This window comes from Achromobacter sp. GbtcB20 (genome assembly GCF_019091095.1).
GTDB classification, from domain to species: domain Bacteria; phylum Pseudomonadota; class Gammaproteobacteria; order Burkholderiales; family Burkholderiaceae_B; genus Achromobacter; species Achromobacter mucicolens.
Genome location: NZ_JAGXJZ010000026.1, coordinates 1 through 56162, shown reverse-complemented (window position 1 = coordinate 56162; position 56162 = coordinate 1). Strand labels below are relative to the sequence as shown.

Annotated in this window: 53 protein-coding genes; 40 read left to right on the top strand and 13 right to left on the bottom strand. The window is 66.6% G+C overall.

Annotation, left to right across the window (positions count from 1 at the left end; all coding sequences use genetic code 11):
* Positions 1–77 precede the first annotated feature (77 nt).
* A complete protein-coding gene (locus tag KVT32_RS24745) occupies positions 78–1082 on the bottom strand; it encodes an acyl-CoA dehydrogenase family protein (protein WP_152384940.1) in 1005 nt (334 codons plus the stop codon).
* An 11-nt stretch (positions 1083–1093) separates the two neighbouring features.
* Complete coding sequence (locus tag KVT32_RS24740) at positions 1094–2242, bottom strand: acyl-CoA dehydrogenase family protein (RefSeq protein WP_152384939.1); 1149 nt, start codon at positions 2240–2242, stop codon at positions 1094–1096.
* Between the two features lie 212 nt (positions 2243–2454).
* On the opposite strand from KVT32_RS24740, the gene bktB reads away from it, so the two are divergent.
* The gene (bktB, locus tag KVT32_RS24735; protein WP_175155879.1) at positions 2455–3636 is read left to right on the top strand and encodes a beta-ketothiolase BktB; all 1182 of its coding nucleotides are present in this window, start codon (positions 2455–2457) and stop codon (positions 3634–3636) included.
* Between the two features lie 57 nt (positions 3637–3693).
* Here bktB and KVT32_RS24730 read toward each other — a convergent pair whose 3' ends face one another.
* The gene (locus tag KVT32_RS24730) at positions 3694–4473 is read right to left on the bottom strand and encodes an IclR family transcriptional regulator (RefSeq protein WP_142054449.1); all 780 of its coding nucleotides are present in this window, start codon (positions 4471–4473) and stop codon (positions 3694–3696) included.
* 112 nt (positions 4474–4585) lie between these two features.
* On the opposite strand from KVT32_RS24730, the gene KVT32_RS24725 reads away from it, so the two are divergent.
* From KVT32_RS24725 to KVT32_RS24700, 6 genes are read left to right on the top strand one after another with little or no spacing between them, the layout of a single operon-like run.
* The gene (locus KVT32_RS24725; RefSeq protein WP_152384937.1) at positions 4586–5449 is read left to right on the top strand and encodes an enoyl-CoA hydratase; all 864 of its coding nucleotides are present in this window, start codon (positions 4586–4588) and stop codon (positions 5447–5449) included.
* A complete protein-coding gene (locus tag KVT32_RS24720) occupies positions 5446–7530 on the top strand; it encodes an acetate--CoA ligase family protein (RefSeq protein WP_217618967.1) in 2085 nt (694 codons plus the stop codon). Before KVT32_RS24725 ends, KVT32_RS24720 begins: the two co-directional genes overlap by 4 nt.
* A gap of 32 nt (positions 7531–7562) precedes the next feature.
* Positions 7563–8531 (top strand): tripartite tricarboxylate transporter substrate binding protein, encoded by a 969-nt coding sequence (locus tag KVT32_RS24715; protein WP_152384935.1) that lies wholly within the window; start codon positions 7563–7565, stop codon positions 8529–8531.
* 4 nt (positions 8532–8535) lie between these two features.
* Positions 8536–9738: an acyl-CoA dehydrogenase family protein gene (locus KVT32_RS24710; protein ID WP_175155878.1), complete on the top strand. Its 1203-nt coding sequence runs from the start codon at positions 8536–8538 to the stop codon at positions 9736–9738.
* Positions 9739–9744: 6 nt separating this feature from the next.
* A complete protein-coding gene (locus KVT32_RS24705; RefSeq protein WP_152384933.1) occupies positions 9745–10764 on the top strand; it encodes an acyl-CoA dehydrogenase family protein in 1020 nt (339 codons plus the stop codon).
* A gap of 35 nt (positions 10765–10799) precedes the next feature.
* Complete coding sequence (locus KVT32_RS24700) at positions 10800–11570, top strand: spermidine synthase (RefSeq protein WP_152384932.1); 771 nt, start codon at positions 10800–10802, stop codon at positions 11568–11570.
* 2 nt (positions 11571–11572) lie between these two features.
* Here KVT32_RS24700 and KVT32_RS24695 read toward each other — a convergent pair whose 3' ends face one another.
* On the bottom strand, positions 11573–11899 hold the full coding sequence (locus KVT32_RS24695; RefSeq protein WP_152384931.1) for a type II toxin-antitoxin system RelE/ParE family toxin: 327 nt from the start codon (positions 11897–11899) through the stop codon (positions 11573–11575).
* A complete protein-coding gene (locus tag KVT32_RS24690; RefSeq protein ID WP_063956328.1) occupies positions 11896–12177 on the bottom strand; it encodes a type II toxin-antitoxin system Phd/YefM family antitoxin in 282 nt (93 codons plus the stop codon). Before KVT32_RS24690 ends, KVT32_RS24695 begins: the two co-directional genes overlap by 4 nt.
* 228 nt (positions 12178–12405) lie before the next feature.
* Between KVT32_RS24690 and KVT32_RS24685 the strand changes: the two genes are divergently transcribed.
* The 5 genes from KVT32_RS24685 to KVT32_RS24665 all read left to right on the top strand — a co-directional run bounded on the left by KVT32_RS24685 (position 12406) and on the right by KVT32_RS24665 (position 17988).
* Positions 12406–13158: a GntR family transcriptional regulator gene (locus tag KVT32_RS24685; RefSeq protein ID WP_062839112.1), complete on the top strand. Its 753-nt coding sequence runs from the start codon at positions 12406–12408 to the stop codon at positions 13156–13158.
* Positions 13109–14425, top strand: coding sequence for a malonyl-CoA decarboxylase domain-containing protein (locus tag KVT32_RS24680; protein WP_175155877.1), 1317 nt, complete (start codon positions 13109–13111; stop codon positions 14423–14425). The genes KVT32_RS24685 and KVT32_RS24680 overlap by 50 nt, the downstream gene beginning before the upstream one ends.
* A gap of 54 nt (positions 14426–14479) precedes the next feature.
* On the top strand, positions 14480–15295 hold the full coding sequence (locus tag KVT32_RS24675) for an enoyl-CoA hydratase/isomerase family protein (protein ID WP_217618966.1): 816 nt from the start codon (positions 14480–14482) through the stop codon (positions 15293–15295).
* A 4-nt stretch (positions 15296–15299) separates the two neighbouring features.
* Positions 15300–16841 carry a malonyl-CoA synthase gene (locus KVT32_RS24670; protein ID WP_175155875.1) on the top strand — a complete coding sequence of 514 codons (1542 nt, stop codon included), beginning with the start codon at positions 15300–15302 and terminating at the stop codon, positions 16839–16841.
* Between the two features lie 175 nt (positions 16842–17016).
* Entirely contained in the window at positions 17017–17988 is a 972-nt protein-coding gene (locus KVT32_RS24665; protein WP_217618965.1) for a tripartite tricarboxylate transporter substrate binding protein, read from the top strand.
* A gap of 4 nt (positions 17989–17992) precedes the next feature.
* On the opposite strand, the gene KVT32_RS24660 is transcribed toward KVT32_RS24665, so the two are convergent.
* The gene (locus KVT32_RS24660) at positions 17993–18949 is read right to left on the bottom strand and encodes an aldo/keto reductase (protein ID WP_152384928.1); all 957 of its coding nucleotides are present in this window, start codon (positions 18947–18949) and stop codon (positions 17993–17995) included.
* A 280-nt stretch (positions 18950–19229) separates the two neighbouring features.
* On the opposite strand from KVT32_RS24660, the gene KVT32_RS24655 reads away from it, so the two are divergent.
* From KVT32_RS24655 to KVT32_RS24640, 4 genes are all read left to right on the top strand, one after another.
* Entirely contained in the window at positions 19230–20201 is a 972-nt protein-coding gene (locus KVT32_RS24655) for an ABC transporter substrate-binding protein (protein WP_056323846.1), read from the top strand.
* 323 nt (positions 20202–20524) lie between these two features.
* Positions 20525–21415, top strand: a complete 891-nt coding sequence (locus tag KVT32_RS24650; protein ID WP_056323849.1) for an ABC transporter permease — start codon at positions 20525–20527, stop codon at positions 21413–21415.
* Between the two features lies 1 nt (position 21416).
* Positions 21417–22211: an ABC transporter ATP-binding protein gene (locus tag KVT32_RS24645; RefSeq protein WP_056323852.1), complete on the top strand. Its 795-nt coding sequence runs from the start codon at positions 21417–21419 to the stop codon at positions 22209–22211.
* A 146-nt stretch (positions 22212–22357) separates the two neighbouring features.
* A complete protein-coding gene (locus KVT32_RS24640; RefSeq protein WP_217618964.1) occupies positions 22358–22687 on the top strand; it encodes a ribonuclease E inhibitor RraB in 330 nt (109 codons plus the stop codon).
* 3 nt (positions 22688–22690) lie between these two features.
* Here KVT32_RS24640 and KVT32_RS24635 read toward each other — a convergent pair whose 3' ends face one another.
* Genes KVT32_RS24635 through KVT32_RS24625 form a run of 3 tightly spaced genes read right to left on the bottom strand, consistent with a single transcriptional unit; the run spans position 22691 to position 27101 of the window.
* On the bottom strand, positions 22691–23938 hold the full coding sequence (locus tag KVT32_RS24635; protein ID WP_217618971.1) for an FAD-binding oxidoreductase: 1248 nt from the start codon (positions 23936–23938) through the stop codon (positions 22691–22693).
* A gap of 8 nt (positions 23939–23946) precedes the next feature.
* Positions 23947–25590 carry an NAD(P)/FAD-dependent oxidoreductase gene (locus tag KVT32_RS24630; RefSeq protein ID WP_217618963.1) on the bottom strand — a complete coding sequence of 548 codons (1644 nt, stop codon included), beginning with the start codon at positions 25588–25590 and terminating at the stop codon, positions 23947–23949.
* Positions 25590–27101, bottom strand: a complete 1512-nt coding sequence (locus KVT32_RS24625; protein ID WP_056323860.1) for a polyamine aminopropyltransferase — start codon at positions 27099–27101, stop codon at positions 25590–25592. Before KVT32_RS24625 ends, KVT32_RS24630 begins: the two co-directional genes overlap by 1 nt.
* Before the next feature lie 89 nt (positions 27102–27190).
* Here KVT32_RS24625 and KVT32_RS24620 point away from each other — a divergent pair, with 89 nt between their 5' ends.
* From KVT32_RS24620 to KVT32_RS24585, 8 genes are all read left to right on the top strand, one after another.
* Positions 27191–27577, top strand: coding sequence for a DUF350 domain-containing protein (locus KVT32_RS24620; RefSeq protein ID WP_152385545.1), 387 nt, complete (start codon positions 27191–27193; stop codon positions 27575–27577).
* Positions 27578–27616: 39 nt separating this feature from the next.
* Positions 27617–28660, top strand: coding sequence for an SPFH domain-containing protein (locus KVT32_RS24615; protein WP_056323867.1), 1044 nt, complete (start codon positions 27617–27619; stop codon positions 28658–28660).
* 6 nt (positions 28661–28666) lie between these two features.
* Positions 28667–30142, top strand: coding sequence for a DUF4178 domain-containing protein (locus KVT32_RS24610; RefSeq protein WP_152384924.1), 1476 nt, complete (start codon positions 28667–28669; stop codon positions 30140–30142).
* Complete coding sequence (locus KVT32_RS24605) at positions 30143–30307, top strand: hypothetical protein (RefSeq protein WP_172802197.1); 165 nt, start codon at positions 30143–30145, stop codon at positions 30305–30307. It begins immediately after the preceding gene.
* Positions 30304–30654 carry an adenosylmethionine decarboxylase gene (gene speD / locus KVT32_RS24600; protein WP_152384923.1) on the top strand — a complete coding sequence of 117 codons (351 nt, stop codon included), beginning with the start codon at positions 30304–30306 and terminating at the stop codon, positions 30652–30654. The genes KVT32_RS24605 and speD overlap by 4 nt, the downstream gene beginning before the upstream one ends.
* A 130-nt stretch (positions 30655–30784) precedes the next feature.
* Entirely contained in the window at positions 30785–31543 is a 759-nt protein-coding gene (gene modA / locus KVT32_RS24595) for a molybdate ABC transporter substrate-binding protein (RefSeq protein ID WP_152384922.1), read from the top strand.
* 27 nt (positions 31544–31570) lie between these two features.
* Positions 31571–32257, top strand: a complete 687-nt coding sequence (gene modB, locus KVT32_RS24590; protein ID WP_056323878.1) for a molybdate ABC transporter permease subunit — start codon at positions 31571–31573, stop codon at positions 32255–32257.
* On the top strand, positions 32254–32940 hold the full coding sequence (locus KVT32_RS24585; RefSeq protein WP_063956366.1) for a sulfate/molybdate ABC transporter ATP-binding protein: 687 nt from the start codon (positions 32254–32256) through the stop codon (positions 32938–32940). The genes modB and KVT32_RS24585 overlap by 4 nt, the downstream gene beginning before the upstream one ends.
* Positions 32941–32979: 39 nt before the next feature.
* On the opposite strand, the gene KVT32_RS24580 is transcribed toward KVT32_RS24585, so the two are convergent.
* Positions 32980–33774, bottom strand: a complete 795-nt coding sequence (locus tag KVT32_RS24580; RefSeq protein WP_152384921.1) for a TOBE domain-containing protein — start codon at positions 33772–33774, stop codon at positions 32980–32982.
* Positions 33775–33949: 175 nt separating this feature from the next.
* Here KVT32_RS24580 and KVT32_RS24575 point away from each other — a divergent pair, with 175 nt between their 5' ends.
* The 13 genes from KVT32_RS24575 to KVT32_RS24515 all read left to right on the top strand — a co-directional run bounded on the left by KVT32_RS24575 (position 33950) and on the right by KVT32_RS24515 (position 50236).
* On the top strand, positions 33950–34546 hold the full coding sequence (locus tag KVT32_RS24575; protein WP_152384920.1) for a DUF4136 domain-containing protein: 597 nt from the start codon (positions 33950–33952) through the stop codon (positions 34544–34546).
* Between the two features lie 10 nt (positions 34547–34556).
* Positions 34557–35753 carry a patatin-like phospholipase family protein gene (locus tag KVT32_RS24570; RefSeq protein WP_175155871.1) on the top strand — a complete coding sequence of 399 codons (1197 nt, stop codon included), beginning with the start codon at positions 34557–34559 and terminating at the stop codon, positions 35751–35753.
* Between the two features lie 173 nt (positions 35754–35926).
* Positions 35927–36385: a winged helix-turn-helix domain-containing protein gene (locus KVT32_RS24565; protein WP_371825613.1), complete on the top strand. Its 459-nt coding sequence runs from the start codon at positions 35927–35929 to the stop codon at positions 36383–36385.
* A 204-nt stretch (positions 36386–36589) separates the two neighbouring features.
* The gene (locus KVT32_RS24560; RefSeq protein ID WP_152384918.1) at positions 36590–37888 is read left to right on the top strand and encodes an efflux RND transporter periplasmic adaptor subunit; all 1299 of its coding nucleotides are present in this window, start codon (positions 36590–36592) and stop codon (positions 37886–37888) included.
* A gap of 65 nt (positions 37889–37953) precedes the next feature.
* Positions 37954–41184, top strand: coding sequence for a multidrug efflux RND transporter permease subunit (locus tag KVT32_RS24555; RefSeq protein ID WP_152384917.1), 3231 nt, complete (start codon positions 37954–37956; stop codon positions 41182–41184).
* On the top strand, positions 41181–42674 hold the full coding sequence (locus tag KVT32_RS24550; protein ID WP_152384916.1) for an efflux transporter outer membrane subunit: 1494 nt from the start codon (positions 41181–41183) through the stop codon (positions 42672–42674). The genes KVT32_RS24555 and KVT32_RS24550 overlap by 4 nt, the downstream gene beginning before the upstream one ends.
* Positions 42671–43411 carry a pyridoxine 5'-phosphate synthase gene (gene pdxJ, locus KVT32_RS24545; protein WP_062839094.1) on the top strand — a complete coding sequence of 247 codons (741 nt, stop codon included), beginning with the start codon at positions 42671–42673 and terminating at the stop codon, positions 43409–43411. The genes KVT32_RS24550 and pdxJ overlap by 4 nt, the downstream gene beginning before the upstream one ends.
* A gap of 38 nt (positions 43412–43449) precedes the next feature.
* Entirely contained in the window at positions 43450–43884 is a 435-nt protein-coding gene (gene acpS / locus KVT32_RS24540) for a holo-ACP synthase (RefSeq protein ID WP_152385544.1), read from the top strand.
* A 49-nt stretch (positions 43885–43933) separates the two neighbouring features.
* Positions 43934–44992 (top strand): beta-N-acetylhexosaminidase, encoded by a 1059-nt coding sequence (gene nagZ, locus KVT32_RS24535; protein ID WP_152384914.1) that lies wholly within the window; start codon positions 43934–43936, stop codon positions 44990–44992.
* Complete coding sequence (gene uvrC / locus KVT32_RS24530; protein ID WP_152384913.1) at positions 44955–46781, top strand: excinuclease ABC subunit UvrC; 1827 nt, start codon at positions 44955–44957, stop codon at positions 46779–46781. The genes nagZ and uvrC overlap by 38 nt, the downstream gene beginning before the upstream one ends.
* 206 nt (positions 46782–46987) lie before the next feature.
* Positions 46988–47560 carry a CDP-diacylglycerol--glycerol-3-phosphate 3-phosphatidyltransferase gene (gene pgsA / locus KVT32_RS24525; RefSeq protein WP_056323904.1) on the top strand — a complete coding sequence of 191 codons (573 nt, stop codon included), beginning with the start codon at positions 46988–46990 and terminating at the stop codon, positions 47558–47560.
* Positions 47561–47720: 160 nt separating this feature from the next.
* Positions 47721–49028: an MFS transporter gene (locus tag KVT32_RS24520; protein WP_152384912.1), complete on the top strand. Its 1308-nt coding sequence runs from the start codon at positions 47721–47723 to the stop codon at positions 49026–49028.
* 206 nt (positions 49029–49234) lie between these two features.
* Positions 49235–50236 carry a cytochrome-c peroxidase gene (locus KVT32_RS24515; RefSeq protein WP_152384911.1) on the top strand — a complete coding sequence of 334 codons (1002 nt, stop codon included), beginning with the start codon at positions 49235–49237 and terminating at the stop codon, positions 50234–50236.
* 73 nt (positions 50237–50309) lie between these two features.
* Here the strand turns inward: KVT32_RS24515 and queF are convergent, their stop codons facing one another.
* The gene (queF, locus tag KVT32_RS24510) at positions 50310–51134 is read right to left on the bottom strand and encodes an NADPH-dependent 7-cyano-7-deazaguanine reductase QueF (protein WP_217618962.1); all 825 of its coding nucleotides are present in this window, start codon (positions 51132–51134) and stop codon (positions 50310–50312) included.
* Between the two features lie 317 nt (positions 51135–51451).
* Here queF and aceA point away from each other — a divergent pair, with 317 nt between their 5' ends.
* Together aceA and KVT32_RS24500 are read left to right on the top strand one after the other, a co-directional pair.
* A complete protein-coding gene (gene aceA / locus KVT32_RS24505; protein ID WP_056323915.1) occupies positions 51452–52771 on the top strand; it encodes an isocitrate lyase in 1320 nt (439 codons plus the stop codon).
* Positions 52772–52976: 205 nt separating this feature from the next.
* The gene (locus tag KVT32_RS24500) at positions 52977–53123 is read left to right on the top strand and encodes a DUF1398 family protein (RefSeq protein ID WP_152384909.1); all 147 of its coding nucleotides are present in this window, start codon (positions 52977–52979) and stop codon (positions 53121–53123) included.
* A gap of 21 nt (positions 53124–53144) precedes the next feature.
* Here KVT32_RS24500 and KVT32_RS24495 read toward each other — a convergent pair whose 3' ends face one another.
* Positions 53145–54209: an NAD(P)-dependent alcohol dehydrogenase gene (locus KVT32_RS24495; RefSeq protein ID WP_217618961.1), complete on the bottom strand. Its 1065-nt coding sequence runs from the start codon at positions 54207–54209 to the stop codon at positions 53145–53147.
* 106 nt (positions 54210–54315) lie between these two features.
* On the opposite strand from KVT32_RS24495, the gene KVT32_RS24490 reads away from it, so the two are divergent.
* Positions 54316–55200 (top strand): LysR family transcriptional regulator, encoded by an 885-nt coding sequence (locus KVT32_RS24490; RefSeq protein WP_217618960.1) that lies wholly within the window; start codon positions 54316–54318, stop codon positions 55198–55200.
* Positions 55201–55228: 28 nt separating this feature from the next.
* Here KVT32_RS24490 and bioD read toward each other — a convergent pair.
* Positions 55229–56162: dethiobiotin synthase (bioD, locus tag KVT32_RS24485; protein ID WP_254637009.1), on the bottom strand; the 934-nt coding region annotated here is incomplete at its 5' end.

Genomic DNA, 56162 nt, shown 5'->3' with positions numbered 1-56162 from the left:
CATCCTAAGCCTGCCTGCGGGATTGCCGCAAGCGCGACGCGTGGTTTCGCGTTGTTGTCGCGAAACGCATGGCGGGGCTAGGCGGCTGGCCGGGCGTACAACGCCGTGCGCAGGTAGGTCAGCGCATCGGCCCCGCTGGCGATCGCGTCCGCCCCGATGCGCTCGTGCCAGTGGGCTTCCGATCCCGCCGCCAGCCGCCAATCGCGCAGCCGGCGGGTGTAAAGCTGCAAGTCGTATTCCTCGGTGACGCCGATGGCGCCGTGCACCGCGTGCGCGATGTCGGCCACCTGCGGCACGGCCTGGCTTGCGCGGGCCTTGCCCAACGCGGCAAGCAAGGGGCGGGGCAGGCCGTCGTCGCCTTGAAAGGCCAGCTCTGCCGCCATGCGGGCGGCCCACACCTGTTCGGCCATCACGCTGATCTGCTGTTGCACCGCCTGAAAGCGGCCGATGGGCTTGCCGAACTGCGCGCGCTGGTTGGCGTACGCCAGCGTCATCGCCAGCACCCGGTCCATCGCGCCGGCGATCAGGCCGGCATAGGCGGCGGCTGCCAGCGTGTCCAGCGGCGCGGGCCCCTCGATACGTTCGGCGTCGCCAAGCGCCCACGACGCGCCGCCGTCCAGGCTGCCGTGCACGCCGTTTGGTTCGACGCGCGCCGCCTGCATGGGCAGCAGCCAGGTCTGGCCGCCGATGCCCGCCAGCACGTAGTCGGCGCTGCGCGCCCAGGCCACGCTGACGCCGGCGATGCGTCCGCCATCGATGGCAAGGCCGTGCGGCGCAAGCGCGATCGACCCGGCCGCTTGCGGGCGCTGCGCGCGGCTTAGCCAGGCGCGCGCGAGCAGGGTGTGGGCAATGGGGTAGGGGCACAGGTGCCGGCCCGCCGCCAGCACGACCGGCAGCGCGTCTGCGAGGCCCAGGCCCGCGCCGCCGTGCGCTTCCAGAACCAGCGCGTCCGCAAAGCCCGCGTCCTCGCAGGCCTGCCACGCGGCGGCGGGCGGCTGGCCCTGTTCGGTCCGGCGGATTACCTCGGGCGTGCAGGTCTGGGAAAAAAGGCGTTCGGCGGCATCGCCAAAAATGTTGTCCATGGCGGTCGTCCTTATCGAAGGCCAAGTCCGCGGGCGATGATCCCGCGCAGGATTTCACGGGTGCCGCCGCGCAGCGAAAAGGTGGGCGCAACCTGTTCCAGATACGCCAGCGTACGCAGCAGCGGCAGGGGCACGGGCCGGTCCGGATGCCGGCCCAGCGTATCGCCGATAATGCGCGGGATGGCCTGTTCAAGCTCGGTGCCCAGGTCCTTGACCAGCGACGCCTCCGTGGCGGGACTCAGGCCGGCGGCCAGCTTGCCGGCAACCGCCAGCGACATGGCGCGCAGCACCGCCATCTGCGACAGGATGGCGCCCAGCGTGGCGCGGCTTGCGGCGTCGGCGTCGTGCTCGCGGCAGTGCGCCAGCCAGCATTCCAGCAGCGCGATGCTGGAGTACAAGCGCTCGGGGCCGCTGCGCTCGAAGGCCAGTTCCGCATTGACCTGCGCCCAGCCCGCGCCTTCCTCGCCGATCAGCGCATCGGCCGGCAAGGCCACGTTGTCGAAGAACACTTCCGAAAAATGCGCGTCGCCCGCCAGATCTTCGATCGGCCGCACCGACACGCCGGGCAGCGACAGGTCCACGATGACCTGCGACAGCCCCTGATGCCGATCGTCCACGGTGCCCGAGGTGCGCACCAGCGCGATCATGTAGTGCGAGCGGTGCGCGTTGGTCGTCCAGATCTTGCTGCCGTTCAGGCGCCATCCGCCGCCATCGGGCTCGGCCCGCGTGCGGATGCTGGCCAGATCCGAACCGGAGCCCGGTTCGCTCATGCCGATGCAGAAGAAGGCCTGCGCGGCGCAGATGCGCGGCAGGTAGAAATCCCGTTGCGCCGGCGTGCCGTACTTCAGGATGAGGGGCGCGCTCTGGCGGTCCGCGATCCAGTGCGCAGACACGGGCGCGCCCGCGCCCAGCAATTCTTCGGACAGCACGAACCGCGCGAATTGGCCGCGCGCCGCGCCGCCGTATTCGCGCGGCAACGTCAGACCCAGCCAGCCGCGTTCGGCAAGCTGGCGGCTGAATCCGGCGTCAAACCCCATCCAGGAGCGCGCGCGCTCATCGGGCTCCAGCCCGTCCAGCGCATCGGCCAGGAAGGCGCGCACCTCGGCGCGCAAGGCTTCGTCCTCGGGGGGAATGGCAGTCAGTTCCAGCGTATCGATCATCGGGCGCTCCGGGTCGGACAAAGGCGCCGCAAGGGGCGCCGGTGGCCACTATCGGGGAACGCGTCGAACGCTGTCCAATAGTATTTTTTGCCTTTCCGATACGGCTTCGGTATCGGCGGCCGAAACGCGGGCGCCGCGGCCCGGCAGTATGATGGACCGCACTTCAAGCAACGCATCGCGCGACTCAAAACGCACCACAAGGAGGAAACACCATGAATGAAGTCATCGTCGCTTCGGCCGTCCGCACCGCCATCGGAGATTTCGGCGGCGCGCTCAAGGATGTGCCGCCCTGCGATCTGGGCGCCACCGTCATCCGCGCCGCGCTGGAACGCGCGGGCGTCTCGGGCGACGAAGTGGGCCATGTGGCCGTCGGCCACGTCATCAACACCGAGCCGCGCGACATGTACCTGTCGCGCGTGGCCGCCATGAATGCCGGCATCTCCAAGGAAACGCCCGCCTTCAACGTCAACCGGCTGTGCGGCTCGGGCCTGCAGGCCATCGTGTCGGCCGCGCAGTCGATCATGCTGGGTGACGCCGACATCGCCGTGGGCGCTGGCGCCGAAAGCATGAGCCGCGCGCCGTACATCGCCCCGGCTCAGCGCTGGGGCGCGCGCATGGGCGACAGCGTCATGCTGGACATGATGACCGGCGCGCTGTCCGACCCGTTCGGCAAGATGCACATGGGCGTCACGGCGGAAAACGTGGCCGCAAAGTTCGGCATCAACCGTCAGGACCAGGACGCCTTGGCCGCGGAATCGCACCGCCGCGCCGCGGCCGCGATCGATGCTGGCCACTTCCGCGACCAGATCGTGCCCGTGAAGATCAAGTCGCGCAAAGGCGAGATCGTGTTCGACACCGACGAACACGTGCGCCGCGACGTCACGGCCGACAGCCTGGCCAGCCTGAAGCCGGTGTTCCAGAAGGAAAACGGCACGGTCACCGCGGGCAACGCGTCCGGCCTGAACGACGGCGCGGGCGCGCTGGTGCTGATGAACGCATCGGTCGCAGCCAAGCGCGGCATCAAGCCGCTGGCGCGCCTGGTCGCCTACGCCCACGCCGGTGTGGACCCGGACATCATGGGCATCGGCCCGGTGCCCGCCACCCAGGCGGCGCTCAAGCGCGCGGGCCTGACGGTCGACCAGCTGGACGTCATCGAGGCGAACGAGGCATTTGCCGCCCAGGCTTGCGCGGTGTCGCGCGAGCTGAAGCTGGACGCGGCCAAGGTGAACCCGAACGGCAGCGGCATCGGCCTGGGCCACCCCATCGGCGCAACCGGCGCCATCATCGCCACCAAGGCCTTGCATGAGCTGCAGCGCGTGCAAGGCCGCTATGCGCTGGTCACCATGTGCATCGGCGGCGGCCAGGGGATCGCAGCGATCTTCGAACGGATCTGATTCTTTTCGCGCCGCAAGCCCGCAACGTCCCGGTAGCGCCGGGGCGTTGCGGGCTTTTTACTTGGCGTCCTGACCCAGGTAGTCCTTGGCCCACGCCTGGCACTCGGCGTGCAGCAGGGCGCCCATCTGCGCGCGCCGGGGCGCGTCGAGCCGGCTGCTGATGGCGCCAAAGCTGAACGCCACCCACGTCAGCTCGGACACGGGAAACGCCACGCCCACGCCCGACACGCCCGGCGTGATGGTGTCCACGATCTCGGCGTAACCCGCGGCCCGGGTCTGCCTGACCGCCTTCATCAGCGCGGTGCTGGACACGCGGATGTGCGCGTAGCTGGCGGCGTGCCGGGCATACAGCGCTGCGATCTCCTCGTCGGGCAGTGCCGCCATCAGCGCCAGGCCGCCCGCGCCCACGCCAAGAAGGCGGCGCTCGCCCTGGTCGATGGTGAAAACCTTGACCGGGAACGAGCCGGCCTCGCGCAGCAGGCATAGCGCGTAGTCGCCCTGGCGGATTACCAGAAAGACCGTGTCGCCCGACAGGCGGGCGAGCTTCTGCGCGAAGGGTCGCAGCGCGTCCAGCAGCGGCGTGCGGCGCAAGGCGGCAAACCCCAGTTGCATCGAATCCACGCCCAGCCGATAACGGCGGGTGGCGCGGTCGCGTTCGGCGAATTGTTCTTCCAGCAGGCAACTGAGCAGGCGGTGGGCGGTGGAGCGCTCCAGGCCGGTCGCGGTCATCACACCCTGCAGATCGATGCCGTCCTCCTGATGCTGCGCCAGCACGCGCAGCAGGCCGAGCGCGCGGCGCATGCTCTGGGTTCCCCCGGTTGATCCTGTCGTGTTCATATTGTGGGAATAATTGATTGAATATTTTGTATTTTAGGATTCGTGGTGCGTTAATTCAATCCAGCCGATCGCGCCGCATTCGATGGCGCGGCATTACAAGGACGAGGAGACCATGGAATACGCCACCCTGGCCGTCGAACGGTTTGACGCGGTATGCCGCATCAGCCTGGCCCGCGAATCCGCGCGCAACGCGCAAAGCCAGCAGATGCTGGACGAGCTGGACCACGCGCTGGCGCGTGCTGAAGAGGACGACGACATCCGGGTGGTGATCCTGGCCGGCCGTGGCGCGCATTTCTCGGCCGGGCACGACCTGAAGGAAGCGCAGGCCAAGCGCGCGGACTTTACCGTCGAGGAACGCTGGGCGTACGAGTCGCGCCGCTACTACGGCTATTGCCTGCGCATCTGGGACTTTCCCAAGCCCGTCGTGGCGCAGGTGCAGGGCGCGTGCGTGGCCGGCGGCTTCATGATCGCCAACATGTGCGACCTGGTGGTGTGCGCCGACACTGCGTACTTTTCTGACCCGGTGGGGCATACCCTGGCCGCGGCCGCCACCGAGGTGCTGATCCATCCCTGGGTGATGGGGCTGCGCAAGGCCAAGGAAATGCTCTACACCGGCGAAAAGGTCGGCGCCGAGGAAGCGCTGCGCATCGGCATGGTCAACCGGGTGGTGCCCGAGGCGGATCTGGAGGCTGCGACATTTGAACTGGCGCAGCGCATTGCGCAGGCACCGCCCTTCGGGCTGCGCCTCCTGAAGCGTTCGCTCAATCGCACGGCCGACGCGCAGGGCTTTCGCACGGCCTTGTCGGCGCATTTCGACACGCATCAGCTCTCTCACCTTACCGAGGAATTCCAGGCGGTGCGCCAGCGAGGCCTGGCCCAGGCCATCCAGCGCAACAAGGACCTGCCTGCCCGCGATGCGCGCGAGGCGGCCGGACAGTCCGGCGCGGTCTCGGGAAAGACGGGTGAAACCGCATGACGTCCCGCCTTGAACCGTTGCTTGATCCCCGTTCGATCGCCATGATCGGCGCCAGCGGCAATCCCGGCAGGATCGGCGGCATGCCGCTCGAATTGCTGACCCGCTTTGGCTTTGAGGGCGGCATCTATCCCGTCAACCCGAAGTACCAGGAAGTGTTTGGCCTGCGTTGCTGGCCTGACATCGAAGCCGTGCCCGAGCCGGTGGACCTGGCGGTGCTGGCCATCGCGGCGGCGGAGGTGACGCCCATGCTGCGCCGCTGTCACGCCAAGGGCATTCCCGCTGCCATCGTCTATGCCGCGGGCTTTGCCGAGGCGGGCGGCGAGGGCGCGCGCCTGCAGGCCGAGCTGGAAGCCTTTGTGGCGGAAAGCGGCATGGCGGTTGCCGGCCCGAACTGCATGGGGTTTGCGAACTTGAATACGCAGGCGCACACCGCCTTTGCCTCGGTATTCAAGACTGCACCCGCGCAGGACGGGCCGGGGTCAGTCAGCCTGCTGACGCAGAGCGGCAACGTGTGCGCCGCGGTGTACGCCATCGCGCGCCGTGTGGGGCTGCCGTTCTCGCACTTCATCAACACGGGCAACGAGGCCTGCCTGGATTTTTCGCAGTATCTGGAATATCTGGCGGCCGATCCGCAGACCGAGATCGTGCTGGGCTACATCGAACAGCTGCGCGATGGCGGCCGCTTCGTGCAGGCGTGCCGCGAACTCGAACGGCGCGGCAAGCTGCTGATCGCGCTGAAGGCGGGCGCCACCGACAAAGGCGCGCAGGCGGTGCAGTCGCACACGTCTGCGCTGGCCGGCGATCGCCGCGTGTATGCGGCGGCGTTCCGGCAACTGAATGTCATCGAGGCCACGGACTTCGCGCAGATGGCGCATCTGGCCAGCCTGGCGACGCTGCGGCACCGCGCGGCAGGCAAGCGCGTGGCCGTGTTGACGATGTCGGGTGCGCTGGGCGCCATCCTGGCTGACAAGTTCATCGGTGCGGGGCTGTCGCTGCCCGATCTGCCGCCGGATCTGCAGGAGGTGCTGCGCGGGGGAATTCCCGACTACGGCATGGTGGGCAATCCGGTGGACGTCACCGGCAATGTGGTCAACGATCCGGCGTTCGTGCGCACCGTGCTCCAGGCGCTGGGAACTTCGGACGCCATCGACGTGGTGGTCGTGTATGCGCCCGGCTACATGCTTGACCGCATGGCCGACGCGCTGGCCGAGGCATCGCGCCAGCACCGGCGTTTGTTCGTGGCCATCGACACGGGCCTGGCGCAAAGCCGTGCGGCGCTGCGCGAGGCCGAAGTGGCGGTGTTCGAGGACCTTGGGCTGGCCGTGGCCGCGCTGGCGCCCTATCTGTTGTGGTGCGAAGCCCGCGCCATCCGGCGCCAGGCGGATCAACCAGTATTGGACACGGTGGCCGTGCCGGCCTTGCCGTGCAACGAGGCGCAGGCGCGCGCCTACGTGGCCGCGTTCGGTGTGCCCGAGGCCGCCAGCGGGGTGGCGCGCAGCGCGGACGAGGCGGTGCGCGATGCGCGCCGAGTGGGCTATCCCGTCGCCGTGAAAGTTCTGAGTCCCGACATTGCCCACAAGACCGAGGCTGGCGGCGTTGCGCTGAACCTGGCGGACGACGAGGCAGTGCGCGCGGCCTGGGCGGACGTAACGCAGGCGGCCGCCCGCGCGCAGCCGGGCGCGCGCATCGACGGCGTGATGGTCCAGAAGATGGAACGTGGCGTCGCCGAGATCATCGTCGGCGCCACGCGCGATCCGGTCTTCGGGCCGGTGCTGACCGTTGGGCTGGGTGGCGTGCTGACCGAAATCTACCAGGACACCAGCCACCGCCTCTTGCCTGTGGACGAGGACATCGCCTTGCAGATGTTGCGCGAACTCAAGGCGTTTGCGTTGCTGGACGGCTTTCGCGGCAAGCCGCGCGGCGACGTGGCGGCGGCGTGCCAGCGCATCGTGGCGATCGGCAACGCCTTGCTGGCCGCGCCCGCGCACGTGTCTCAGATCGAAGTGAACCCACTGCTTATCAAAGAGGCAGGGCAGGGCGTCGCGGTGCTGGACGCCCTGATCCTGCCCGCAACCCCGTAGCGCGATCGCGCACCCCCCAGGAGGAGACAAGCATGATCAAGAAAGCATTGGCCGGCGTCGCACTGGCTTGCATGGGCATCACCGGCGCCGCCCACGCCCAGGACAACTACCCCAGCCGCCCCGTGCGCATCGTGGTGCCGTTCTCGCCTGGCGGCGCGACCGACATCATGAGCCGCCTGCTGGCGGAAAAACTGAGCGGCAGGCTGGGCCAGCCGGTGATCGTGGAGAACAAGCCGGGCGGCGGCACGATGATCGCCTCCGACTATGTCTCGCGCGCAGAACCGGACGGCTACACGTTGCTGATGGCCGCGTCCTCGCTGGGAATCGCGCCCAGCATCTACGCCAAGGTCAACTACGACCCGATCAAGGACTTTGCGCCGATCTCGCAGGTGGCGTCGGTGGTGCACGTGCTGGGCGTTCATCCGTCGGTGCCGGCCAAGAACGTTGGCGAGCTCATCGCCTACCTGAAGGCCAATCCGGGCAAGGTCAGCTACGGCTCGGTCGGCACGGGCAGTTCAACGCACCTGGAGGCCGAGCTTTTCAACAGCATGGCCGGGGTCCAGATGGCGCACATTCCTTACAAGGGCAGCGCGCCGGCGCTTAACGATCTGGTGGCCGGACGCCTGCAGGTGATGTTCGACGCGTGGGCCTCGTCCGGCCCCTTCGTCAAGGACGGCAAGCTGCGCGCCCTGGCGGTTACGACCGCCAAGCCGTCGGCCTCGGTGCCCGAGCTGCCGACGGTGGACGCCTCCGGCCTGCCCGGCTATTCGGCCATGCCGTGGCTGGGCCTGGTGGCGCCGGCGCGCACGCCGCAGCCGGTGATCGACAAGCTCTACCAGAACATCGCGCAGATCCTGCAGCAGCCCGAGGTCAAAAAACAGTTCGTGGATCTGGGGCTGGACATCATCGGCAGCGACCCCAAGGCCTTCGGCGCGTTCATCCAGCAGGATGTGGCGACGTGGGCCAAGGTCGCGCGCGACTCGAACATCCGGCTGGAGTGACCGCATGACGAGGCTGGAAACCGCCGCGCAGGACGGCGCGGCGCAGGAAGACGAAGCGTTCCGGCGCGACCTGCGCCGCTGGCTCGACGCGGCCTACGCCGGCTTTGCGCAGTCGTGGCCCGGGGGCGCCGATCCGCGCAACCTGGACTACCGGCGCGCCTGGGAAGACACGCTGTGCGCAAACGGCTGGTCCGGGCTGGGCTGGCCGCAGGCTTACGGCGGGAAGGCGCTGCCCTTGTCGCGCCAGGCGGTCTTTCATGAAGAGCACGCCCGTTGCGGCGCGCCGCTGGGTGTGAACCTGATCGGCCACGGCATCCTGGCGCCCACCGTGCTGCATTTTGGCACCGAGGCGCAGAAACAGCGCTTTCTGCCTGGCATCCTGACAAATCGCGAGGTGTGGTGCCAGGGCTATTCGGAGCCGGGCGCGGGGTCCGACCTGGCTGCCGTGCGCACGCGGGCGCAGGCCGAGCCGGGCGGCTTTCGCCTGAACGGCCACAAGATCTGGACGTCGTTCGCGGACCGGGCGCAGTGGTGCTTCGTGCTGGCGCGCACCGATCCCGACGCGCCCAGGCACAAGGGGTTGAGCTTCCTGCTGGTGGACATGCGCAGCGCGGGCGTGCGCGTGGAACCCATCCGGCAGATCACGGGCGAGGCCGAATTCTGCGAGGTGTTCTTCGATGACGTCTTTGTGCCGCAGGACGCGCTGCTGGGCGAATTGAACCAGGGCTGGCGAATCGCCATGGCCGCCGCCAGCTTTGAGCGCGGCACGTATTTCATTCCTCGGCTCGTGCGCTTTGCGCAGGAACTGCGGCAGGTGCGCGAGCTGGCCTTGCAGCCCGACGCTCACGGGCGCACGCCCGCCTCGTCGGCGCCGGTGCGCCACCGGTGGGCGCGGCTGGCCGCCGACAGCCATGTGCTGGCGCTCAAGTCACAGCGCGCGCTGGCGGGCGCGATGCGCGGCGATCCCCCTGGACCGGAAGGGTCGTCCACCAAGATCCACTGGAGCGAGGCGCACCAGCGTCTGCTCGAGCTGTCCCTGCAACTGCTGGGCGAAGACGCCAGCCTGGGCGTGGACGCCGCCGATGCGCGCGCCGCGCAACTGACGCACGCTTATCTGTGGTCGCGCGCCGAAACCATCCTGGCCGGCACGTCCGAGATCCAGCGCAACATCATTGCCGAGCAGATGCTCGGCCTGCCCAAGGCCTGACGCCTCATGAATCTGCATCTCAGTGAAGACCAGCGCATGCTGCGCGATGCCGCGCAACGTTTCCTGTCGCAGCGCCATCCCGTGGCCGTGGCGCGCGCCGCAATCGGGCAGGACACGGCGGCGCGCCATGCCCTGTGGCGCGACCTGGCGGAGCAGGGCTGGCCGGCCTTGCTTGCGCCCGATACCCACGGCGGGCTGGGGTTGGGCATGCGCGAGGCCTGGATCGTGGCCGAGGAGGCGGGCCGTCATCTCCTGAGCCTGCCGCTCGTGGCCAACATGGCGTTGCTGCCCACGCTGTGCCACGCACGGGGCGTGCCCGCCGGGTGGACCGGCGGCATGATGGCGGGTGACACCTGGTATGCCGACGCGGCCCTGCGTCCCGACGGGTCGGCCTTCATCGAAGGCGCGTGCGACGACGTGCGCGCACTGGCCGTGCGTAAGACGGGCGCGGCGTCATTGCGCCTGATGCTGCTGTCGCCCGTGCGCGGCGTGGGCGGCCTGGATCCCACGATGCCCGTCGCGGTCGCGGCCAACCCGCACGTCGTGGCCAGCGCGGATATCGAAACCGATCCCGGCACGTGGGAGGTTCTGCGCACGCGCTTGCGCGTGCTGCGCGCTGCCGAAATGCTGGGCGCGGCGTCGGCGGCGCTGGATATCGCCACGGCATATGCCCGCGAACGCCAGCAGTTCGGCCGCGCCATCGGCGCCAATCAGGCAATCAAGCATCGTCTGGCCGAGGACTGGATGGCGCTGGACGACGCGCGGCTTGCGGGGTGGGCAGCCGCGGCCGCGTTGGATACCGGCGCGGCGTCCGCGCCGCGCGATTGCCTGTTCGCGCCGCTGCTGGCCGGGCAGGCCAGCCGGCGCGTCGCGCAAAACGCCATACAGGTCCACGGCGCGCTGGGAGTCACGTGGGAATGCGATGCGCATCTTTACCTAAAGCGCGTGTTGCGGCTGGATGCCAGCCTGGAGGCCGAGGTGCCGGGCCCCGATCTGCTGGAACGCATCTGGGAAGCGGCGGCGTAGCCGAAGAGGCTGGCCGCGGGCCTACAATCGCGCCCATGCACAAATCCAACTTTCCCTCCGAACTCGACCAGCCGACGCTTTCCGAAGTGGACGGCGTGCGCTATCTGCACTTCAACACCGAATGGGTGCAGGGCGCGATGCACATCAAGAATCCGTCTGCGCTGGTGCTGGAGTACACCGCGCAGATGATGGCGTGGCTGCTGTTCCTGGAGCCGCCGAAGGAAGAGGCCATCGGCATGCTGGGCCTGGGCGCAGGCTCGCTGGCGCGCTTTTGCGCCAAGCACACGCGCAGCCCGCTGCTGGCCGTGGAATGGAACCCGCGCGTGACTGCTGCCTGCCACATGTTCTTCCGCCTGCCGGGCGCCAACCGGCTGCAGGTCGAACACACCGACGCCGGCGCCTGGGTAGCCGACCCGCTGAATGCCGGACGCTGCCCCGTGCTGATGGTGGACCTGTACGACGCCGCCGCCGAAGGGCCGGTGCGCGACAGCGTGAAGTTTTACCGCGACTGCCGCCGCGTGCTGGGCGAGGTCGGCATCCTGGCGGTGAACCTTTTTGGCCGGCACGAAAGCTTCGGCAAGAACATCGACAACCTGTCCAAGGCGTTCGATGACCGCATCGTGCTGCTGCCCGAAGTCGAGGCCGGCAATCAGATCGTTTTGGCTTTTTCCGGCCCCAGCCTGGCGATCACGCCCGCTGACTTGCTGGCCCGCGCCGAGGTGGTGGAAGGCAAGTACGGGCTACCCGCTCGCCGCTGGGCGCGCTCGCTGACGCGGCATGCGGTGGACGGCGTTTTGCATTTTTGAAGTCAGGGATGCAGCGTCCTGAGTGGCCGGCGGGCAAGTTTGATCTTCAAGTCCTGTCGGCTATCGCAGATAAGGTGGATATACACCTTGTCCGCGACAACTTCATAAATTACCCGGTTCTTGACCGCGATAATTTGCAGGAAATGTGTTGCGGGCAGCTCCGGGAGGGAGTGTCCGGCGTGCGGGAATTGTTCGAGATTCAGAATGGCATTTTTGATCCGGGCGTATGAGTCGAGCCAGACCTGCTGAGAAAAGTTTTTTCTGATATAGCGGCGGATCTCGTAAAGATCTTCTGCGGCCGTCTTCAGAAAAACCACCGTTCGGTTCATTCCGAATCATCCCGATCCATCGCTTCAATCTGCGCAAATACGTCCGTGGCCGGAATGACGCGTCCTTCTTCGATGTCTTTTCGGCCGCCCGCCAGCAGTTGCAGGAGGGCCATGGCTTGCTCCTGCTCCTCGAAGCTGCGTACATCCATGACGACGAGTTTGGCCTCTCCGTTCTGCGTGATGAGCATGGGCTCACGAGTTTCGGTCAGCGTGGTCACGATCTCCGCAGTGTGACTTTTGAGGTACGAGATAGGCTTCACTTGAGTGGAGTATTTCATGAGTTGCACTCCGAAATCGTAGACGCGATCGGACTGATTGTAGGCTTAATTCAGTCCTATTTCGGTTCGGTTGCGGTGTTCCGTGGTGGCGTGGCAGCTTTTACCTTCCGAGTCGCGCTTTGTTAGGGAAGGTCCCGAGTCTCCCGGGGGTTTACCTTTCTTCGATCCCGGGTCTATCATCGGCTTATTCATAATTATGAATTACGGCGTTTCCCGCGCCGCCTGCCCATGAACCATCCCATCGTCCGGCAAGCCTTGTATCTGGAAGTCGCGGACCGCCTGCGCGGCATGATCCACGCGCGGTCACTGCGCAACGGAGAGTGGATCGACGAATTGCGGCTGGCCGGCGAAATGGGCATTTCGCGCACGCCGCTGCGCGAGGCGCTGAAAGTGCTGGCAACGGAAGGGCTGGTTCGGCTGGAGCCGCGCCGCGGCTGCTTCGTGAACGAGCTGTCGGCGCAAGATCTGGAAGACATCTTCCCGCTGATGGCGATGCTGGAAGGGCGCTGCGCCTTCGAGGCCGCGCGCAAGGCCACCGATGCCCAACTGGCCGAGCTGGAACCGCTGCACGCCGCGCTGGCCGGTCATGCCAAGGCCGGCCGCATCGACGCCTACTACAAGACCAATTACCTCATTCACGAAGCCGTCCAGGCACTGGCCGGCAACCAATGGCTGTCCGACATGGTCGGCAACCTGCGCAAGGTCCTGAGCCTGTCGCGCCATCGCAGCCTGTCCCGGCCCGGCCGCATCGACCAGTCCTGCGCCGAACACCTGGCCATTTTCGAGGCCCTGAAGGCCCACGATTCCGACGCCGCGCAGGCGCTGGCGCACACCCATTTGATGCGTCAGCTTGAAGCGCTGCGCGTTCTCAGCAACGAAGACGCCGCCGATGCGGCGCCGTCCGATCCCATCGTCATCGAGGAGCCCGCCCATGTCCGCACCCGCCAATCTCGCGCCCGCGCGCGGCGCACGCACGCCTGAGCCCGAGGCCGATGTCGTCGACGCCGCCGCCGCGGCCGAAAGCGCCAGCCTGATCACCCGGCTGGGCCGGCTGTGGGATCGCGGCCGCCTGCCCAGCGAGTCGGAAGTCCGCCGCCTGTTCGAGGCGCGTCTGACCGACGTCGCCGCCAACAAGCTGGCGCGCCGCTGGTGCGAGCAGTACTCGGCGGCCGACGGCAAGGACCGCCGCCTGATGCTGGCCGCGCTGGCGCAGATCCGCGCCACTTACGCGGGTGAGGGCGGCGAAGGCGTGCGGCTCTTCAAACGATTCAACGCCCAGCCGCAGGGCCTGCGCTTCCTGGTTGAATTGCGCGCCGACATGCTGCGCTGGCGCAAGCAGGTGGCGGGCATCCAGTCGCTGGACAAGGAACTAGAGGGCCTCTTGTCGGCCTGGTTCGACGTGGGTCTGCTGGAACTGCGCCCGCTGACCTGGGACTCTCCCGCATCGCTGCTGGAAAAGCTGATCCTTTACGAGGCCGTCCACGAGATCAAGTCCTGGGACGACCTGCGCCACCGCGTCGCGCCCGATCGCCGTTGTTACGCCTATTTCCATCCGCAGATGCCGGGCGTGCCGCTGATCTTCGTGGAAGTGGCCTTTGCCAGCCAGATGGCCGACAACGTGCAGGTGCTGCTGGACAGCACGCTGCCGCCGCAGGACCTGGACAAGGCGCGCTGGGCGATCTTCTATTCGATTTCGAATACGCAGCCCGGCCTGAAAGGCATCAGTTTCGGCAACTTCCTGCTCAAGCGGGTGGTCGAGCAGCTGCTGGAAGAGCTGCCCAAGCTGAAGGCCTTTGCCACGCTGTCGCCCATTCCGGGCTTCACCGACTGGCTGGGCAAGCAGGACGCCCAGGCGGTCGAGGCCATCGTGCGCGAAGACAAGACCCGCGCCAAGGACCGCAACCGTGAGGGCGTGCCGGACGGTCAGCGTTGGGTGGCGCGGCTGGCCAAGGCCGCGCAGGGCAAGGCGCCCGACGTCGTCAAGCGCGCAGGATTCCGGCTTGCGGCGTGCTATCTGCAATCCATGAAGAACGGCCTGCCGGTAGACCCGGTGGCGCGTTTTCACCTGGGCAACGGCGCGCGCATCGAGCGGTTGAACTGGGCGGCGGATACGTCTCCCAAGGGCCTGAAGCAATCGTGCGCCATGATGGTCAATTATTTGTATGACCTGGACGAACTGGACACCAACCTTCAGCGCCTGAACGACGGCAAGCCCCAGATCAGCCGCGGCGTGGGGCGCGTGGCCTGACCGCCGGAAACACGGCGGCGGATTCCATCAACAACAACAACGAGGGCAGGGGACATGACGGAGAACGTGGCTGGCCATGGCCAAGGCCAAGGCCAAGGCCGTGTGCGGCTTGAGCGCGAAGGGCGTCTGGCCTGGGTGACGCTGTCGCATCCGGGACGCCTGAACGCGATCACGGTCGGCATGTGGCGCGAACTGCGCGACGTCTTTACGCGCATCGCGCAGGACGATACCGTGCGCTGCGTGATCGTGCGCGGCGAGGGCGGCAATTTCGCGGCCGGCGCCGACATCCGCGAGTTTCCGGCCGAGCGCGCCGATCTGGCCGGCGTGCAGCGCTATCACCGCGAGATCCTGGCCCCCGCCTTGCAGGCCGTGGCGCAATGCCCGCAACCCGTGATCGCCCAGATCGAAGGCGTGTGCGTGGGCGGCGGTCTGGAAATCGCCTGCCAATGCGACCTGCGCATCGCCGGCGCATCGGCCCGCTTCGGCGTGCCAATCAACCGCTTGGGCTTTCCGATGGCCCCGGACGAAATGCGCGGCCTGCTGGCATTGGCCGGCCGGGCGGCGACGCTGGCCATCCTGCTGGAAGGCCGTGTGTTCGGCGCCGACGAGGCGCGCGGCCTGGGCCTGTTGACCCGCATCGTCGACGATGGCGAGGTCGCGGTAGCGGCCCGTCGCAGCGCCGACCGCATCGCCCAGGGCGCGCCGCTGGCCGCCCGCATCAATAAGCGCTTGTCCGCCAGGCTCGCCACGGGCGCGGCCTTGACCGAAGACGAGTACCAGGATTATTTCTCCTATGCCGAAAGCCGGGACCACAGAGAAGGCGTGCGTGCCTTCCTGGCCGGCGAAGACCCTTCCTTTTCCGGAGACTAGACAGGTGAGCAACGCCAACCTATACGCTGTCCTGCAAGGCGGCTTTCCCAAAGACCGCAGCAAAGTCGCGCTGGAAACGCCCGACCTCCAATACACCTGGGACGACATCGAACGCGCGACCGCGTGCCTGGCGAACCTGCTGCAATCGCTGAACCTGCCCGACGGCGCGCGTGTGGCCGTACAGGTCGAGAAGTCGCCCGAGGCGCTGCTGTTGTACCTGGCCACGCTGCGCGCGGGCCTGGTGTACCTGCCGCTGAACACCGCCTACCGCGAATCCGAGATCGAATACTTCCTGGGCAACGCCGAGCCGTCCGTCGTCGTGTGCGCCAGCAAGAACCTGGACTGGGTCAAGCGCGCCGCCGACAAGGCTGGCTGCCCGCACGTCTTCACGCTGGACGAGGACCGCACCGGCACGCTGCTGGAGGCCGCCGGCAGCCTGCCGCAAACCTTCAAGACGGTTCAACGCAAGCCGGACGACCTGGCCGCGATCCTGTACACCTCGGGCACCACGGGCCGCAGCAAGGGCGCGATGCTCTCGCACGGCAACCTGGCGGCCAATGCGCGCACCCTGCATGAATACTGGGGCTGGCGCGAGGACGACGTGCTGCTGCACATGCTGCCGATCTTCCATGTGCACGGCTTGTTCGTGGCCTCGCATGGCGCGCTGCTGGCGGGCGCCCGGATGATCTGGCTGCCCAAGCTGGACGCCGACCAGGCGCTGCATTACCTGCCGCAGAGCACCGTGATGATGGGCGTGCCGACGTACTACGTGCGCCTGTTGGCCGATCCGCGGTTCAACCGCGACGTGTGCGCCAACATGCGCCTCTTTATCTCGGGCTCGGCGCCGCTGCTGGCCGAGACGTTCTCGGACTTCAAGGAACGCAGCGGCCACCCCATTCTTGAGCGCTACGGCATGAGCGAGACCGTCATGCTGACGTCCAATCCCTACGACCCCGCGCTGGGCGAGCGTCTGGCCGGCACCGTCGGGCGCGCCTTGCCCGGCGTGCAGGTCCGCGTGGTCGACGATGCCGGCAAGCCGCTTGCGGCGGGCGAGATCGGCAACGTGCAGGTGCGCGGCCCCAATGTGTTCTCGGGCTACTGGCGCATGCCCGAAAAGACCCGCGAGGAATTCACGGAAGACGGCTGGTTCAAGACGGGCGACGTGGGCCGTTGGGGCGGCGAGTCCGCCGGCCGCGCCGCGCCCGACGACTACCTGTCGATCGTCGGCCGCAGCAAGGACCTCATCATCTCGGGCGGCTACAACGTGTACCCCAAGGAGATCGAGACGCTGATCGACGACATGCCGGGCGTGTCGGAATCCGCCGTGATCGGCGTGCCGCATCCCGACTTCGGCGAGGCTGTGGTGGCGGTGGTGGTGCCCAAGGACGGCGCGTCGCTGGACGCCTCGGCGATGCAGGCGGAATTGAAATCGCGCATTGCCAACTTCAAGGTGCCCAAGCGCGTGCATATCATCGACCAGCTGCCTCGCAACACCATGGGCAAGGTGCAGAAGAACGTGCTGCGCGACACCTACAAGGCGCTATAACCCCACCTCGTGCCGGTCCCCCGCGGGACCGGCATTTTTTTACCGCATCCAAGGAGACGCATCCCCATCCAATGCCCCGAGAAGACCTGCCCTCAGCATTCAGAAGAAAAAGATATTCCAGCGACGAGACGCCAAAAAACAGGCGCCGTCCCCCGATGCAGCAAGAGGAGACAAAATGAACTATCGCACCACCGCCGCGGCCGTGTTTGCCGTGGCAGCCCTGGGTTTTGGCGGCGTTGCCGCCGCGCAATGGCCCGAACGCCCCATCACGCTGATCGTTCCGTTCCCCGCCGGTGGCGGCACGGACACGTTCGCCCGTCCGCTGGCCGCGCAGCTCACGACGCAGCTCGGCCAGACGGTGGTCATCGACAACAAGGGCGGCGCGGGTGGCACCGTGGGCGCCGGCGTTGCCGCCAAGGCCAAGCCCGACGGCTACACGTTCTTCATGGGCGGGGCGCACCATGCGTTGGCGCCGTCCCTGTACAAGAGCCTGAGCTACAACATCCAGAAGGACTTCGTGCCGGTCGCCCTGGTGGCGCAGCCGCCGCAGGTCGTCGTCATCAATGCCGGCAAGTTGCCGGTCAAGACCTTGCAGGAGTTCATCGACTACGCCAAGAAGCGTCCGGGCGATATCAACTTCGGCACCGCGGGCAAGGGCAGCACGCACCACCTGGCCGGCGAGCTGTTCGCCATGCAGACCGGGGTCAAGCTGGTGGACGTGCCGTACCAGGGGGCGGGCCCGATGCTGTCGGCGCTGATCGGCGGGCAGGTGGATCTGGCTTTCGACGGACTGGGCTCGTCCGCCGGACACATCCGCGCCGGCGCGATCAAGCCGCTGGCGGTGGCCGCCACGGAGCGTTCGCCGTCGCTGCCTGACGTGCCGACTGCCGCCGAGGCCGGCGTGCCGAACTACGTCGTGTCGACCTGGTACGCGATCTGGGCGCCCGCCGGCACGCCCAAGGAGGCCACGGAAAGGATGGCCGCCGAGATCACCAAGGCGCTGAACACGCCCAAGCTGAAGGAAACCTGGGCGGGCAATGGCACCGGCGTGCCCACGCTGACCGGCGCCGAGTTCGGCAAGTTCGTCGACAGCGAAGTCCAGCGCTGGGCCAAGGTCGTCAAGGACTCCGGCGTCACGCTGGACTAGCGCCTTACCGCCAATCGCTGGCCTGGCTGAGCCGGGCCAGCTGGTCGTGCGTCAGCGTCAGGCTGGCGGCCTTGACCAGTTCGTCCAGCTGGGCGAGCGAGGTGGCGCTGACAATGGGCGCGGTGATACCGGGCTGCGCGATCTGCCAGGCCAGCGCGGCCTGCGCGGGCGTGCAGCCGGCGTCCTCGGACACCTCGTCCAGCGCCTTCAGGATGCGGTAGCCGCGGTCGTTCAGGTAGGTCTCGACGATCTTCTTGCCGCGCGCGCTCTTGCCCGCATCGCCGGGGCTGCGGTATTTGCCGCTAAGAAAGCCGCTGGCCAGCGCGAAATAGTTGATCGTGCCCATCTGCTGCGTCTTCACCAGGCTTTGCAGCCCGGATTCGAAGGGTTCGCGCGTGTACAGGTTGTACTCGGGCTGGATGCTTTCATAGCGCGGCAGGCTGTGCCGCTCGCTGGCGATCAGCGCTTCGGACAGCCGCACCGCCGTGTAGTTGGACGCGCCGATCGAACGCACCTTGCCGGCCTCGATCTGCTTGGCGTATTCGCCCAGGGTGTCGGTCAGCGGCGTGTCCGGGTCATCCTGGTGGGATTGGTACAGGTCCACGTAGTCGGTCTGCAGGCGCGCCAGCGACGCCTCCAGCGAGCGCCGGATGTAGGCGGGCGACAGCCCCTTCTGGCCAGGCCCCATTTCCATCCCAACCTTGGTGGCGATCAGGACCTGATCGCGCTTGCCCGTTCGCTTGAGCCACTTGCCGATCAGGGTTTCGGACTCGCCGCCCTGGTTGCCCGGCACCCAGCGCGAATACATGTCCGCCGTGTCGATGAAGTTCAGGCCGGCGTCCAGCAACGCGTCCAGCAGCGAAAAGGTGCCGGCCTCGTCGACGGTCCAGCCGAAGACGTTGCCGCCGAATGTGAGCGGGGGAACCTGCAGGCCGGATCGGCCCAATGCGCGTTTGATCATGGCTGGCCTCGGGATGCCGTCGCCGGGCGCGCGGAACGGGATGAACGGCGTTCGCCCGGCGGTGGTCAGTATATTCACGCCGCTGCCCCGTGGCGGGACATGCCGTTATGGATGCACCATTACAGGGATTCCCCCCAACTCCATTTGGTGGGCGGCACGTTAGACTATACGGCTTTATGGCTGGCCGAACGGGTGGCAAACCCGGGTGGCAAATCCCGCGGCGGCCATGAAGACACCGGCAACTTCAACAAGCAATACCACGGGTTCAAGGAGCAAACATATGCTGATCGGAAAACACCATTTTCTGACGGTTGGCGCGATGGCGCTGGCAATGGCTATCGCCGCGCCGGCCGCCGCGCAGCAAAAGTCTGTCGCGGTGACCGCCATCGTCGAGCATCCGGCGCTGGACGCCGTGCGTGACGGGGTGCAGGACGCCCTCAAGCAAGCCGGCTACGAGCCGGGCAAGAACCTGAAGTGGCAGTATCAAAGCGCGCAGGGCAACAACGGCACCGCCGCCCAGATCGCCCGCAAGTTCGTCGGCGACCGCCCGGACGCCATCGTCGCGATCGCCACGCCGTCGGCGCAGGCTGTCGTGGCCGCCACCAAGGACGTGCCGGTGGTGTATTCCGCCGTGACCGATCCGGTCGCCGCGCAACTCGTGTCCAGCATGGACGCCTCGGGCACCAACGTGACCGGCGTGTCGGATCTGCTGGCCCTGGACAAGCAAGTCGAACTCATCAAGAAGATCCTGCCCAACGCCAAGCGCGTGGGCATCGTCTACAACCCGGGCGAGGCCAACTCGGTCGTGGTCGTCAAGAAGCTCCAGGAAATCCTGCCCAAGTCCGGCATGAGCCTGGTCGAAGCCGCCGCCCCGCGCTCGGTGGACGTGGCTTCGGCGGCTCGCAGCCTGATCGGCAAGGTCGACGTCATCTACACCAACACCGACAACAACGTCGTGTCGGCGTATGAATCGCTGGTCAAGGTGGGCAACGACGCCAAGATCCCGCTGATCGCGTCGGACACCGACAGCGTCAAGCGCGGCGGCATTGCCGCCCTGGGCATCAACTACCGCGATCTGGGCGTCCAGACCGGCAAGATCGTCGTGCGCATCCTGAAGGGCGAGAAGCCCGGCGCGATTCCGTCTGAAACCAGCTCCAAGCTTGAGCTCTACGTGAATCCGGGCGCGGCCGCCAAGCAGGGCGTGACCCTGTCCGACGCGCTGATCAAGTCGGCCGCGGTGGTCGTGAAATAATACGGCGCGATATCGGCCCCGCCATGCCTATCCGGCGTGCGCGGGGTTTTTCTTGCGTTTTTCGTGGTGTCTGGCTTACCCGATGTTCCATAGGGCGGCAGCGTTCACAAGACGTTCGCGGCCCGGCGTTGTTGCTTCCTTGACAGGTCTCGCACGTCCGCTGGCTCCGCCGGCGGGGAAGACACGTGGGCGGGAAACGAGAGAAAATCCATGCCGGGAAACGTTTATTGCGAAAGCTCGGGTAAAACTGACCCGTGAACGCAAGAAATCGCGCGTTTCACTTCTTTAATATGCTCGTTTCTTATCTTGATTGGATCTGACCCATGTCATTGTTCTCGTTGTTAGGCGCACTGGAGATCGGGCTGATCTTCAGCCTGGTGGCCTTGGGCGTGTTCATCTCCTTTCGCCTGCTGCGCTTCCCCGACCTGACCGTGGACGGCAGCTTTCCGCTGGGCGGCGCAGTCTGTGCGACGCTGATCGCATCGGGCACCGATCCGTTTTCCGCCACCATCATCGCCACCATCGCGGGCGCGGCGGCCGGGCTGGTCACGGGCTGGCTGAACGTCAAGCTCAAGATCATGGATCTCTTGGCCAGCATCCTGATGATGATCGCCCTGTATTCGATCAACCTGCGCATCATGGGCAAGCCCAACGTGCCGCTGATCACCGAACCCACCGTCTTCACGATCCTGCAGCCGGCGTGGATTTCCGACTACGTCGCGCGCCCGCTGATCCTGATCGTGATCGTCATCCTGTGCAAGCTGGCGCTGGACTGGTTCTTCGCCACGCAGACCGGCCTGGCGGTGCGCGCCACCGGCTCGAACGGCCGCATGGCCCGCGCGCAAGGCGTGAACACCGGCCGCATGATCCTGGGCGGCATGGCGCTGTCCAACGCGCTGGTCGCGCTGGCCGGCGCGCTGTTTGCGCAGACGCAGGGCGGATCGGACATCTCGATGGGCATCGGCACCATCGTGATCGGCCTGGCCGCCGTCATCGTCGGCGAAAGCATCCTGCCGTCGCGCAAGCTGGTGCTGGCCACGCTGGCCGTCATCATCGGCGCCATCGTCTACCGCTTCTTCATCGCCCTGGCGCTCAATAGCGATTTCATCGGCCTGAAGGCGCAGGACCTGAACCTCGTTACCGCGGTGCTCGTCACGATCGCCCTGGTCATCCCCATGCTCAAGCGCCGCCTGGTCGGCAAGAAGGGGCGCTGATATGTTGTCCGCAAAAGACCTGAAAATCACCTTCAACGCGGGGACGCCCATCGAGACCCGCGCGCTGCGCGGCCTGACGCTGGAAATCCCGTCGGGCCAGTTCGTGACCGTGATCGGTTCCAACGGCGCGGGCAAGTCCACGTTCCTGAACGCCGTGTCGGGCGACCTGCCAGTCGATTCCGGCCGCATCGACATCAATGGCGTGGACGTGACGCGCCAGCCCGTGTGGGCGCGCGCCGGCAGCGTGGCCCGCGTGTTCCAGGACCCCATGGCGGGCACCTGCGAAGACCTGACCATCGAGGAAAACATGGCGCTGGCGCAGATGCGCGGCGCATCGCGTGGCTACAGCCGCGCCGTGAAGGCCTCGATGAAAGCCGGCTTTCGCGAGCGTCTGGCCACACTGGGGCTGGGCCTGGAAAACCGCCTGACCGACCGCATCGGCCTGTTGTCCGGCGGCCAGCGTCAGGCGGTCAGCCTGTTGATGGCGGCGCTGCAACCGTCGCGCATCCTGCTGCTGGACGAGCACACCGCCGCGCTCGACCCGCGTACCGCGGACTTCGTGCTGCAACTGACGGCGCGCATCGTGGCCGAAAACAAGCTCACCACCATGATGGTCACGCACAGCATGCGCCAGGCGCTGGATGTCGGCGACCGCACGGTCATGCTGCACCAGGGCCAGGTGGTGCTGGACGTGTCCGGCGACGAACGCCGCGGCATGGACGTGCCGGACCTGCTTGCCATGTTCGAGCGGGTGCGGGGCGAGAAGCTGTCGGATGACGCCCTGTTGCTGGGCTGATGGCGAAGAAAGCGCGGTCTGCAAGGACCGCGTTTTTGTTCGCCCCGAATTTCTGCCCGGGATTTTTCCCGGACTGTTGCCCAGCACAGGGCCAGACCTCTGCTACCATCGCCGCCTCTTGAAAAACGATAAGCAGAGCAGCAGCGATGGAAGTCAGCCAGGCGTCGATTGACGGCATGTACAGCAAGATGGCGCAGAACGGTTGGGATACGTTCGGCCGCTTGAAATGGAGCTATTGCTTCATGGCCTCGCAGGAACACGCGCTGGAACTGATCTTCCGCAAGATCGCCGACAGCAAGTACCTGTTGGAAAGCCTCGAACAGGCCGATGACGAAGACGGCGGCTGGACGATGTGCGTGAGCAAGATCGAGATCCTGCCCGAGGACAAGCTTTTCCGGCGCTGCGACGCCTTCAATGACCTGGCCGACGAGTACGGCGCGCTGTTTGACGGCTGGGACGTGGCACAGGTGGCGTAAACGCTAGATGAAGCGGCCGGGCCGGAAGGCCGGATGGCGCGCCGCGGCGCTGCCATCCACCATCTGATCGGCCAGAATCTTCGCGGTGCCCGGCGCGGTGCTGAATCCGATGTGCTGGTGTCCCAGCGCCAGCCACAGGCCCGGATGACGCGGCGCCTCGCCGATCATCGGGCGGCTGTCGGGCAGGGTGGGGCGGCGGCCCAGCCAGGCGGCCGCATCCAGCCGGTCGCCTAACGGAAAGGCCTCGCGCGCGCGCTGTTCGGCCAGCGCAAGCTGATCCGGCCGCGCGGGCGCGTCGCAGGCGTCCAGCTCCACGCCCGTGGACAGGCGCAGCCCGCGCGCCATCGGCGACAGCACGTAGCCGCCGCCCGTGTCGTACACGGGTCGCGTCACGCGCGCGCCGTCGCGGCCGCTGTAGTGCATGTGATAGCCGCGTTCAAACGCCATCGGCAGGTCGATGCCGGTGGTCTTCAAGAGCGCCTTGGACCACGGACCCAGCGCCACCACGAGCCGGCCGGCCGACAGGGATTCGGACGCCGTCGCCCCGTTCACGATCCACGACGCGCCATCGCGGCGGATGCCGCGGGCGTCCAGCCGCCGGAATTGGCCGCCTTCGCGCCGGTAGAGATCTGCGTAGGCGGCCACGACCTCGTGCGGATCGTCGACCGAATACGATCCCTGGATCCACAACGCGCGGTGAAAGATCGGCGACAGCGCGGGCTCGGCTTCGGCCAGTGCCGCGGGGTCCAGTTCCTGCGTGGGCACGTCATACTGCGCGAACGTGCGGCGCGCCAGCGCGCCGGCCTGCCACGCCTGCGCCGAGCGGTACAGGAAGATCCATCCGGTGTCGCGCAGCCGATGGCGCGCGCCGCTTTGGTCCAGCAGCTTCAGGTGCTCGGGCGCGGATAGCCGGATCAGGCCGTCCAGCGCCCGCGCGGTTTCCTGGAAGACGGCCGGCCGCGCGCTCATCAGAAAGCGCGCCGCCCAGCCCAGGTTCGCCGCCAGATACTGCCAGCGGTAGCGGAACTGGACCGTGTCGTTCTTCAAGAGGCGCGGCAGTTGCTTCCACAGCCCCGGATGATTGAAGGGCATCAAGGAGCTGCGGGCCAGCACGCCGGCGTTGCCCAGCGACGTTTCCATGCCCGGTTCCTGGCGGTCGACGAGCAGGACCGTCATGCCGCGCCGGCGCAGTTCCAGCGCGCAGCAGACGCCGACGATGCCCGCGCCCAGCACGATGACGTGATTGCCCATGTCGATTTTCATCCTTGTTCGTGGTGGCCCAGGATACGCCCTGCCGCCTTGACGCCCCACCATGAGGCCTCTTCGAAGACCGAATACCCTGACAGGTCGGCGTGCGCGAACAGCACCGGTCCGTCCACCGCACGCAGGGCAGCCAGGCCCGGATTGGACAGGTAGCCGCAGACCGGCGAGGCCATCGCGTGGCCGCGCACCGTGATCTCAAGCTGGCGGGCGTTGCGCCAGAATTCCTTGCCGTACGCCGCAACCAGATCCGCCGCCGCGATGTCGCGCAGGTCCTGCGGGCTGGCGCGCGTCAGCCAGTCGCGCGCCGCTTGCGGCGTCTGGCCGCTTAGCGCGTGATACGCCGTGAACACGCTGCGCGGCGTGCGCGCCACGCGCAGCAGCTGGTGCGTGGACACGACGTAACCCAGCGCTTGGCCTTCGTAGACGACGTTGTCCCACGACAGGGGCTCGCCGGGGGCTTCGAGCGGGTAGCCGTCCATGACGAAGTTCGACACCATCCAGGCCGCATGCGGCGCGGTGTGCACGGCCGGGTCGTAGCCATACGCCCGCAGGTCGGGCAGCAGGCGCTGCGCGACGAAAAGCGGCATGGCGCACACCGTGCGGCGCGTCTGCACGGCATAGGCGCTGGCGGCGCCGTCCGGCGAGTCCTTCACGCACAGGACGCGCGGGCCGGCGGGCAGTTCGTCGATGCGCATCGCCGTGCCTTGCAGCAGCCAGCCGGTGTGGCCGAGCTGCTTGGTGATGGCGTCGCGCATGCGGTCGGCCAGCACGGCCAGCCCGCCCGGCCACGTCAGCACGGCGCCTTCGCCGGCGTTGGCGGCATGGCCGTCGCGGCTGGCAAAGTAGTGCAGGCCTGCCCACGCCGACACTTCGTCGTGCCGCGCGCCGTAGTCGTCGCGGCAGCAGTAGTTCAGATACCAGTGCAGCGCGGGCGAGGTATAGCCCTCTTGCGTCAGCCACGCCTTGAACGTCAGGCCATCCAGCGCGCGCCAGGCCGGATCGCGCGAGGACAGTTCCAGCGGGATGCAGAACACCTTGCGGCCGTCGTTGCCAACCTGCGTGCGCAGTTGATCGATCAGCGCCAGAAAGCGCCGGTGCTGCGCGGCGTCGGCGTCCGGCACGCCCGTCATGGGCAACAGGCCTTCTTCCCAGCGCCCGTTGCGCAGCAGTCTTTCCTGCGGCGAATGCACGAGAACCGCTTCGTCGTAGTAGGGGCGGGCGTCGCCCGCGCCGTGTTCGAGGATGCCAAAGTCGGCCAGCATCTCGCGCACGTGGGTCGAAGCCAGCGACGGCAGGGGCAGGTAATGCGCGCCAGTTGGGTAGTCCAGGCTGTCGCGCTGGCTTGCCGCGGCATTGCCCGCGAATTCGGGGCCCTGCACCACGACGAAATCGGTGAAGCCCTCGCGCGCCAGCTTCCAGGCGCAGGACAGGCCGGCGACGCCAGCGCCCAGGATGGCGACCTGGTGCTGCCGGGTGCCCGACGGATGCGGCAGGGCCGCCTTGTCGCGCAACGCGTGGCCGGCCTGCATGCCCGGGTAGAGCACGTCCGGCGTCGTCTCAACGACGCGCGATCGCCAGTACCCGACCGAACCTGCGGCGGCGGCCGTGGCAGCGCCCAGAAGGAAGCTGCGCCGGCGCATCAGCGGATGACCTTGCGCCAGTCCTCGTCGAAATAGCGCACGAGCGATTGTTCGTTCAGGCGGTTCGGCGGCATGGCCAGCGCCGGCATGTCGGCGGGAAAATGAAAGAGCTCGCGCACGGTGACGGGGTCCAGGTAGCGCGTGGCCACCGTGATCTTCTCGGGCGGCGCGTAGTCGCGCCGCTTGCTGGCCAGGATGAAGCCCCAGTCGCCGAACGACGGCACGTAGGTGTGATACGGCCAGGTGTTCAGGCCGGCTTCCTTGAGCGTCGCGTCCACGCTCCAGAACGAGCGCGGGGCAAAGTAGGGCGAGGTGGACTGCACGACCATGTAGCCGTTTTCGGCCAGGTGCCGCGCCATCAGGTGGTAGACCGGCACGGAATACAGCCGGCCCAGGCCGAAGTTGGACGGGTCGGGAAAGTCCACCACGATGAAGTCGTACACCTGCGCGTGGGATTCCAGCCAGCGGCCGGCGTCGTCATTGATGACGGTGACGCGCGGGTCCTTGAGCGAACCTTCGTTCAGCTTGACCAGCGGCTCGGAACGCGAAAACAGGTTCGTCATGGCCGGGTCCAGGTCCACCAGCGTGACGTGCTCGACGTGTTTGTACTTGAGGATCTCGCGCACGGCCAGGCCGTCGCCGCCGCCCAGCACCAGCACGTTTCGCGCCCACGGCAGCGCCTGCAGCCCCGGATGCACCAGCGATTCGTGATAGCGGTGTTCGTCGCGCGACGAGAACTGCAGGTTGCCGTTGATGTACAGGCGCAGGTCGTCGTGCCAGCGCGTCACTGCCAGGCGCTGGTACTGCGTGGTCTCCGCATGGATCACGTCGTCGCCGTACAGGCCTTTTTCGGCCCAGGCGGTCATGCTGCCGGAGTAGACGAACCCCAGCCCCAGGATGCCGATCACCACGCCCGCGCGCACGGCCTTTTCGCCGGGCCGGCTGACTTCGGCACGGAACAGCCACGTGGTCCAGAGCGCCACGCTGGCGTTCAGGATGCCAAAGAGAAAGCTGGTGCGCAGCAACCCCAGCTTGGGCGCGAGCAGCAACGGAAACACCAGCGACACCGCCAGCGCGCCCAGATAGTCAAAGGTCAAGACGCGGCTGACGATTTCACGGAATTCCGCCTTGCGCTGGTTGAACACGCGCATCACGAGCGGGATTTCCATGCCCACCATCAACCCGATGATGAAGACGCCCACATACAGGGCCGCGCGAAAGGGCGCGGACAGCCACGCGAACACCAGGAACAGCACCGCGGCCGAGACGCCGCCCAGCAGCGCCACCAGCAGCTCGACGTCGATGAAGCGATTCAGAACGTCTTCGTCTCTTACATATTTTGACAACCACGAACCGATGCCCATGGCGAAGAGATAGCAGCCGATCACCGACGAGAACTGGAGGATCGAATCCCCAAGCAAATAGCTGGCGAGCGCGCTGCTGATGAGCTCGTAGCCCAAGCCGCAGGACGCGACGATCAGTACCGAAAGAATGAGAACGCGGTCGCGCATAGGGTGTCCGAGCCAAAAAATGCGTTCGCAGTATATCGAACGCGACGTATATACTGCGCGCAATTGGGAGGCTGGCAATGGGAGAAGCAATGCATCCGGCGGTGACCTATCTGATCTACATCGTTTCAGCGCTCATCATGCTGGGCGTTTTCACGGCGGTCTACACCGCCGTCACGCACTACAAGGAATTCGACCTCATCCGCGAGGGCAACATTGCCGCCGCCCTGTCCTATGGCGGCGCGCTGGTCGGTTTCAGCCTCACCCTGTGTTCCAGCATCGCGGTCCACGCCAGCTTCTTCATGTTCGTGGTGTGGGGCGTGGCGGCGATGATCGTGCAGATCGTCGTGTACGCCGTCGTGTCCAAGGCCATAAAGGGCATGACCGACGCCATCGCGGAAAACAACATCGCCATGGGCGGCCTGATCGGCGCGATCTCGCTGGCGGCCGGCATCGTCAACGCCGCCTGCCTGACCTGAGCGCGGCGCGCAATCCCCGATCTGACAGGAGGACTTTCCATGAGTCTCGGTTCATTCATTCGCAAGCAGTTCATCGACATCCTGCAATGGAACGAGGATCGCGACGGCGTGCTCGCCTGGCGCCATCCGATGCAGGATTTCGAAATCCAGTACGGCGCCAGCCTGACCGTGCGGGAATCGCAGATGGCGGTGTTCGTCAACGAAGGCAAGGTGGCCGACGTGTTCGGCCCCGGCATGTACAAGCTGACGACGCAGACGCTGCCGATCCTGACCTACCTGAAGAACTGGGACAAGCTGTTCGAGTCGCCCTTCAAGTCGGACGTCATCTTCTTCAGCACGCGCCTGCAACTGGGCCGGCGCTGGGGCACGGCCCAGCCGGTCACGCTGCGCGACAGCGAGTTCGGCATGGTGCGCCTGCGCGCGTTCGGCGTGTATTCGTACCAGATCTCCGATCCCGGCAAGTTCTATCGCGAAATCAGCGGCACGCGCGACGTGTACACGGTGGACGACCTGGAGGCGCAGCTGCGCAACATGGTCGTGGCCGCCATGACGACCGCCCTGGGCAGTTCGAAGGTGCCGTTCCTGGATATCGCCGGCAACCAGGGGCTGATGTCGCAGAGCATTGCCGAGCAGCTGGCGCCCGTGTTCGACCGCTATGGCGTCAAGCTGGACAACTTCACGGTCGAGAACGTGTCGCTGCCCGAAGAACTGCAAAAGGCGCTGGACACCCGGATCTCGATGGGCATGGCTGGCGACCTGGGCAAATTCACGCAGTACCAGACCGCGACGTCGATCCCGCTGGCGGCCCAGAACGAGGGCGGCATCGCGGGCATCGGCGCGGGCCTGGCCGCGGGCGCGGCGCTTGGCCAGACGATGGCGCAGGGCCTGGGCGCGGCGCAAGGCCAGCCGCAGCAACCCCCGCAGCAACCCGCCACGCAGCAGGCGCAGCAGCCGGCCCAACCCGCGCAGGCCGATCCGGTCCAGCGCCTGCAGCAATTGAAAGACCTGCTGGACAAGGGCCTCATCACGGCGGCGGATTACGATTCGGCCAAGGCCGAAGTGCTGAAGAAACTCACCAGTTAAGGCGCCATGCAGCAGGTTCTGTGTCCGCAGTGCGGCGCCCCAGTCAAGTTCACGTCCGCAGCCTCCGTCATGGCGGTCTGCGGCGCCTGCCGCAGCACCTTGCTCAAGGATGCCGAGTCGGTCAAGCGCATCGGCGAGGCGGCGGAGGTCCTGGAGGACTATTCTCCGCTGTGCCTGGGCGCGGCGGGCGCGCACGACGGCAAGCGCTTTGACGTCATCGGCCGCATCCAGATGCGCTTTGACGAGGGCTTCTGGAACGAGTGGTACCTGTGGTTCGAGGACGGCACGGACGGCTGGCTGTCGGACGCATCCGGCCAGTACGCCGTCACGCGGCGGCGCAAGGCCAAGACCGCACAGGAAATGCCGGCGTTCGACAGCATTTCTCCCGGCGACGAATTCAAGCTGGACGGCCAGCGCTTCGTGGCGGCGGACGTGCGCGTGAGCCAGGCCGGCGGCGCCCAGGGCGAGTTGCCTTTCGTGCCGGGTGACGGCTGGCAGGCCAAGGTGGCCGACTACCGGAGCCTGGACGCCTTTCTCACGCTCGACTATTCCGACGGCCCGCAGCCCGAGCTCTACATCGGCAAGGCATTCGACCTGTCCGCCATGCAGGCGGGGTCGCTGCGCACCGCAGAGCAGGTCGAGGAAACGGCGGGGCGCTTTCGCGGCCAGATCAAGGCGTTGGACTGCCCCAACTGCGGCGCGCCGATCTCGTTTGTGGCTGCCATGGCCACGAATGTGGTTTGCCCGTCATGCGCGGCGGCCGTCGATTGTTCCGGTCCCACCGCCGAGGTCATCGAAAAGGCGCGGCGCGTCGAGAAGATCCGCGCCACGCTCCCGCTGGGATCGGTCGCCAAGATGGAAGGCGTGGACTACACGCTGATCGGCCTTATGAAATGCGCCGATCCCGACCCCGAAGAACCGTCCAGCTGGACCGAGTACCTGCTGTTCAACGCCGCCAAGGGGTTTGTGTGGCTGGTGGAGTCGGACGAAGGCTGGGAACGCGTGCAGGTCTGCGACACCTGGCCCAGCCATAACAACGCCTCCAGCGTGCGCTGGCGCAACCGCGAATACAAAAAGCTGTACGACTACACCTCGCGCGTGGAAATGGCGCTGGGCGCCTTCAACTGGCGCGTGAAGGTGGGCGACAGCACGCAGATCACCGATTACAAGGTCGGCACGCTGAAGCTGACCCGAGAACTGGGCGACAAGGAATTGGGCTGGTCGGCGTCGGCGCCGGTGTCGCCGGCGCAGCTGGCGCAGTGGTTCGACCGGCCGGAACTCAACCGCCAGAAGGCCATGCGCATGTCGTCCGGCAAGGCCGCCGGGGGCTACCGCAAGTGGGCCAAGGGCGCGCTGATCGCGATGCTGTTCCTGAACTTCGGCAACATCTTTGACGGCCGCTTCATTCCGGTGCTGATCGGGATGGTGTTTCTCTGGCTTCCGGCCCTCCTGGCCGACACGCTGATGGGCGAGGACGAATAGATGAAAGGCAAGTTGTTGTATGCCATCTACGCGGTGGTGGTCGTGCTGGCCACCACCAGCGCCAGTGCGCCGGGCACGCGCCTGGCCGGCGGCAGCAGTAGCAGCAGCTGGGGCAGCAGCTATTCGGGCGGATCGGGTTGGTCATCGGGCGGATCCCACAAGTGACCGTCCACGCAACACCCGGCCGCCACGTGCTGGCCGACTTTCGCGGCGTGGCGCCCGGTCTGCTGACCGACGCGCAGGCGCTGGAACGCCAGATGACCGCCGCAGCCCACGCGGCCGGCGCGCAAGTGCTGAGCGCGCATTTCCATCATTTCGGGGCAGGGGCGGGGGTCACCGGCGTCATCCTGCTCAGCGAATCCCACATCAGCATCCATTCCTGGCCCGAGCATCGCTTCGCGGCCCTGGACATTTTCATGTGCGGGGCCGCCCGGCCCGAAGACGCGCTCGATTTCCTGCGCGCCGCCCTGGCGCCCGAATCCGTCGACGTCACGACGGTTGCCCGCGGCTAGAAGGCAGCCCGTCAGGCTGGCCTGGATTATTCCTTGATATTTCATAAATGCGGCCTGGGCCAAAATTGACGAGCGTTATATACCTGGATATATTTCGATGCCGAATCGTTGGTTTCCACAGGAGAAGGACATGCTTCACAAACGCCCGCTCATCGCGCTGACCCTGGCGCTCGCCGCCGCGTGGGGCGCCAATGCCAGCGCGGGGGAACTGGTGGTGTCGGCCGCCGCCAGCCTGACCAACGCATTCAAGGACGTCGCGCAAGGCTTTGAAAAGGAACACCCCGGCACCAAGGTGATCCTGAATTTCGGCGCCTCCGATGTGCTGCTTCAGCAGATCGTGAAGGGCGCGCCCGCCGACGTGTTTGCGTCGGCCGACCAAAAGGCCATGGACAAGGCGGTCGAGGAAAAGGCCGTCAAGCCCGCGTCGCGGGTCGATTTCGCGGCCAATGAGATCGTGCTGATCGTCCCGACCGACAGCAAGGCCGGCATCAAGACGCTCAAGGACCTGGAGCGTCCCGAGATCAAGCGCATTGCCTACGGCAATCCGTCCTCGGTGCCGGTGGGCCGCTACACGCAGGCTGCACTCCAGGCCCAGGGCCTGTGGGATGCCGTGCAGGCCAAGAGCGTGCTGGCGCAGAACGTGCGCCAGAGCCTGGACTACGTGGCGCGCGGCGAGGTCGATGCGGGCTTTGTGTTCGCCACCGACGCGGCCGTCATGCCGGGCAAGGTCAACGTGGCCGTGCGCGTGCCGTCGCAGACGCCCGTGACCTATCCGATTGCGCTGACCACGCGCGAGGCCGCCGCCAACGAAGCCGAAAGCTTCGTCAAGTATGTGCTGTCGCCGGCCGGGCAGGCGATACTGTCGCGCTATGGATTCCAAAAGCCCTGAGTGTCCGTTCAATCGTAGTGAATACCGATGAGTGATCCGGTCTGGGTCCCGCTGCTGCTTTCGTTGAAAGTGGCAGGCTGGGCGACGCTATTGGCGACCGTGGCCGGCACGGCCGCGGCGTATTGCCTATCCCGCTGGCGCTGGCCAGGCCGCGACCTGCTGGACGCCATCCTGACCTTGCCGCTGGTGCTGCCGCCGACCGTGCTGGGCTACTACCTGCTGGTGCTGCTGGGCCGGCGCGGCATCATCGGCGAAACGCTGGCGGGCTGGGGCATCGAACTCGTCTTCACCTGGCAGGGCGCCGTGGTCGCGGCGTCCGTGGTGGCTTTTCCGCTGGTGTTCAAGTCGGCCCGCGCCGCCTTCGAAAGCGTGGATGGCCAGCTTGAAAACGCGGCGCGCGTGCTGGGCGTGGGCGAGGCGGGCGTGTTCTTTCGCGTCACCTTGCCGCTGGCCGCGCGCGGGATCGCCGCGGGCGTGCTGCTGGCCTTTGCGCGGGCGCTGGGCGAGTTCGGCGCCACGCTGATGATCGCGGGCAACCTGCCGGGCCGCACGCAGACGTTGTCGGTCGCCATCTACGAAGCCGTGCAGGCCGGCGACGACGCCACCGCCAACATGCTGGTGCTGGTCACGTCCGTGACCTGCATCGTCGTGCTGCTGGCCGCCGGCAAGCTGGTGCCTATTGGCGCCGGCCAGCGCAACGGAGGCGGGCGATGAGCATCGACCTTTCCGTGCGCAAGCACATGGTGTCGGGCGATCGGAAGTTCGAACTCGACGTGCAATTCAAGTCGGCCGCCAAGCGCATCGCGCTGTTTGGCCCGTCCGGCGCGGGGAAAAGCCTGACCCTGCGCGCGGTGGCCGGACTGCTGCGCCCGGATGCCGGCCGCATCGAGGTCAACGGACGGGTGCTGTTCGACAGCCAGGCAAGCATCTGCCTGCCCGCGCGGACCCGCCGCGTGGCCTACCTGTTCCAGGACTATGCGCTGTTTCCCCACCTGACCGTGGCGCAGAACATCGCCTTCGGCCTGCGCCGCGGGTGGTTCAATCCGCCCCGGCGCGAGGTGACGCGTGAGGCCCGGCGCTGGGTCGACGCGTTCGAGCTGGGCGCCATCGTCGGCAGCTACCCCCACGAAATTTCAGGCGGGCAAAAGCAGCGCGTCGCCCTGGCGCGGGCCCTGATGCTGCAGCCCGACATCCTGCTGCTGGACGAACCGTTTTCCGCGCTGGACTCGCAGCTGCGCGGCAAGATGCGGCAAGAGCTGGATGCGCTGCAACGCCAGCTGGATGTGCCGATGCTGCTGATCACGCACGATCCCGCGGACGTCGAGGCGCTAGCCGACGAGGTCTTTGAAGTGCGCGAGGGCAGGGTGGGGCGCCACGACGAGGACGTCGGGCTCTAGTGCGCCGGGGTGGCGGCCGCCTACGCCGGCGGCTGCGCGTCAGTCGAGCACGCCGAGGATCACGCTGGACGCCTTGAAAATCGCCACGGCTTCGGCGCCAACGTCCAGTTTCAGGTCGGCCGCGCTTTCGTTCGTGACGATGGCGGCCAGCGTCGTGCCGCCGTCCATCGCGATCAGGATCTCGCTGTTGACGGCGCCCGGCCGCAGGTCGGTGATGCGCCCCTGCAACTGGTTGCGCGCCGACAGGCGCAGGCCCGGGCCCGGCGCGCCCACGATGACCGACGACGCCTTGACCAGCGCGATGGCTTCCTTGCCGGGAGCCAGGCCCAGTTCTTTCGTGCTTTCACGCGTGATCGTGGCTGTAACGGTATGACCGCCGGCAATACGCAGGAGCACTTCGTCGTTGACGGCGCCCGCGCGGATCTCGATGACGGTCCCCAGGAATTTATTGCGTGCGCTGGTCTTGAGCATGAATCGCCTCATCAGGTCGATGTCGCCGCTGGCATCCAGCCCCGCGCGCGTCAGGTTGTCCATGAACTTGCGGTGTTCGACTTCAAGCGCCCGGAAGGTCGCGATCAGGCCGCGCGCCCGATCGGTAAGCTGCGTGCCGCCGCCGCCCTTGCCGCCCGCCGCGCGCAGCACCAGCGGTTCACCGGCCAGGTTGTTCATGGCGTCGATGGCGTCCCAGGCCCCCTTGTAGCTCATGCCCACGGCGCGTGCCGCCGCCGTGATCGATCCGGTGGCGTCGATCTGCGCCAGGAGGTCGATGCGGTTCTTGCCGCCCCAGGTCTGGGCGCCGGAGCGAAACCAAATGGAGCCGTCGAGTTCAAGCATGCGCGTGTCGGTAGGAGTGGCCGGGAGCGACGGGAAGTGTAACGGACCGGGCGCGGGGCGCAATGCGGCCGCGACGATTCCGGGCGGAGGTCTGGTGGTTGCGAATGAGATTCTGTTGAAACTTTGGTGGCTTCGCGGCACTATGTTGTCGCCTTGAACTCACGGAGAGATCGACATGAAAGCGTTGAAAATGCTGACGGCGGGTTCCATGACGGCATTGCTGGCGGCCTGCGCCTCCGGTCCAACGGTCAAGAGCGACTATGACCACCAGGCCAATTTCGCGCAGTATCAGACCTTCGGCTACATGTCTCCGCTGGGTACGGACAAGGCCGGCTACAACACGCTGCTGACTGAACGCCTGAAGAGCGCGGCGCGCGGCCAGATGGAAATGCGCGGGTATACCTACAGCGCCACCAATCCCGACCTGTTGTTGAACTTTGGCGCCAAGCTCCAGCAGCAGACCGAAGTCACGCCCGGCTTCGCGCCCATGGGTCCGTATTACGGCTACCGCACCGGTTTTTACGGCGGCTGGCCCGGCTACGGGTGGGGCGACGACGTCTATCAATACACCGAGGGCACGCTCAGCGTTGACCTGGTCGATGCGCGGCGGCGGCAACTGGTCTGGGAGGGCGTCGCCGTCGGCGAAGTCCAGGATCCGGGCAGCGCCGGTTCGCAGCAGAACGTGGACAAGGTGGTGGCGGAGATCTTCGCCAAGTATCCGTTCCGGGCCAGCGTCGGCACGCCGCAGGTGCCGGACAAGACCAAGCGCTAGAGGACGCCGCATGACTGCAAGCCGCGAGGCCCTGGCCGAAGACACCGGCGACACGCCGCCCTACGACACCGTCGCGCTCGTGCTGCAGGGGGGCGGGGCGTTGGGTTCGTACCAGGCAGGGGTGTACCAGGGCCTGCACGAAGCCGGCATCCGGCCCAACTGGATTTCCGGCATTTCCATCGGTTCGATCAACGCGGCCATCATCGCCGGGTCCCCGGAAGACGAGCGCGTCGAGCGCCTGCGCGGCTTCTGGGAAAGCATCTGCAGGCCTACGGGCTTTGCCGCGCTGCCGTGGGGCGACACCTTGGACGGCATGTTCGAAGGGGTGCCGTTCGGGTTTGGCTCGCCCGCCATGAACGGACAGGTCTCCGCGCTGCAAGCCCTGTTGACCGGCCAGCCGGGCTTTTTCAAGCCGCGCTTTCCGCCGCCTTACCTGGTGCGCGGGCGCGGCGCCGCCTCCACCAGCTTCTACGACACGACGCCTCTGGCCGCCACCCTGCGCCAGTTCGTGGACTTCGACCTGCTCAACAGCGGCGCGGTGCGGGCCAGCTTCGGCGCCGTCAACGTGCGTTCGGGCAATTTTGCGTATTTCGACAGCCTGCACGACACCCTGCGGCCCGAGCACATCATGGCGTCGGGCGCCTTGCCGCCCGGCTTTCCGTCGGTGGAGATCGATGGCGAGCATTACTGGGACGGCGGCATCGTCTCCAACACGCCGCTTGCGCAGGTGCTGACCACGGACAACCTGCGCGACACGCTGGCGTTCCAGGTCGACCTGTGGCCCGCGCGCGGCCCGCTGCCGACGTCGCTGGAAGAGGTGGCCGAGCGGCAAAAGGACATCCAGTATTCCAGCCGCACCCGGTTGGTCACCGACCAGCTGCGGCGCGTCCTGAAACTGCGGCACGGCTTGCAGCGCCTCTTGGAACGCCTGCCGGAAAGCGAGCGCAGCGCGCCCGACCTGGCGGACATCCGCAAGCTTTCGCACACGCCGGCCACCAACATCGTCAACCTCATCTACGAAGCCAAGCACCGCGAGCGCTACTCCAAGGATTACGAGTTCGGCACCGAAGCCATGCGTGAGCACTGGGAGTCGGGCCTGGCGGACATCCGCCATACGCTGGAAAAACCCGGCATCCTGGCCCGGCCCACGCAGGACAGCTGCTTTGTCACGCACGATATCCATCGCAACGGGACCCATCATTCGTAGCACGGCGGCGGCTTACCGTGGTTGGCGGGGTGTGCAGGTCGGATTGGTCTGATAGATGCGCGGCGACGGGCCGAAATCCGCGCCGCGCAGGTAGGCTTCAAGGACATTCCGCAACCTTGTTCCGGGACGGGCCGCCCCTTGCATGCCGGCGGCCATCCTGGTGGAGATCCGCCTTGAATGCTCCTGTGCCCGCTCCCTTCCTTGCCAAGCCCGGCACGCGCAAGCCCGCGCGTACGTCCGCTAGCAACCCCGCATGCAGCCCTCCATGCAGCCCCGCGCGGACGCAACCGCCCGCCGGCTGGGCGCCGGGCCTGCCCCAAGACCCCGTGGACGGGTGGTGGAGCCTGCTCTACTGGGGCTGGACGCTGCAATTGCCCAACGGCGCGCGCTTGGACCTCACCGAAGTCGAGCGCGCCTGCTTCGCGTGCCTGGTCAGGAATCCGCAGCGTGAATTGGTCCGCGAGGAAGTGAAACACCTGCGTGGCGGCATGAACATGCGGTCGCTGAATGTCGCGATCTGCCGGCTGCGCACCAAGGTCCGCCAAGCGGGTGCGCGGCTGCCCCTGCACACCGTGCATGGCGTCGGCTATGCGTTCCTGGGCAATCTCCGAGAGCTCGCCAGCAGCAAATAACTGTTGCGCGATTGCGCCTGAAAGTTCCCCCGCACCCCCCAAAAGTACGTGATTTCCCCAATATCTGAGTTACATTACTGGGCTATTCACGTGTCGTTGGTGACGCTTGGTCATGATTTGATCGCTGCTCTTCGGCACGTTCGAATTGCTGCGGTTCCTGACGCGATTTCACGATGCGATTCATTACGCTACGCGGGGGTTTCAATGCGGTTTTCGCCTAAACGAATTTCGGGTCTGGCTGTTTCCGGCGGCGTCCTCGCGCTGATATTGGCCGGTTGCGGGGAAAAGCCCCAAATGAATCCCGGCATGCCCCAGGTCAGCGTGGTCACGGTGCAGCCGCAGCGCGCGCCCATCGTCTCGGAATTGCCGGGCCGCGTGGATGCCGTGCGCGACGCGCAGATCCGCGCCCGGGTCACCGGCATCGTGCAGCGCATCACCTTCGAGCAGGGCGGCGACGTCAAGGAAAACCAGCTGCTGTTCAAGATCGATCCGGCGCCCTACAAGGCCGCCTACGATCAGGCGACGGCGCAGTTGAAGCAGGCGCAGGCCAACCTGTTCAGCGCCAAGCTCCTGGCCGACCGCTACGCGCCGCTGGTCAAGGCCAACGCCGTCAGCAAGCAGGAATACGACAACGCCGTGGCGTCCTTCCGTCAGGCAGACGCCACCGTGGCCGCCGCGAAGGCCGCGCAGGACAACGCCGCCATCAACCTGAGCTACACGGACGTCACCTCGCCGATCACCGGCCGTATCGGCAAGCCGCTGGTCACCGAGGGCGCGCTGGTCGAATCCACGTCCGCCACGCAAATGGCCACGGTGCAGCAGCTCGATCCCATCTACGTCGACTTCACGCAGTCCACCGCCGACCTTGCCGCCCTGCGCCGCGCCTTTGCCAGCGGCCGTCTGCAGCAAGTGGGCAAGGACGCCGCCCGCGCCACCGTCGTGCTCGAAGACGGCTCCGAATACGAACATCCCGGCAAGCTGCTGTTCACCGGCATCACGGTGGATCCCAGCACCGGCCAGGTGAACCTGCGCGCCGAGGTCCCCAATCCCGATGGCATCCTGCTGCCCGGCATGTACGTGCGGGTCCGCCTGGAGCAGGGCTTTGACGATGTTGCCCTGCTGGTTCCCCAGCAGGCGCTGCAGCGCACGGCCGACGGCAAGCAGAGCCTGATGCTGGTGCGCGACAACAAGATCGCGCAGGCGCCGGTCACCACTGGCGGCGCGTACGAAAACAACTGGCTGGTCACCAGCGGCCTGAAGGCAGGCGACGTGGTCGTGGTCGAAGGCTTCCAGAAGATCCGCCCCGGTGCGCCGGTGCAGGTCAGCCAATGGAACCGGGGCGGCACGCCCGCGCAGGGCGGCGCGCCCGCCGCGCAGCCCGGCGCCAAGCCCGCCGAACCTGGCGCGCAGCCCGGCGCCAAACCGGCCGAACCCGCCCAGCAGCCCGGCGCCAAGCCGGCCGAGCCGGCCCCGCAGGACAAGGCCGCCGGCCAGAAATCGTAAGCGGCACGCGGCGCAGCAAGCGCCGCGTTCCTCTTTGGTGAGCATCGCTTTCAGAGTCAGCCCACATGCCGCAATTTTTTATCGATCGACCAATCTTCGCCTGGGTAGTTGCCCTTTTCATTCTGCTGGCAGGGGTGTTGGCCATCCCGAACATGCCGGTTGCGCAGTACCCCGATGTGGCCCCGCCGGCCATTACGATCACCGCGACCTACCCCGGCGCGTCGGCCCCCGAAGTGGCCGAGTCGGTCACCAGCATCATCGAAGACCAGCTCAACGGCGCCAAGGGCCTGATCTACTACGAGTCCGTCAGCGACTCCTACGGCACCTCGACCATCACCGCGACCTTCGCGCCGGGCACCAATCCTGACCTGGCGCAGGTGGACGTGCAGAACCGCGTGTCCAACGTGATCGCCCAGCTGCCCAGCGCGGTGCAGCAGCAGGGCCTGCAGTACGAGCAGACGAGTACCGGCTTTCTGATGATCGTGACGCTGTCGTCCACCGATGGCTCGCTGGACCAGACGGCGCTGGCCGACTACATCACCCGCAACGTGAAGAACCCGGTTTCGCGGGTGCCGGGCGTGGGCCAGTTCCAGTTGTTCGCCGCGCCTCGGGCGATGCGCGTCTGGCTGGACCCGGCCAAGCTGGTCGGCTTCAATCTCAGCATGGCCGAGGTCAACAACGCCATCGCCAGCCAGAACGTGCTGATCTCCGGCGGCAGCATCGGCGCGCCGCCCAACCCGGAATCGCAGCGCATCACCGCCACGGTCACGGCCAACGGCCAGTTGAGCACGGTCGACGGCTTTGGCCGTATCGTCCTGCGTGCCAACACCGACGGCTCCAAGGTGCTGCTGCGCGACGTCGCCCGCATCGAGGTCGGCGCCGATAACTACCAGTTCGGCGCGCGCCTGAACGGCAAGCCCACGGCGGCCTTCGCCATTGTGCTCTCGCCCAACGCCAACGCGCTGGCCACGGCGCAGGGCGTGCGCAACCAGATGCAGGAACTGTCCAAGTACTTCCCGGGCAACATCCAGTATTCGGTGCCGTACGACACCGCGCCCTACGTCAAGGTCTCCATCGAGCAGGTGCTCCATACCCTGGCCGAAGCCATGGTGCTGGTGTTCCTGGTCATGTACCTGTTCCTGCAGAACGTGCGCTACACGCTGATCCCGGCGCTCGTGGTCCCGGTGGCCATGCTGGGGGCGTTCGCCGTGATGCTGGCGCTGGGCTTCTCGATCAACGTGCTGACCATGTTCGCGATGGTGCTTGCCATCGGGATTCTCGTGGACGACGCCATCGTGGTCGTCGAAAACGTCGAGCGGATCATGGCGACCGAGGGCCTGCCGCCCAAAGAGGCCACCAAAAAAGCCATGCCGCAGATCAGCGGCGCCATCATCGGGATCACGCTGGTGCTGGTGACCGTGTTCCTGCCGCTGGCCTTCATGAGCGGGTCGGTGGGCGTGATCTACCGCCAGTTCTCGGTGGCCATGGCCGTGTCCATCTTCTTTTCGGCGCTCTTGGCGCTGACCTTCACGCCGGCGCTGTGCGCCACGATCCTCAAGCCGGTGGCCAAGGGCCACCACGAGGACAAGAAGGGCTTTTTCGGCTGGTTCAACCGCAAGTTCGACGCCACCACGCACGGCTACCAGAACTGGGTGTCGCGCATCCTGCACAAGGGCGGCCGGATGATGCTGGCGTTCCTGGTGCTGGTCCTGCTGCTGGGCTGGCTCTACCTGCGCCTGCCGTCGTCGTTCCTGCCCGAGGAAGACCAGGGCTACGTGGTCAGCAACATCGAGCTGCCCACCGGCGCCAGCGCCAACCGTACCGTCGAGGTCATCGAGCAGGTCGAAAAATACTTCCAGGGCATTCCCGCCGTCGAGAACATCATTGCCGTGCAGGGCTACAGCTTCAACGGCAACGGTCTGAACGCGGCCATCGCCTTCACGACGCTCAAGGACTTCAAGGACCGCAAGGAACGCCAGGATTCGGCCGGCGCGATCGCCTTCACGGCGTTCGAAAAGCAGCTCATGGGCATCCATGACGCGCAGGTCTTCACGCTGGTTCCGCCGGCCATCTCGTCGCTGGGCAACGCCACCGGTTTCGACTTGCGCCTGCAGGATCGCGGCGCCGCCGGCACCGAGGCCCTGGCGGCTGCCACCGCGCAACTGATGGGCGAGGCCATGAAGAGCCCCGTGCTGTCGCAAGTCCGTATCACGGGCCTGTCGGCGGGCACGCAGCTCAGCCTGAACATCGACCGCGACAAGGCGGCCGCGCTGGGCGTGGACTTCAACGAAGCCGCATCGCTCATCTCGACCGCGGTCGGCTCGGCGTACCTGAGCAAGTTCCCCAACCTGGGCCGGATGCAGAACATCTGGGTCCAGGCCGATGCGCCGTACCGCATGCAATTGTCCGACGTGCTCAAGCTGAACGCCCGCAACGCGCAGGGCGGCATGGTGCCGCTGTCCACGTTCGTCACGGGCGAATGGGTGCAGGGACCGGTGCAGGTCGTGCGCTACAACAGCTACGAGTCGATGCGTATCGGCGGCAGCTCGGCGCCGGGCTACTCCACCGGCGAGGCCATGGAAGAAATGCAGCGGCTGGTCGCTCAGCTGCCGCAAGGCTTCGGCTACGAGTGGACGGGGTTGTCGTACCAGGAATTGCAGGCCGGCAACCAGGCCCCCATCCTGATGGGCCTGTCGCTCCTCGTCGTGTTCCTGGTGCTGGCCGCGCTGTATGAAAGCTGGGCCATCCCCATCTCCGTCATGCTGGTGGTGCCCCTGGGCATGCTGGGCGCGGTGGCGCTGGTCAGTGCGCTGGGCATGTCCAACGACGTGTACTTCCAGGTCGGCATGGTGACCGTGATCGGGCTGGCGGCCAAGAACGCCATTCTTATCGTGGAATTCGCCAAGGACCAGTACGCGCGCGGCATGGGCCTGTACGAGGCCGCAGTGGAGGCCGCGCGATTGCGCTTCCGGCCCATTCTGATGACGTCGCTGGCGTTTATCCTGGGCGTGATTCCGCTGGCGTTGGCCACCGGCGCGGGCGCGGCCAGCCAGCGCGCGGTGGGCCTGGGCGTGCTGGGCGGCATGCTGGCCGCCACGCCGTTCGCCGTGATCTTCGTTCCGACATTCTTCGTGGTGGTGCTGGGCCTGTTCAAGACCCGCCCGCGTCTGCTCGGCGCCGAACTGCGCGCCTTCGAGCAGGAGCAGGCCGAAAAGAAGGCGGCGGCCGAAAAGGGCGCTGCCCCGGCAACGCCGCAGACCGCACAACCCACTGGTGGCCAGGAGGGCAAGGAATGAAAGCCCTGATGTTCAGACAGACCGCCTTGTCCGCCTTTGTGGCGGTGGCGTTGGCCGGCTGCTCGCTGGCGCCCGATTACAAGCGTCCCGACGCGCCGGTCAGCCCGGCGTGGCCGGATCAGCCCAAGGTGCAATACGGCGCGTACTCGCGCGCCACCACGCTGGGCTCGCAGCCCGCCGCCGACGTCGTGCCGCAGGCCGGCACACCTGCGGCGGACCTGGGCTGGCGCGAATTCTTCCGCGATCCGCGCCTGCAGGCCCTCATCGAGCTTGCGCTGGTCAACAACCGCGACCTGCGCGTCGCGGTCCAGCGCGTCGAAGAGGCCCGGGCGCAATACGGCATCCAGCGCGGCGCGCAGTGGCCCAGCATCGGCGCCGGCATCCAGGGCCAGCGCCAGCACCTGCCGGCCAACATGCGGCCCGGCGGTCCGGATTCCAGCTCGATCAGCAGTTCCTATCAGGCCGGCATCGGCCTGACCACGTTCGAAATCGACCTGTTCGGCCGCCTGCGCAACTTGTCCGAAGCCGCGTACCAGCAGTACCTGTCGACCGAGCAGGCGCAAAAGACCGTTCACATCACCTTGGTGGGTTCGGTCGCGCAGTCGTATTTCAACCTGCGCGCCGCTGAAGTCCAGTTGGACCTGACGCAGCGCACGCTGGCCTCGCGCCAGGAATCGTATGACCTGGTCAAGCGCCGCTTCGACGGCGGCGTGGCCTCCGAACTGGACCTGAACCAGTCCAAGTCGCTGCTGGACACGGCCTCTGCCGACCTGGCGCAACTGGCCCGCGCCCGCGCGCAGGCCATGAACGCGCTGGTCCTGGTGGTGGGCACGCCGCTGCCCGACACGCTGCCCCCGCCGGCCACGTTCGGCCGCGACCAGGTGCTGGCCGCGGTGCCGTCGGGCCTGCCGTCCGATCTGCTGGAGCGCCGGCCCGACATCGCCGCCGCCGAAAACCAGCTGCTGTCCGCCAACGCCAACATCGGCGCGGCGCGTGCGGCGTTCTTCCCGACCATCTCGCTGACTGGCCTCTTGGGCGTGGCCAGCCCGTCGTTGGGGGATCTGTTCAAGGGCGGGCAGGGGTATTGGAGCTTCTCGCCGTCGATCACGACCCCGCTGTTTGCGGGCGGCAGTATCCGCGAAGGACTGAACCTGGCCAAGGCGCGCGACAATATCGCCGTGGCGCAGTACGAGCAGACCATCCAGCAGGCGTTCCGCGAAGTCTCGGACGCGCTGGCGGGCGAGGCCACCTACGGGGCGCAGCTCGATGCCCAGCGCGCGCTGCAGGATTCGTCGGCGCGGACGCTGGAGTTGTCGAATTTGCGTTATACCAACGGTATCGACAGCTACCTGCAGGTGCAGACCGCGCAGGTGGACTTTTTCAACGCCCAGCTCGCATTGGTGCAAACCGGCCTGGCCGCGCTGATCAACCGCGTGGAGCTGTACAAGGCGCTGGGCGGCGGCTGGGAAGAAACAACGAAAGTGCAATGATAGAACTTGGTGTAAATATCGATCACGTCGCCACGTTGCGGCAGCAGCGCCACACGGCGTACCCCGACCCGATCGCCGCGGCGCTGCGCGCCGAGGACGCCGGCGCCGACCTGATCACGCTGCATCTGCGCGAAGACCGGCGGCACATCCAGGATGCCGATGTCTACGCGATCCGCCCGCAGTTGCGCACCCGCATGAACCTGGAATGCGCGGTCACGCCGGAAATGCTTGAGATCGCCTGCGCGGTCAAGCCCAGCGACGTGTGCCTGGTGCCCGAAAAGCGCACCGAGCTCACGACGGAAGGCGGGCTGGAAGTGGCCGGCGCGATGGGCCCGGTGTCCGACGCGGTGGCGCTTCTGACCGAAGCCGGCATTCGCGTTTCGCTCTTCATCGATCCGGACCCGGTTCAGATCGCCGCCGCCGCCAAGGCCGGCGCGCCCGTGATCGAACTGCACACCGGCGCCTATGCCGAGGCCGAGGGCGAGGCCGCCCACGCCGAACTGCAGCGCATCCGCCTGGCCGTGACCGAAGGGCTGCGCCACGGGCTGCGCGTGAACGCCGGACATGGCCTGCATTACGGCAACGTCAAGCCGGTGGCCGCGCTGGACGGCATTTCCGAACTCAACATCGGCCACGCCATCGTGGCGCAGGCGATCTTCGACGGCTGGGAAAAAGCCGTGCGCGACATGAAGGCGCTGATGGTGCAGGCGCGGTTGCACGCGCTGCGCGGGCTTTGAACGCGGGCCGATGACGCGTTTTGACCGCTAGCCAGGCGATGCCGATGTCCGACTCTTCTTCCGCCACGCCCGCCGGCGCCATTGCCGGCATCGGCATGGACCTCCTGCGCATCGACCGGATCGAGCGCGCGCTGGCGCGCCACGGCGACCGGTTCGCCGAAAAGATCCTGGGACCCGAAGAACTCGTCAAATTCCATGCCCGCCGCGCGCGCGACCCGGTCCGCGGGCTGCGATTCCTTGCCACGCGCTTTGCGGCCAAGGAAGCCTTTTCCAAGGCGATCGGCCTGGGCATGCGCATGCCGATGACGTGGCGGCGCGTGCAGACGCTGAATGCGCCGGGCGGCCGCCCGGTGCTGGTGATCGCGCCCGAATTGCAGGCCTGGTATGCCGAACGGTTCGGCGCGGCCCACGTTTCCATTACCGATGAATCCGACATGGCCGCCGCGTACGTGGTGGTCGAGCGCAAGCCCTGAGCCCGGAATGTTTCCCGCCGGCTTGCCGCACATCTACAAGGACACCTCCATGGCCAAAAAGAAATCCAAGGCGGTCCTGCCCCCCGGCCCCGTGATGGTCGATGTGGCGGGATACACGCTTACGAAGGCGGAAAAGAAGCGCCTGCGCCACCCGCTGGTGGGCGGCGTCATCCTCTTTGCCCGCAACTTCGAGAACCGCGCCCAGCTCACCGCGCTGACGCGTCAGATCCACAGGGCGCGCAAGGAGCCGCTGCTGATCCTGGTGGACCACGAAGGCGGCCGTGTGCAGCGGTTCCGCGAAGACGGTTTCACGCCGTTGCCTCCGATGCGCGCGCTGGGCCAGTTGTGGGATCAGGATCCGCTGCAGGCGATGCGCCTGGCCACCGAGGCCGGGTACGTCCTGGCGGCCGAACTGCGCGCCTGCGGCGTGGACATGAGCTTCACGCCGGTGCTGGACCTGGATTACGGCGTCAGCAAGGTCATCGGCAACCGCGCCTTCCACGCCGATCCCCGCGTCGTGACCATGCTGTCGCGCGCGCTGGTGCAAGGCCTGGCGTTGGCTGGCATGTCGGCCTGCGGCAAGCATTTCCCCGGCCACGGTTACGTCGAGGCCGACTCGCACCACGAGATCCCCGTCGATCCGCGCACGCTGGACGAGATCATGAAGGACGACGCCGCGCCCTACGCGTGGCTGGGCGATGCGGTCCTGCCGTCCGTCATGCCCGCGCACGTGATCTATCCCAAGGTGGACAAGCACCCGGCCGGATTTTCCAAGCGCTGGGTGCAGGACATCCTGCGCAAGCGCCTGGGCTACGATGGCGTGGTGTTCTCGGATGACCTGACCATGGAAGGCGCCGCGGTCGCGGGCGACATCCTGGACCGGGCCAACGCCGCGCTGCGCGCCGGTTGCGACATGGTGCTGGTGTGCAACCGCCCGGACCTGGCCGACGACCTGCTGTCGCGCCTTGAGTTCGACCATGCGCCCGAGTCCGTTGCGCGCATCCGGCGCCTGATGCCGCGTTTCGATGCGCCCGATTGGGATACCTTGCAGGCCGAAAGCCGTTACCAGAATGCCCGACGACTTCAATCTCAAATCGTTCCTGTCTGACCTGCCGCATCTGCCGGGTGTCTACCGGCACCTGGATGCGGCCGGCGAGGTCATGTATGTCGGCAAGGCGCGCGACCTGAAGAAGCGCGTCTCGTCGTATTTCCAGAAGACGCTGTCCAGCCCGCGCATCGCGCAGATGGTGGCCAAGGTGGCGCGGCTGGAGGTCACGGTGACGCGCTCCGAGGCCGAAGCGCTGATCCTGGAAAACAACCTCATCAAGAGCCTGAAGCCGCGCTACAACATCCTGTTTCGCGACGACAAGTCCTATCCGTACCTGCACATCACGGGGCATGACTGGCCCCGCATCGCGTACTACCGCGGCGCCACCAACAAGCGCGGCCAGTTCTTCGGCCCGTTTCCCAATGCCTGGGCCGTGCGCGAAACCATCCAGATCCTGCAAAAGGTCTTTCGCCTGCGCACGTGCGAAGACAGCGTGTTCGCCAACCGCTCGCGCCCCTGTCTGCTGCATCAGATCGGGCGCTGCTCGGCGCCTTGCGTGGGCGCCATCGAAGCGGCCGAATACGACCGCGACGTGCATCGCGCCGTCCGCTTTCTGAACGGCGAGGCCAAGGACGTCATGGGCGAGATCGAGGCCCGCATGCAGCAGGCTTCCATGGAGTTGCGCTTCGAAGAAGCCGCGGCGCTGCGCGACCAGATGGGATCGCTGGCGCGCGTGCTGCACCAGCAGACCATGGAAAACGTCAGCGGCGAAGACACCGACATCATTGCGGTGGCCATTGCCGGCGGCAAGGTCTGCGTGAATCTGGCGATGGTGCGCGGCGGCCGCCATCTGGGCGACAAGCCGTTCTTTCCTTCGCACGCCGAAGGCGAGGCCGCGCCGCAGGTGCTGGAAGCCTTCGTGGCCCAGCATTACACCGAGAACGCGATGCCGCCGATCCTGGTGTGTTCGCACACCTTGCCCGATCCCGAACTGATCGCGCTGCTGGTCGAGCAGTCGGGCGGCCGGCCGACGCGGGTGCTGTCGCGGCCGCAGGGCACGCGCCGGTCGTGGCTGGAGCAAGCGGCAAAGAACGCCGAAATGGCGCTCGCCCGCGCGCTGACCGAATCCGGCGCCCGGGCGGCCCGCACGCTGGCGCTGGCCGAAGCGCTGGACCTGGACACCGACGAAGCCGCGCTCGACGCGCTGCGCATCGAGTGTTTCGACATCAGCCACACCGCCGGCGAAGCCACCCAGGCGTCCTGTGTGGTGTTCGAGCACCACGACATGCAGCCCTCCCTGTACCGCCGCTACAACATCGCCGGCATCACGCCCGGCGACGACTACGCGGCCATGCGCCAGGTGCTGACCCGGCGTTTTGCCAAGGTGGCCGACGGCGACGCACAGATGCCCGGACTTGTTCTCATCGACGGCGGCAAGGGCCAGGTCGAAGTCGCCCGCAAGGTCTTCGCGGAACTGGGGCTGGACATCCAGGCGCTGGTGGGCGTGGCCAAGGGGGAAGGGCGCAAGGTCGGCCTGGAAACCCTGGTCTTCGCCGACGGCCGCCCGCCGGTCGCACTGGGCGGAGAATCCGCCGCGCTGATGCTGATCGCCCAGGTGCGCGACGAGGCCCACCGCTTCGCCATCACCGGCATGCGCGCCCGCCGCGCCAAGACACGCAACGTCTCGCGCCTGGAAGAAATAGAAGGCGTGGGCGCCCGCCGCCGCCAGCGCCTCCTGGCCCGCTTCGGCGGCTTCTCCGGCGTTGCCCGCGCCAGCATCGAGGACCTGGCCTCGGTAGACGGCATCTCGCAAGACTTGGCAATCCGCATCTACGAGGCGCTGCGCTGACACCCTGGAATCGCCCAGATGTCACGAACGTGTGTCACCCTCGCCGCCGACCACCGATATGCCAAACCCCAAATTTCAACCACTCCACCCGACGAGCAATCCGGGCCGCGCGGATCCGGCTCCGCCGGTCCGCAGAGGCGCCCCCTTGAGGGGGAAGCGCCAAAGGCGCTTCGGGGGGGGGCTCTAGCTGTTAGGATACGGACACTATGCCAATTAACGTTCCCATTATTCTGACGTGGCTGCGTATCGCCATGATTCCGCTGGTGGTCGGGCTGTTCTATCTGCCCGAAAGCTGGATGTCTGTTCCCACGCGCGATACGCTGGCGGCATGGGCCTTCATCATCGCCGCGCTGACCGACTGGTTCGACGGCTGGCTCGCCCGGCGTTGGAACCAGACATCGGCATTTGGCGCATTTCTGGACCCGGTGGCCGACAAGCTCATGGTCTGCGCCGCCCTCATCGTGCTGCTTGACCTGAGCCGGGTCGACGCCTTCATCTCGCTCATCATCATCGGCCGTGAAATCACGATTTCCGCGCTGCGCGAATGGATGGCCAAGATTGGCGCCAGCGCCAGCGTGGCCGTGCACCGGCTGGGCAAGTTCAAGACGGCGGCGCAGATGATCGCCATTCCGTGCCTGCTGTATAACCAGACAATCTACGGCGTCAGCACCAAGCTGCTGGGTGACGTGCTGATCATCGTGGCCGCGGTGCTGACAGTGTGGTCGATGCTGTACTACCTGCAGCGCGCCTGGCCCGCGATCCGCGAAAAAGCCATGTAGTATCGATTTTCCGGGCCGGCTGAATAAGCCGGCCCGGCGCAGTTGCAGACCCTGCAGTCGCAAAAAAAATCACGCCCGGGCAAGTACCCGCGCGCTGCCGGAGACAACCCGCGAACCGCCTCGGGCGGAACGCATCCTGCCGCCTTCGCGGCCTTGTGCCATGAACACCGCTACCGCCGCCACCCCCTTGCTCTCGGACGCCGACGTACGCCGGCGCGACTGGAAAATCATCCTGCTCATCGGCGTGGCGCACGCGTCGTCCCACTTCTTCCAGCTTGTGCTGCCGTCGCTGTACGGCGCACTGGGCCTTCAGTTCGGGCTGGACTTCGCGCGGCTGGGCCTGCTGGTCTCGACGTTCTATGTGGTTTCCGGCATCGGCCAGGCATCCTCGGGTTTCGTGGTGGACCGCATCGGCGCGCGCCCCGTGCTCTGGTTCGGGCTGGGCTGCTTCGTGCTGTCGGGCGTGCTGATCGGATCGGCCACCGGCTACGTCATGCTGATGGCCGCCGCCGTCATCGGCGGCATCGGCAATTCAGTGTTTCATCCGGCCGATTACTCCCTCATCAACCACCGCGTCACCGCGCCGCGGCTCGGCCATGCGTTCTCGACGCACGGCCTGACTGGCAACCTGGGGTGGGCGCTCACGCCCGTGTTCATCACCACCATCACGCTGTTGGCCAACTGGCGCGTGGCAGCCTATAGCGCCGCCGGCCTCGTGGCGCTGGTGCTGCTGCTGACGGTGCTGGGACGCGACCTGCTGGGTGGCCCGTCGCCCGTCGAGGCCGGCGGCGACGCCAAGGATGCCGCCAACGCGCCCAAGCCCGCCGCCAAACCGCAAGAGGGCGTTCTGGCCACGCTGTCCGCGCTCTTGTCCAAGCCCGCGCTGTGGGGCGCTTTCCTCTTCTTTGCCTGCACTTCCATCGCGCTTTCGTCGGTGCAGAACTACACCATTCCCTTGCTGGGCCAGCTTTACGACCTGTCCAAGGTCACGGCCAGTTCCGCGCTGTCCGGATACATGGTCGCCTCGGCGGTGGGCATGGCGGCCGGCGGCTTCCTGGTGTCGGCCAACCCGCGCACCGAGCGCACCGTCATGGTGGCGCTGATCCTGGCTGGCCTGACGCTGGTCGTGCTGGCGCTGGGGCTAGTGCCCGCCGTGCTGGCCGCGCCCGTCGTGGGCCTGGCCGGTTTCTGCTCGGGCGTGGCCGCACCGTCGCGCGACATGCTGATCCGCCGCGTGACGCCCAAGGGCTCGACCGGCTCGGTCTACGGCCTGGTGTATTCGGGCATGGACGTGGGCTCGGCGCTGGGGCCGCTCGCTTTCGGTCTGCTCCTGGATGCCGGCCTGCGGCAAGGCCCGTGGGTGGGTGCGGGCGTGGCGTTCGCCGTGGCCGCTTTCCTGGCGCAGTGGATCGCGGTGCAGGCGCGCCGCGCCGAACCGCCCGCGGCGGCGGCAGCAGCGCGGCCGTAATGCGGTGAGACCGCGGGCGCCGTAACCGCAGGGCGCCCCAACCCCTTTGATCGCCCCGCACGGCGCCAGCGCTGCCTTGCGCGCCATCAAGCACGGCATCGCCGCGTGCGCCCCGGCCGGCGCCGCTTGATGCCTCGCAAGGCCAGAGCATGGCTTCCCCGATGTAATAACCATGTGGTTGATCTGGTTATTCACAGGAGAAGCAAATGAGAAAGACAAATACGCTGCTGGCCGTGGGACTCGTACTGGGACTGTGGGCAAATCAGGCGTGGAGCGCGTCGCAGGAACCCATCCAGCCGATCGCGCCCGCCGTCATCAAGGAACCCGCCAAGGTCGAACTGGGCAAGAAGCTCTTCTTCGATCCGCGTCTGTCCCGCTCCGGCGCGATCTCCTGTAATTCCTGCCACAACCTCGCGATGGGCGGGTCCGACAACCTGAAGGCCTCCATCGGCCACAAATGGCAGCAGGGCGGCATCAATTCGCCGACCGTGCTCAATTCCAGCCTGAACATCGCCCAGTTCTGGGATGGCCGCGCCAAGGACCTGCGCGAACAGGCGGGCGGCCCGATCGAGAACCCCATGGAAATGGCGTCCACCCACGAGCTGGCGGTGCAGGTGCTCAATTCCATTCCGGGCTACCGCGCCGAATTCAAGCAGGTCTTCGGCAAGGACACGATCACCATCGGCGAGGTGACCAGCGCGCTGGCCGCGTTTGAAGAAACCCTGGTCACGCCGAATTCGCGTTTCGACCAGTGGCTCAAGGGCGACAAGAAAGCGCTGACCGTCCGGGAACTGGCCGGGTACGAGCTTTTCAAGAACAGCGGCTGCGTCGCTTGCCACAACGGCGTGGCGGTGGGCGGCAACTCGTTCCAGAAGATGGGGCTGGTCACCCCCTATATCACCGAGAACAAGGCCGAAGGCCGCGCCGCGGTCACGGGCAAGGACGCGGACCGCTTCAACTTCAAGGTGCCGACGCTGCGCAACGTCGCGCTGACCTACCCGTACTTCCATGACGGCGAAGCGGCCACGCTGACGCAGGCCGTCGACGTGATGGGCCGCCTGCAACTGGGCCGCACGTTCACGCCCGATGAAAACGGCCAGATCGTGGCATTCCTGAAGACACTCACGGGCGACCAGCCAGTCATCCAGTACCCGGTGCTGCCGCCGTCCGAAGACGACACGCCGCGGCCTGAGCCGTTCGTGAAGTGAACATAGACCGGTATCGCTGGACAGTAAACGTAGAACGGCCGCCCTCGGGCGGCCGTTTCTCGTGGCAGGCGGGCTACTGGCGGACGGTTCGTCTATCGGCCGGCGGCGCCGCCTCGAAGTTGCTGCGCCAGGGATTGATGTCCAGTCCGCCGCGGCGCGTGTAGCGCGCATACACCGTCAAGTGCTCCGGGCCGCACGCCTGCATGATGTCGCTGAAGATGCGCTCGACACAGTGCTCGTGGAATTCGGCGTGCTGGCGGAACGACACCACATAGCGCAGCAGCGACTCGCGATCGATCGGCTTGCCGCGGTAGCGGATCTGCACCGTGGCCCAATCGGGTTGGCCGGTCACGGGGCAGTTCGACTTCAAGAGGCGCGACGCCAGCGTTTCCTCGACCACGTCGCCCGGCCGGGTGCGCAGCAGCTCGGGGGCGGGCTCATAGGTGTCGATCTCGATATCCAGCTTGTCGATGTAGATGCCGTCCAGCTCGCCCATCTGCAGCTCGGAAAAGCGCTGCGGCAAGAAGAAGTCCAGGCCCACCGGCGCGCCCGCGGCGGCGCTCAGGTCGCGTTCCAGCCGGCCGCGCAGGGCCGCTGAATTGACCAGTCGGGTCTGGTTGAACGAGTTCAGGTACAGCTTGAACGACTTGGATTCGATGATGTTGGGGCTGTCGGCCGGCACCGAGAACGTCGCCATCGCCACCCGCGGCTTGCCCTTGGCGTCCAGCCACGACAGCTCGTAGGCGTTCCACAGGTCCACCCCGGTAAAGGGCAGGTTGCCGTCATTCAGATTGAGCGCCGCGCGGTTGTGCGAGCGCGCAATGGGGAACAGCAGCGAGGGATCGTATTGCGAGGCGTAGGCCACGCTCTGCCCGAGAGGGCCGTGAGACAGGGTCATAGCAGGAATTCAAAAACGGGATGACGGCATTGTAGGCGTTGAGAGGGGCACGATTTTCCACAACGTGAAATGTAACTCTCGGCATGTGAAAGCCCGTGTTGCGCAGCAGCGGGGCGGCATTTCATAAACGACAATCGCATTTCATTATACAAAATCGTCTTCATAACTCATTGATTTAAATGGCTAACATTTTTCGTCTTGTATAAGACCTGCCTTCACATTGCTCCGCAGCACAGGCATAGACTTTCTCCAACGATTCACGCAATGCACGACGCGAATCCTTTGAAGTTCTCTCACTACTGACCAGGAGCATCACCATGAGCAATCGCGAAACCGAAATCCGCAACCTGCAGAAAGATTGGGCCGAAAACAGCCGGTGGCAGGGCATCAAGCGCGACTACAGCGCCGAAGACGTCATCCGCCTGCGCGGCTCGATCAGCGTCGAACACACGCTTGCCCGCCGCGGCGCCACGCGCCTCTGGGAACTCCTGCACAGCGAGCCGTTCGTCAATTCGCTGGGTGCCCTGACCGGCAACCAGGCCATGCAGCAGGTCAAGGCCGGCCTGAAGGCTATCTATCTGTCGGGCTGGCAGGTCGCCGGCGACGCCAACCTGGCCGGCGAAATGTATCCCGACCAGTCGCTCTATCCCGCCAACTCCGTGCCGCAGGTGGTTCGCCGCATCAACAATTCGTTGACGCGCTGCGACCAGATCCAGTGGATGGAAGGCAAGAACCCCGGCGATGAAGGCTACATCGACTTCTTCGCGCCCATCGTGGCGGACGCCGAAGCCGGTTTCGGCGGCGTGCTCAACGCCTATGAACTGATGAAGGCCATGATCGAGGCGGGCGCGTCGGGCGTCCACTTCGAAGACCAGCTCGCTTCCGTGAAGAAGTGCGGCCACATGGGCGGCAAGGTGCTGGTGCCCACCCGCGAGGCCGTGTCCAAGCTGGTGTCGGCCCGCCTGGCCGCCGACACGATGGGCACGCCGACGTTGCTGCTGGCCCGTACCGATGCCGACGCCGCCGACCTGGTCACCAGCGACGTCGATGAAAACGATCGTCCGTTCATCACCGGCGAGCGCACGGTGGAAGGTTTCTTCCGCACCCGCGCCGGCATCGACCAAGCCATTTCCCGCGGTCTGGCCTACGCGCCGTACGCCGACCTGATCTGGTGCGAAACGTCCACGCCCAACCTGGAATACGCCCGCAAGTTCGCGGACGCCATCCATCGCCAATTCCCGGGCAAGCTGCTGGCCTACAACTGCTCGCCGTCGTTCAACTGGAAGAAGAACCTGGACGACGGCACCATCGCCAAGTTCCAGCGAGAGCTGGGCGCCATGGGCTACAAATTCCAGTTCATCACGCTGGCCGGCTTCCACGCGCTGAACTACGGCATGTTCGAGCTGGCCCACGGCTACGCCCGCCGCCAGATGAGCGCCTTCGTGGAACTGCAGCAGAAGGAATTTGCCGCCGCCGAAATGGGCTTTACCGCCGTGAAGCACCAGCGCGAAGTGGGCACCGGTTACTTCGACGCCGTGACCCAGACGATCGAGGGCGGCAAGTCGTCCACGACCGCGCTGACCGGCTCGACCGAAGAGGCGCAGTTCGAACACGGCAAGGCGCAGAAGGCTGCGTAAGCCGGCAGCGCCCGGCCAGTCCCGCGGGACGCCGGGCGCCGCATGCAGGTGTGTAGTCGCAGGTGCTGTTGTAGGGTGGATTCAAGGGTGCCTGCGGGCACCCTCTTTTTTTGTTTCGCGATGGCGCGATTCCCGCAGTACGCTGGACGGTGCGAAGGCCGAGGCGCCGGAACGGTCTTCTCCTTTTCACCGTCAGGAGCCATCCATGAACGCGTCCACGCAAACCATCATTCGTGAAACCGCGGAGGCATCCGCCCAAGGCCGCATCCACTTCGGCCAAGTCATCAGTCAACTGGCGGGCGCAGGGGTCGAATCCTATGTGGTCGACTACCGGTCCCGCCGCAGCGCCTAGAAGGCCCTCGGGGAAGCAGGCTTACGCGGCAGCGCGCGTTTCCTTCAGCGACTCCATGTCGATCACGAAGCGATACTTCACATCGTTCTTCACCAGCCGCTCGTAGGCCTCGTTCACGGCCTGGATCGGCACGATCTCCACGTCGCTGACGATGTTGTGCTCGGCGCAGAAATCCATCATTTCCTGCGTCTCCTGCATGCCGCCGATCGCCGAGCCGGCCAGCGACTTGCGGCCCATGATGAGGTTGGCGCCGGGGATCGGATCCAGCGGCGTCAGCGCGCCCACCAGCGCCATGGTGCCGTCCAGCGCCAGCAGGGCCATGTAGGGATTGACGTCGTGGCTGACGGGAACCGTGTTCAGCAGGAAGTCGAACGTGCCGGCGTGCGCCGCCATGGCGTCGGCATCGCGCGAGACCAGCACCTCGTCCGCGCCCAGGCGCTTGGCATCGCGGGCCTTGTCGGCCGAAGTCGTGATCATCACCACATGCGCGCCCATTGCATGCGCAAACTTCACGCCCATGTGGCCCAGGCCACCCAGCCCGATGACGCCGACCTTCTTGCCCGGCCCCACCTTCCAGTGGCGCAGCGGAGAATAGGTGGTGATGCCGGCGCACAGCAGCGGCGCGACGGCCTTGAGGTCGAGCTTGTCGGACACCTTCACGACGAAGTGCTCGGTCACCACGATGCGATCGGAGTAGCCGCCGAACGTCAGCTGATCGCTGCCGCGCTCCTTGTCGTTGTAGGTGAGCGTGGCGTTCTCTTCGCAATACTGTTCGAGGTTCAGACGGCACGCCTTGCAATGGCGGCACGAGTCCACCATGCAGCCCACGCCGGCGTAGTCGCCGACCTTGAATCGCGTCACGTTCTTGCCCACTTGTGCGACGCGGCCAATGATTTCGTGGCCGGGCACCATCGGGTACATGGAATTGCCCCAGTCGCCGCGCGCCTGGTGCAGGTCGGAGTGGCAAATGCCGCTGTACAGGATGTCGATCAGCACGTCATCGTCGCCCGGTTCACGGCGGGTGAAGCTGAAGGGAACCAGGGGAGTGTCGGCGCTGTGCGCGGCGTAGCCTTGGGCTTGGATCATGACGGCCTCTTGGGATGTTTGTTGAGCAGGCGTTCACAATAAGCCCGCCGACAACTAGGTTCAAGCTAGAATTTCGGCATGATTTATTGAATAAATTTGCATAATCATGCCGCTCGACAACCTATCCCATCTTGCCGCGTTCTCGGCGGTTGCCCGTCTGGGCAGCTTCCGCAAGGCGGGCGAAGAGCTCAGTCTGTCCACCTCGGCGGTCAGCTACGCCATCCGCAACCTGGAAGAGCGGCTCGGGGTGAACCTGTTCAACCGCACCACGCGCAGCGTGGCCCTGACCGAAGCCGGCCACCGCCTGGCAGAGCGCTTGCAGCCGGTGCTGCACGGCCTGGGCGACGCGCTGGACGAAATGAACCACTTTCGCGGATCCGCTGCCGGCACGCTGCGCATCAACACGTCGCGCGCGGCTTCGTACCTGTTGCTGATGCCCATGGCGGCCCGTTTTCTAGCTGCTTATCCGGACATCCGCCTGGAAATAGGGGAAGACGACAGTTTTGTGGACATCGTGAAATCCGGCTTCGACGCGGGCGTGCGTTTGCTTGAAGCCGTGCCCGAGGACATGGTGGCGGTTCCCATCGGCCCGCCGCTGCGCGCGGTGGTGGTGGTATCGCCCGCCTATCTGCAGGGGCGCGAGGCGCCCCGGAAGCCGGCCGACCTGCTGCGGCACGACTGCGTGCGCTACCGGTTTCCCAGCGGCCGCTATTTCAAATGGGAGTTCGAGAAGGACGGCGAAAAGGTGGAAATCGACGTGCCGGGCCGCATTGCGCTGAGCGACGTGCATGCCGAAGTGCGCGCGACCTGCGATGGCATCGGTATCGGCTACGTTCCCGAAAGCTACGTGGCGGACCTGCTTGCATCGGGCAGGCTGGTGCCGTTGCTGGAGGATTGGTGTCCCGTGGTTCCGGGCTTCATGCTGTATTACCCCCGGCAGCGCCGCGTCTCATCGGCGCTGCGGGCGTTCATCGACATGGCCCGGCAGTGATGCCGGGCGCGCCGGACTGGCGTCTGGGCTAGTCCGCTTCGGTTTCGGCGTCATACAGCGCCGCCAGGCATTCGGCCAGCGGCGCGATGCCCTGGGCCAATGCATCGACGGCCGCGGCGTCCACGCGCGGCAGCGGCGGGATCTCGGCCAGCACGCGCACGCCGCCAAAGCGCTCGATGGCTTCCTTGTTGCCCGCGGACGGCGGGCCGCTCATGACCACGCCCAGCACGGGGATGCCGCGCCGCTGCAACGCCTTCAGGCTCAGCAAGGTGTGGTTGATGGTGCCCAGTCCGCTGCGCGCCGCCAGCACCACCGGCATGTCCAGGCGCGCGATCAGGTCGATCATCATGTGCGTGTCGTCGATCGGCACATACAGGCCGCCCGCGTCTTCCACAATCAGCGGCGCCCGCGTCGCGGGCGGCACGATGGTGGTGGCGTCGACGACCGTGTCTTCCAGCGTGGCGGCCGCCCACGGCGACAGCGGCGCCTGCAGCACGTAGGCAGGCAGGTGCAGGCGCTCGGGCGGCAACCGCGCCAGGTGGGCGACGGTGTCGGTGTCGCCGGGCTCTTCGGCCACGCCCGTCTGCACCGGCTTCCAGTAATCGGCATTCCAGGCACGGGCCAGGATGGCCGACACCAGGGTTTTGCCGATGCCGGTATCGGTGCCCGTCACAAAAACGCCATTAGGCCGCTGCATGGTCTTTCTCCACATACCGTACGCCAGGTGATACGTCACCGTGGCGCCTTGTTCGTCAAACTCGGCCAGCACCCGGCGCAGTTGCGCCGCGCCCAGCGGCGGGCGGCCGGGCGCATGGGTGGTCGCGCCGATGCCCTTCAGGCCGCGCAGAACATGCAGGCCGTCAGGATGATCTTGTATCAGGCGTTCGCCGCGCACGCCACCGGCCATATCGGCCATGGCCGGACGGATGGCGTGGGCGGGCGGATGGGGGGCGGACAGGGGG

Bases quoted from the DNA above. Each gene is read 5' to 3' on its own strand.
- KVT32_RS24720 (WP_217618967.1), top strand. From the start codon at position 5,446: ATGACGTCCCGCCTTGAACCGTTGCTTGATCCCCGTTCGATCGCCATG.
- KVT32_RS24570 (WP_175155871.1), top strand. From the start codon at position 34,557: ATGACTGCAAGCCGCGAGGCCCTGGCCGAAGACACCGGCGACACGCCG.
- nagZ (WP_152384914.1), top strand. From the start codon at position 43,934: ATGGCCAAAAAGAAATCCAAGGCGGTCCTGCCCCCCGGCCCCGTGATG.
- KVT32_RS24635 (WP_217618971.1), bottom strand. From the start codon at position 23,938: ATGGGCAATCACGTCATCGTGCTGGGCGCGGGCATCGTCGGCGTCTGC.
- KVT32_RS24605 (WP_172802197.1), top strand. From the start codon at position 30,143: ATGAAAGGCAAGTTGTTGTATGCCATCTACGCGGTGGTGGTCGTGCTG.
- KVT32_RS24580 (WP_152384921.1), bottom strand. From the start codon at position 33,774: ATGCTTGAACTCGACGGCTCCATTTGGTTTCGCTCCGGCGCCCAGACC.
- KVT32_RS24490 (WP_217618960.1), top strand. From the start codon at position 54,316: ATGCCGCTCGACAACCTATCCCATCTTGCCGCGTTCTCGGCGGTTGCC.
- KVT32_RS24560 (WP_152384918.1), top strand. From the start codon at position 36,590: ATGCGGTTTTCGCCTAAACGAATTTCGGGTCTGGCTGTTTCCGGCGGC.
- pgsA (WP_056323904.1), top strand. From the start codon at position 46,988: ATGCCAATTAACGTTCCCATTATTCTGACGTGGCTGCGTATCGCCATG.
- aceA (WP_056323915.1), top strand. From the start codon at position 51,452: ATGAGCAATCGCGAAACCGAAATCCGCAACCTGCAGAAAGATTGGGCC.
- KVT32_RS24680 (WP_175155877.1), top strand. From the start codon at position 13,109: ATGTCCGCACCCGCCAATCTCGCGCCCGCGCGCGGCGCACGCACGCCT.
- modB (WP_056323878.1), top strand. From the start codon at position 31,571: ATGAGTGATCCGGTCTGGGTCCCGCTGCTGCTTTCGTTGAAAGTGGCA.
- KVT32_RS24630 (WP_217618963.1), bottom strand. From the start codon at position 25,590: ATGCGCCGGCGCAGCTTCCTTCTGGGCGCTGCCACGGCCGCCGCCGCA.
- KVT32_RS24625 (WP_056323860.1), bottom strand. From the start codon at position 27,101: ATGCGCGACCGCGTTCTCATTCTTTCGGTACTGATCGTCGCGTCCTGC.
- KVT32_RS24645 (WP_056323852.1), top strand. From the start codon at position 21,417: ATGTTGTCCGCAAAAGACCTGAAAATCACCTTCAACGCGGGGACGCCC.
- KVT32_RS24650 (WP_056323849.1), top strand. From the start codon at position 20,525: ATGTCATTGTTCTCGTTGTTAGGCGCACTGGAGATCGGGCTGATCTTC.
- KVT32_RS24500 (WP_152384909.1), top strand. From the start codon at position 52,977: ATGAACGCGTCCACGCAAACCATCATTCGTGAAACCGCGGAGGCATCC.
- acpS (WP_152385544.1), top strand. From the start codon at position 43,450: ATGCCGATGTCCGACTCTTCTTCCGCCACGCCCGCCGGCGCCATTGCC.
- KVT32_RS24520 (WP_152384912.1), top strand. From the start codon at position 47,721: ATGAACACCGCTACCGCCGCCACCCCCTTGCTCTCGGACGCCGACGTA.
- KVT32_RS24620 (WP_152385545.1), top strand. From the start codon at position 27,191: ATGCATCCGGCGGTGACCTATCTGATCTACATCGTTTCAGCGCTCATC.
- KVT32_RS24660 (WP_152384928.1), bottom strand. From the start codon at position 18,949: ATGATCAAACGCGCATTGGGCCGATCCGGCCTGCAGGTTCCCCCGCTC.
- KVT32_RS24515 (WP_152384911.1), top strand. From the start codon at position 49,235: ATGAGAAAGACAAATACGCTGCTGGCCGTGGGACTCGTACTGGGACTG.
- modA (WP_152384922.1), top strand. From the start codon at position 30,785: ATGCTTCACAAACGCCCGCTCATCGCGCTGACCCTGGCGCTCGCCGCC.
- KVT32_RS24685 (WP_062839112.1), top strand. From the start codon at position 12,406: ATGAACCATCCCATCGTCCGGCAAGCCTTGTATCTGGAAGTCGCGGAC.
- KVT32_RS24575 (WP_152384920.1), top strand. From the start codon at position 33,950: ATGAAAGCGTTGAAAATGCTGACGGCGGGTTCCATGACGGCATTGCTG.
- KVT32_RS24665 (WP_217618965.1), top strand. From the start codon at position 17,017: ATGAACTATCGCACCACCGCCGCGGCCGTGTTTGCCGTGGCAGCCCTG.
- KVT32_RS24690 (WP_063956328.1), bottom strand. From the start codon at position 12,177: ATGAAATACTCCACTCAAGTGAAGCCTATCTCGTACCTCAAAAGTCAC.
- pdxJ (WP_062839094.1), top strand. From the start codon at position 42,671: ATGATAGAACTTGGTGTAAATATCGATCACGTCGCCACGTTGCGGCAG.
- KVT32_RS24615 (WP_056323867.1), top strand. From the start codon at position 27,617: ATGAGTCTCGGTTCATTCATTCGCAAGCAGTTCATCGACATCCTGCAA.
- KVT32_RS24585 (WP_063956366.1), top strand. From the start codon at position 32,254: ATGAGCATCGACCTTTCCGTGCGCAAGCACATGGTGTCGGGCGATCGG.
- KVT32_RS24640 (WP_217618964.1), top strand. From the start codon at position 22,358: ATGGAAGTCAGCCAGGCGTCGATTGACGGCATGTACAGCAAGATGGCG.
- uvrC (WP_152384913.1), top strand. From the start codon at position 44,955: ATGCCCGACGACTTCAATCTCAAATCGTTCCTGTCTGACCTGCCGCAT.
- bktB (WP_175155879.1), top strand. From the start codon at position 2,455: ATGAATGAAGTCATCGTCGCTTCGGCCGTCCGCACCGCCATCGGAGAT.
- KVT32_RS24710 (WP_175155878.1), top strand. From the start codon at position 8,536: ATGACGAGGCTGGAAACCGCCGCGCAGGACGGCGCGGCGCAGGAAGAC.
- KVT32_RS24695 (WP_152384931.1), bottom strand. From the start codon at position 11,899: ATGAACCGAACGGTGGTTTTTCTGAAGACGGCCGCAGAAGATCTTTAC.
- KVT32_RS24705 (WP_152384933.1), top strand. From the start codon at position 9,745: ATGAATCTGCATCTCAGTGAAGACCAGCGCATGCTGCGCGATGCCGCG.
- KVT32_RS24550 (WP_152384916.1), top strand. From the start codon at position 41,181: ATGAAAGCCCTGATGTTCAGACAGACCGCCTTGTCCGCCTTTGTGGCG.
- KVT32_RS24715 (WP_152384935.1), top strand. From the start codon at position 7,563: ATGATCAAGAAAGCATTGGCCGGCGTCGCACTGGCTTGCATGGGCATC.
- KVT32_RS24555 (WP_152384917.1), top strand. From the start codon at position 37,954: ATGCCGCAATTTTTTATCGATCGACCAATCTTCGCCTGGGTAGTTGCC.
- KVT32_RS24610 (WP_152384924.1), top strand. From the start codon at position 28,667: ATGCAGCAGGTTCTGTGTCCGCAGTGCGGCGCCCCAGTCAAGTTCACG.
- queF (WP_217618962.1), bottom strand. From the start codon at position 51,134: ATGACCCTGTCTCACGGCCCTCTCGGGCAGAGCGTGGCCTACGCCTCG.
- KVT32_RS24700 (WP_152384932.1), top strand. From the start codon at position 10,800: ATGCACAAATCCAACTTTCCCTCCGAACTCGACCAGCCGACGCTTTCC.
- KVT32_RS24745 (WP_152384940.1), bottom strand. From the start codon at position 1,082: ATGGACAACATTTTTGGCGATGCCGCCGAACGCCTTTTTTCCCAGACC.
- KVT32_RS24730 (WP_142054449.1), bottom strand. From the start codon at position 4,473: ATGAACACGACAGGATCAACCGGGGGAACCCAGAGCATGCGCCGCGCG.
- KVT32_RS24740 (WP_152384939.1), bottom strand. From the start codon at position 2,242: ATGATCGATACGCTGGAACTGACTGCCATTCCCCCCGAGGACGAAGCC.
- KVT32_RS24495 (WP_217618961.1), bottom strand. From the start codon at position 54,209: ATGATCCAAGCCCAAGGCTACGCCGCGCACAGCGCCGACACTCCCCTG.
- KVT32_RS24725 (WP_152384937.1), top strand. From the start codon at position 4,586: ATGGAATACGCCACCCTGGCCGTCGAACGGTTTGACGCGGTATGCCGC.
- KVT32_RS24675 (WP_217618966.1), top strand. From the start codon at position 14,480: ATGACGGAGAACGTGGCTGGCCATGGCCAAGGCCAAGGCCAAGGCCGT.
- KVT32_RS24655 (WP_056323846.1), top strand. From the start codon at position 19,230: ATGCTGATCGGAAAACACCATTTTCTGACGGTTGGCGCGATGGCGCTG.